This is a genomic window from Pseudomonas sp. NPDC098740 (genome assembly GCF_044760065.1).
Lineage (GTDB): Bacteria > Pseudomonadota > Gammaproteobacteria > Pseudomonadales > Pseudomonadaceae > Aquipseudomonas > Aquipseudomonas rossensis.
Genome location: NZ_JBIWAM010000015.1, coordinates 1 through 57,671, shown reverse-complemented (window position 1 = coordinate 57,671; position 57,671 = coordinate 1). Strand labels below are relative to the sequence as shown.

The window sequence follows — 57,671 nt, the reverse complement described above, 5'->3', positions numbered from 1 at the left end:
AGGGCTTTGCGCACCAGTTGCTTGCAGGCCTCGGTCGAAGAAATCCGCTCGGCCATGTACAGGTGCAAGACCGTGCCGCCGGTGTATTTGCATTGCAGCTCGTCTTGAAGTTCCAGGGCCTCGAAGGGGTCTTCGGTGTAGCCCACGGGCAGTTGCGAGGAGTTGGTGTAATACGGCGCTTGCACGCTGCCAGCCTGGAGAATGTCGGGGTAGCGCTTGAGGTCTTCCTTGGCGAAGCGGTAGGTCGTGCCCTCGGCCGGCGTCGCTTCGAGGTTGTACATGTGGCCGGTTTCTTCCTGGAAACGAAGCAACGTGGCACGCACATGATCGAGCATCTTCAGGGCAAACTGCCGGCCGTACTCGGTGTGCATGCCCTCCTCGTCGCCGGTGAAGTTGCGCAGCATTTCATGCATGCCGTTGAGGCCGATGGTGGAAAAATGGTTACGCAGGGTTCCGAGGTAGCGCTTGGTGTACGGGTACAAACCGGCATCCATGTGGTGCTGAATCACCTTGCGCTTGACCTCCAGGCTCTCCATCGCCAGTTCCATCAGCGTGTCCAGACGCTGCAACAAACCGCTGGTATCACCCTTGAACACATAGCCCAGCCGCGCGCAGTTGATGGTGACGACTCCGAGTGAGCCAGTCTGCTCCGCCGAGCCGAACAAGCCTCCGCCACGCTTGAGCAACTCGCGGACATCCAGCTGCAAACGGCAGCACATCGAGCGCACCTGATTGGGTTGCAGGTCCGAATTGAGGAAGTTCTGGAAATACGGCAGGCCGTAACGCGCGGTCATCTCGAACAGACGGTCGGCGTTTTCACTGTCCCATGGAAAGTCGTGGGTAATGTTGTAGGTCGGGATCGGAAAGGTGAACACCCGCCCTTTCGCATCGCCAGCCTGCATCACCTCGATGTAGGCACGGTTGAGCAGCTCCATTTCGACTTGCAGGTCGCCATAGGCAAATGGCATTTCCTCACCGCCGATGACGGGTATCTGCTCCCGCAAATCCTGCGGGCAAACCCAGTCGAAAGTCAGGTTGGTGAACGGCGTCTGGGTGCCCCAGCGCGAAGGAACGTTGAGGTTGTAGATGAACTCCTGGATCGCCTGGCGCACCTCCTGAAAACTCAGCTGATCCTTGCGCACATAGGGCGCCAGGTAGGTGTCGAACGAGCTGAACGCCTGGGCGCCGGCCCATTCGTTTTGCAGGGTGCCGAGGAAATTCACCATCTGCCCCAGGGCACTGCTCAAGTGCTTTGGCGGACCGGCTTCGACTCGCCCGGGCACACCGTTGAGCCCTTCGTGCAACAGGGTGCGCAGCGACCAGCCCGCGCAGTAACCGGCGAGCATGTCGAGGTCGTGCACATGCAAGTCCGCCTCGCGGTGAGCCTGGCCGATGGCCTCGCTGTACACCTCGTCCAGCCAGTAGTTGGCGGTGACCTTGCCCGACACGTTCAGCACCAGACCGCCCAGGGAGTAACCCTGATTGGCGTTGGCCTGGACCCGCCAGTCTTCACGGTCCAGGTATTCGTTCATCGAGGTCGCCACTTCAACCATGGTCCGCCGGTCGCGGCGCAAGCGCCCGTGCTGTTCGCGGTAGACGATGTAGGCCCGCATGGCGAGGAAAAAACCGGCGTCCATTAACACCCGTTCAACACGGTCCTGGATTTGCTCGACATGTAGCCTCGGCAACCCTTCCAGCCTGGCCAATACCGCCTGAAGCAAGCCTTCAACCTCAACCTCGCCGTACTCCCCCGTCGCCTTTCCGGCGGCGATCAATGCCTGACGGATTTTGTCGGCCTCGAAGGCGACCTGACTGCCATCGCGTTTGTGCAAGCGGTTACATCCTACTGCGATCAGCGTGCTCTGCATTTGGCCTCCAGACACTACATATAGATGTTTGATTAAAAACAAACACAACATGCGGTGAAGACTACGGACAAAGTGCTGATCTACAATTGATCGACATCAAGATTTGTCGGCGAAAAAAAACCGCCCAGATGCAGGACGGATAGAAAATATTTTGGTCAGCGAAGATCCAATGTGGGAGCGAGCTTGCTCGCGATGACTGCAGCACATTCAACAGTGATGTCTACTGGGCTACCGCTATCGCGAGCAAGCTTGCTCCCACATTTGATTTGCTGTGTTTTATAAACCGAGCGGGTCACCTCAACCACCACTCATGTTCATGAACCGCACAATCTGCACCTCCCCGTCAGGGCTGAAATCATGGCGCAATGGCTTGCCGCGCAGCGCCCGCTGCACCGCGTTGATCACCGGTTGGTCATCCAGCGGATAACGTCGCAACAATCCGCGCAAATCCAGGGCATCGCCCTGTCCCAGGCACAGCAACAGCTTCCCTTCAACGGTCATCCGCACCCGGTTGCAGCTGCCGCAAAAATTGTGGCTGTTGGGTGAAATGAAGCCGATCCGGGTCTCTGGATGGCGTTCCAGACGCACATAGCGCGCCGGTCCGCCGCTGTTTTCGGTGCTGTCGAGCAACCGATGCTGGCTGGCGATCAACGTGCGCACTTCGTCGCTGGAACAGAACGATTCGCCCCGGGAACGACCGACGTCGCCCAAGGGCATTTCTTCGATGAAACTGATGTCGATGCGTTGGTCGATGGCGTACTGCACCAACGCCGGGACTTCATCGAAGTTGCGTCCTTTCATCACCACGCAGTTGAGCTTGATCCGCTCGAACCCTGCGTCCCGCGCCGCTTCAATGCCGTTGAGCACCTGGTCGAGATCGCCGTTACGGGTGATCGCCCGAAACTTCTGCCCGTCCAGGCTATCGAGGCTGATGTTCATCCGCTTGACCCCGGCGTCGACCAACGGCCGGGCCAGACGGCCCAGTTGCGAGCCGTTGCTGGTCATCACCAGTTCACGCAAACCGGGCAAAGCGGCGATGTTGCGGCACAGTCCGACAATGCCGGGACGGATCAGCGGCTCGCCGCCGGTCAGTCGGATTTTGCGTACGCCCAGGCCAACGAACAGCGTCGCCAAACGCTGCAATTCCTCCAGCGTGAGCACCTGTTGCCGCGGCAGGAACGTCATGTTTTTCGCCATGCAATACACACAGCGAAAATCACAGCGGTCCGTCACCGACATCCGCAGATAATCGATCTGCCGCCCAAAACCATCCTGCATCACAGCGTTCATCACTTCTCCCGGTTAGCCCAATGCTCACTGCACCAGCGGTGAGTCGGCGCCCTGCAAGTGGATGCCACGAATATCGGCTGCACCGATCAGCGTTTGCAGGTATTGCACCAGCGCTTTCTGCCAGACGCCTTGCTGCAACTGCGTGCGGATCGCCGTCGACACCACTTCATAGGGCAACGGCATGCCTTCGATTCGCTGATCGACACTGACCACATGCCAGCCGTAGCGACTTTCCAGCGGTTTGCTGGCCAGGCCCGGTGCCAGAGTGAACAGCTGACGTTCCAGCTCGGGCACGGTCTGGCCCTTGCTGATCTGCCCCAAAGAACCACCCTGAGCCTTCGACGGGCAGGCCGAATATTTCACAGCCAGCTCGGCGAAACTGCCGGGGAATTCTTCCAGGCGCTGCAACAGGATTTCCGCCTGAACATGCGCCAGCTCACGGGCCTCGACATCGTCCGGCGCACACTCGAGCAGGATGTGCCGAACCGCCAGCAACGGCGCGCTGTGGAAGCGTCCGCGATTGTTTTCGTAGTAACGCAGACTGGTTTCCTCGTCGCACTGCGGTACCTTCACCTCACGTTCGAGCAGCAAGCGCGTGGCCGCTTCTTCTTCGTTCTCACCGGCGCCAACTTCCAGCGACACCCCGAGTTCGGTGATGCGCTGCTGCAACAACTCGCGGATCACCAGCGCCCGGGCAGCCAGGTAGACCGCCTCCTCGCGGCTTTCGGCCGGGTGATATTGCAGCTCCTGGGCCATCGCCTCGGGGGTGATCGACACCTCGTTGACGCTGATGATCGGCCACTCCTGTTCACTGCTGGCGATCAACTGCGCCGGGGCGTCATCGGCCCCTGCGGGCTCAACCGGCAGTGCTTCAAACTGCGCCTGTGCGACCGGTGCGATGTCGAGAACGACCTCGGCTTTTTTTGAAGAACCGCAGCCACCGCTGCCCCCGTTACCGCCACCACATCCACATCCACCTGACATGATTGTCTCCTCAGTACTTCTGACGAACGATTTGATAACGACGCCCCAGGTACCAGATCGGTGCGCTGATCATGTGTACGAGACGAGTGAAGGGGAACAGCACAAACAGGGTCAAACCGAGAAACACATGCAACTTGTAGATCAGCCCGACCGGCGCGATGGCCGCCGCCGCTTCCACCGGACGCAACAGCACGGTGTTCTGCGCCCAATCGGCAAGCATCACCATCACCGAGCCGTCCATATGCCCGGTGGACGCGACGATGGTCAGCAGACCGAGCAGCAATTGCGCCAGCAGCACCAGCAGTATCAGGATGTCCGAAGGACTGGAGGTGGCACGTACCCGAGGATCGCTGAGCCGCCGGTTAACCAGCATCAGCAGGCCGATCAGGCACAACAGGCCGAAGAACCCGCCCGAGACCATTGCCAGCAACTGCTTGTTCTCAGTGCTGATCACGTGGTGATAAATCGACGCCGGGGTCAGCAGGCCGACAAAGTGTCCGGCCAGCACGAACAACACACCGATGTGGAAGAAGTTGCTCGCCACGCGCATGCCGCGTTGGTTGAGCATCTGGCTCGAACCTGCTTTCCAGCTGTATTGCGACAGGTCGAAGCGGGCCCAACTTCCGATCAGGCAAATCGCCAGGGCGACGTAGGGATAGACCCCGAACAACAACAGGTTCCATTTAGACATTGCCTACCTCCTTGGCTGGCACGGCGGCCAACCCTTCATGCTGAAAATCCACCCAGTGCAATGGCACTGCGCTTTCCTCACGGGCCTTGCCCGGTGCGCTTGGCAGTCCACTGCAACGGTCCTGCTGTTCGGCCTGGAGAAAGTCCACGGCCTCCTCTTCCCAAATCTTGTCGAGGGCTTCGAGGGAATCGTCACGAGGTTCCGCCGCGACTTGCGCCCGCAGGTCGGCAACCGCCTGATGGGGCTCGGCCCCGGCAATTTGCAGCAGCGCCCGGAAGCAACTGGCATAGGCGCTTTCGCGCTCTTCCAGACGTGCGGCGAGCAAGGCCAGCAAGTGCGAAACTTCCGCCAGGCCCTCGCGGGCCTCGATGTCGTCGCGGGTGGACAGGAACTCCAGGTACAGCGGGATGTAATCGGGCAGCTCTTTGACGCCGATGGCAAAACCGGCTTCTTCGTATTGCGCCATCATGTCGACCATGGCCTGGCCACGGTCGCGGGATTCACCGTGCACATGCTCGAACAACAGCAGCGACAGCGAGCGCCCCCGACCGAACAGCGCACCGTAGTGCTCCTGCCCGTCCATCAGGTCATTGGCGCAGATCAGCTCGAGCAATTCGAACAACGCACCGCGCTGCGTCGGGCTGATTTCCCGTGACTGGATGATCGCTTGCTCCAGTTCGTCGCGACCGCCAATCAGTGTTTCGGTCGGATAATCGAGCAGCAGCGAAATCACTTTGAGAATTTGCATGCTCATTCCTCCCACAACTGGACGGTTTTCAGGATGTCGCGACGGTTGGCTTTCTTGGCGCCGAACATGTTGGTGTCGGAACTGCCGCTGCAGCCACTGCCGAAACTGAAGCCGCAGCCGGAACGCTCGGCGAAGGCGTCGCTCATGGCGTCTTCACGGTGGGCGCTAGGTACGACAAAACGGTCTTCATAGTTGGCAATCGCCAGGTAGCGATACATCTCCTCGACCTGGGCCACGCTCAAGCCGACATCCGCCAGCACTTGCAGGTCCTGAACGCCGTCGACTTGCTCGGAACGTTTGTAGGCGCGCATCGCCAGCAAGCGTTTAAGCGCACGCTTGACCGGTTTTTCATCGCCCGCGGTCAGCAGGTTCGCCAGGTACTTCAGTGGAATACGCAGGCTGTCGACATCCGGGATGACCCCGTTCATACCGACAGTGCCGGCAGTGGCAGCGTTCTGGATCGGCGACAGCGGCGGTACGTACCAAACCATCGGCAAGGTGCGGTATTCCGGGTGCAGCGGCAGTGCGAGTTTCCAGTCCACGGCCATTTTGTAGACCGGGGAACGTTGGGCTGAATCGATCACCGACTGCGGTACACCGTCTTCCAGGGCCTGACGGATCACGGCCGGGTCATTTGGATCGAGGAAGATTTCCAGCTGCTTCTCGTACAGATCCTGCTCATTGGCGGTGCTGGCCACTTCGCTGATGCGGTCGGCGTCATACAGCAGCACACCGAGGTAGCGGATGCGCCCGACGCAGGTTTCCGCGCAAACAGTCGGCATCCCGGCTTCGATACGCGGGTAGCAGAAGATGCATTTCTCGGACTTGCCGCTTTTCCAGTTGAAATAGATCTTCTTGTACGGGCAGCCGCTGATGCACATCCGCCAGCCACGGCATTTTTCCTGGTCAATCAGGACGATGCCGTCTTCTTCACGCTTGTAGATCGCCCCGCTCGGGCAAGCCGCTGCGCACGTCGGGTTGAGGCAGTGCTCGCACAGGCGCGGCAAATACATCATGAAGGTGTTTTCGTACTCGCCGTAAATGTCCGCCTGGATCTTGTCGAAGTTCTTGTCCTTGCGGCGCTTGGCGAATTCGGTGCCGAGGATTTCTTCCCAGTTCGGGCCCCACTCGATTTTCTCCATGCGCTTGCCGGAGATCAGCGAACGCGGACGCGCGGTGGGTTGATGCTCGCCCAGCGGCGCGGTGTGCAGGTGCTGGTAATCAAAGTCGAACGGTTCGTAGTAGTCGTCGAGGCTCGGCAGATCCGGGTTAGCGAAAATGTTCGCCAACACGCGGAATTTACCGCCGATGCGCGGGTTGATCGTGCCGTTGGCATTGCGGATCCAGCCGCCCTTCCACTTGTCCTGGTTTTCCCATTCTTTCGGGTAGCCGATCCCGGGTTTCGATTCGACGTTGTTGAACCAGGCGTATTCCATGCCTTCGCGGCTGGTCCAGACGTTTTTGCAGGTGATCGAACAGGTGTGGCAACCGATGCATTTGTCCAGGTTCAGAACCATGCCGATTTGTGAGCGAATCTTCATCTCAGTTCTCCTCAATATCGGTCGGCAGTGGACGCGGCAGGTCATCGCCACTTGAACCATCGAGCCAGTCGACTTTGGACATTTTGCGCACCACGACGAATTCGTCGCGGTTGCAACCGACCGTGCCGTAATAGTTGAAACCGTAGGCTTGCTGGGCGTAGCCGCCGATCATGTGGGTCGGCTTGAGCACTACCCGGGTGACCGAGTTGTGGTGGCCGCCACGGGTCTTGGTGGTTTCCGAACCTGGCACGTTCACGATCCGTTCCTGGGCGTGGTACATCATCACCATGCCGTCCTTGACCCGTTGGCTGACCACCGCCCGGGCAGTCAGTGCACCGTTGATGTTGAAGCACTCGATCCAGTCGTTGTCCTCGATACCGGCGCTTTTCGCGTCGTTCTCCGAGAGCCAGACAATCGGCCCGCCACGGCTGAGGGTGAGCATCAGCAGGTTGTCGCTGTAGGTGCTGTGGATGCCCCATTTCTGGTGCGGGGTGATCCAGTTCAGGACGATTTCCTTGTGGCCGTTGCTGCGCTTGCCTTTCACCCCTTCGATGGTGCGGGTGTTGACCGGCGGCCGATAGCTCATCAACTGCTCGCCGAACGCCTGCATCCACGGGTGATCCTGGTAGAACTGCTGGCGACCGGTGATGGTGCGCCATGGGATCCCTTCATGGACGTTGGTGTAGCCGGCGTTGTAACTAACGTGATCGTCTTCGAGCCCCGACCAGGTCGGGCTGGAAATGATCTTGCGCGGCTGTGCCTGAATGTCGCGGAAACGAATCGCCTCGTGGGCCTTGGACAGCGCCAGGTGACTGTGGTCGATACCGGTGAATTCCGACAGTGCAGCCCAGGCCTTGACCGCCACCTGGCCGTTGGTTTCCGGTGCCAGGGACAGAATCACCTCAGCGGCATCGATCGCCGTGTCGATTTTCGGCCGCCCCTGGCTGATACCGGCATCGCCTTCCTTGTGATTGAGTTCACCGAGGAATTTCACTTCGTCTTCGGTGTTCCAGTTGATGCCTTTGCCGCCGTTGCCGTGTTTCTCCAGCAATGGCCCGAGGGACGAGAACTGTTTGTAGATGTTCGGGTAGTCACGCTCCACCACATGCAGGTTCGGTGCGTTCTTGCCCGGTTCCGGGGCCACACCGGCGCTTTTCCAGTCGGTGCCGCCAAACGGTTGGGCCAGTTCGCCGACGCTGTCGTGCATCAGCGGGATGGTCACCAGATCCTTTTCAACACCCAGATGCCCTTCGGACATGCTGGAAAACGCCTTGGCGATACCTTTGTAGATTTCCCAGTCGGAACGCGATTCCCACGCCGGATCGATGGCGGCCGACAACGGGTGAATGAACGGGTGCATGTCCGAGGTGTTCATGTCGTCTTTTTCGTACCAGGTTGCGGTCGGCAACACGATGTCGGAATAGACGCAGGTCGAAGACATGCGGAAGTCCAGCGTGGTGACCAGATCGAGTTTGCCGATAGCGCCCTCGTCCACCCATTCGGCTTCTTCGGGTTTGCAATCGCCGACCTGGCCGATGTCTTCGTTCATCACCCCGTTTTTGGTGCCCAGCAGGTACTTGAGCATGTACTCGTGGCCTTTGCCCGAGGAGCCCAGCAGGTTGGAACGCCAGATAAACATGTTGCGCGGGAAGTTGACCGGGCTGTCCGGCTGTTCGCAGGAGAAGCGCAGCGAACCGTCCTGCAGCGACTTGACCACGTAGTCTTTCGGGTCCATGCCGGCCGCAGCCGCGTCGCGGCAAATGTGCAAAGGGTTAGTGTTGAGTTGCGGTGCGCTGGGCAACCAGCCGGCGCGTTCGGCGCGGATGTTGTAGTCCAGCGCATGCTCAGGGAATTGTGATTTATCGGCCAATGGCGAGAGCACGTCGTGCATGCTCATTTTCTCGTGACGCCACTGCGAACTGTGGGCGTAGAAGAAGCTGGTGCCGTTCATTTGGCGAGGCGGACGGTTCCAGTCCAGGCCGAACGCCAGGGGCAGCCAGCCGCATTGCGGACGGAGTTTTTCCTGGCCAACGTAGTGCGCCCAACCGCCACCGGTCTGACCGACACACCCGCAGAGCATGAGCATGTTGATCAGCCCGCGGTAGTTCATGTCCATGTGGTACCAGTGGTTCATCGCCGCGCCGACGATGATCATCGAGCGGCCCTTGGTCTTGTCGGCGTTGTCGGCGAACTCACGGGCAATCTTTATCGCTTTCTCGCGGCTGACGCCGGTGATCTGCTCCTGCCACGCCGGGGTGCCAGGCACCGAGGCGTCGTCGTAATCCTTGGCCACGTTTTCGCCGCCGAGACCGCGGTCGATGGCCAGGTTGGCAGCCGACAGGTCGAACACGGTGGCGACTTTGGCCACGCTGCCGTCTGCCAGCACCACGTTATGCACCGGCACGCGGCGGTATTGCACGGCATCGCCGGCCACGTGCTGGAAGTGCTCGTGGGACTCGCCGGCAAAATACGGGAACGCCACTTCGGCGACGTCATCGCCGATCAGGCTCAGCTTCAGATCGATCTCACGGCCTTCACCGCCTTCACGGGGCAGGATGTTCCACTTGCCCTTCTCGCCCCAGCGATAACCGATGGAACCCTGAGGGGACACCAGTTCACCGCTGACATCCAGGGCGATGGTTTTCCATTCCGGGTTGTTTTCCTGGCCGAGGTTGTCAGTCAGGTCACTGGCGCGCAGGAAGCGGTCCGGCTGGTAACCGGCGCCCGGTGCCTTGTCGACCATTTGTTTGAGCAGCACCAGCACCGGCAAATCGGTGAAGCGTTTGGCGTAGTCGGTGAAATAAGCGCTCGGTTTGTCCAGGTGGAATTCTTTGAAGATCACATGGTTGAACGCCTGCGCCAGCGCCGCATCGGTGCCTTGCTTAGGGTTCAGCCACAGGTCGGTGAGCTTGGCGACTTCCGAGTAATCCGGAGTGATCGCGACCGTCTTGGTGCCCTTGTAACGGACTTCGGTAAAGAAGTGCGCGTCGGGGGTACGGGTCTGCGGGACGTTGGAGCCCCAGGCAATGATGTAGTTGGAGTTGTACCAGTCGGCCGATTCCGGCACGTCGGTCTGCTCACCCCAGACCATCGGCGAGGCCGGTGGCAAGTCGCAGTACCAGTCGTAGAAACTCAGGCAGGCGCCGCCGATCAGCGACAGGTAACGCGAACCTGCGGCATAGCTGACCATCGACATGGCCGGAATCGGCGAGAAACCGACGATCCGGTCAGGGCCGTATTGCTTAATCGTATAGACGTTGGCGGCAGCGATGATCTCGTTGACTTCCTCCCAGTTGGAGCGAATGAAGCCACCCATGCCGCGCTTGCTTTTATAGGAGTCGGCCTTGACCTTGTCCTCGACGATGCTGGCCCAGGCCTCGACCGGCGCCATGGTTTGCCGCGCGTCGCGCCAGAGCTTGAGCAACGGCTTGCGGATTTTCGGGTACTTGAGCCGGTTGGCGCTGTAGATGTACCAGCTGTAACTGGCACCACGCGGGCAGCCACGGGGCTCATGGTTCGGCAGATCGTTACGGGTACGCGGGTAGTCGGTCTGCTGGGTTTCCCAGGTGATCAGGCCGTTCTTGACGTAGATCTTCCACGAACAGGAGCCGGTGCAGTTCACCCCGTGGGTGGAACGCACGATCTTGTCGTACTGCCAGCGCGAACGGTAGACGTTCTCCCAGTCGCGAGACTCTTTGCGGGTCTCGCCATGACCGTCGGAAAACTCGTTTTGCTTGCGATTGAAAAACCGCAATTGATCCAGTAAATGACTCACGGTGTAGTCCTCTCAGGCTTTGTCGCGGAGTCTGTGCCCCGCCCACGCAATGGTTGGATTCGGCTCTTCTCAGCAGGGTGTCGCGGCGCCTTTGCGCGCGTACCACCACCAGGTCACCACGATGCAGCTCACGTAAAAGCCGACGAACATGTAGAAGGCCATCTCTGGGCCGCCGGTCTGGGCCATCGAAGTGCCGAAGGATTTGGGAATGAAGAACGCACCGAAGGCGCCCATGGCCGAACTGAAGCCCAGGACCGCGGCTGACTCTTTGCCGGCATTCTTCAGCGCTTGTTCGCGCACGGCGGGTGGTTTGCCGGCCGAGGCTTTTTCATGCTGGGTGCGGAAGATCACCGGAATCATGCGGAAGGTGGAGCCGTTGCCGATGCCAGTGGTAATGAACAGCAGCATGAACATGCCGAGATAGCCGTAGAAGTTGCCGGGCTCACCGTTCTGCGGCAGGAAGTGCATGACGCCGAAGACCATCACGATCATCGCCACGAAGTTCCACAAGGTCACTTTCGCGCCGCCGAGCTTGTCCGCCAGCCAGCCGCCCAATGGGCGTACCAGCGCGCCAACCAACGGGCCGAGGAAGGCGAATTTCAAGGCAATGACATCAGGGAAAGAGGTTTTGATCAGCAGCGGAAACGCGGCGGAGAAACCGATGAACGAACCGAAGGTCGCCAGGTACAACCAGCACATCAGCCAGTTGTGTTTGCGTTTGAAGATCACCGCCTGCTCGCTGAAGGAAGCGCGGGCACTGGACAGGTCATTCATGCCGAACCAGGCCAGCACCGTCACCAGGACAATAAACGGCACCCAGATGAAGCCGGCGTTCTGCAACCATAACTGACCGCCGTCCGGTAGTGCTTGCGGCGGGCCGCCCATGAAGCCGAACACACCGAAGGTAATCACCAGCGGCACACAGAACTGCATCACCGAGACGCCCAGGTTACCCAGCCCGGCGTTGAGGCCAAGGGCTGTGCCCTGTTGCGACTTGGGATAGAAGAAGCTGATGTTGGACATGCTCGAGGCGAAGTTGCCGCCACCAAAACCGCAGAGCAAGGCAATCAACACGAACACGCTGTAGGAGGTGCTCGGGTCCTGCACGGCGAAGCCCATCCAGATCGATGGCAACAATAGGGACGCGGTGCTCAGGGCAGTCCAGCGACGGCCACCGAAGATCGGCACCATAAAGGAATAGAAGACGCGCAAGGTCGCCCCGGACAGCCCCGGCAACGCCGCCAGCCAGAACAGTTGGTCGGTGGTGAAGCTGAAGCCGATGGCGTTCAAACGCACAATCACCGTGCTCCAGACCATCCATACCGCAAAGGCCAGCAGCAGCGCAGGAATGGAAATCCACAAGTTGCGCGTGGCGGTCTGTTTGCCGCTACTTCCCCAGAATGCTGGGTCCTCGGGGCGCCAGTCATGAATGACCGGGCCTTTGTCAGGCTTTTGCAGAACGGACATGTTCTTCTCCTAGGGCAATGCTGGAAATCGGGGACGGGGTCAGCAGCGGCGCTTTACCCAGCACCGCGCTTTTGCGTATTTCGCTGAAGTACATCCAGGTGAGGGAGACCCAGACCACGCCGTACATCAACATGAAGCAGGAAGAGCGCACGCCGGTGAGGTCCACCAGGGCGCCGAACAGGATTGGCAACACGAAACCGCCCAGGCCACCGGCGAGGCCGACGATGCCGGACACCGCGCCCATGTTTTTCGGGTAGTCGTTGGCGATGTACTTGAAGACCGAGGCCTTGCCGAACGCGAAGGCGATGCCCATGACGAACAGCAGCACGGTGAACAGCGCGGGATTGAGGCCGATGTGGAAATCCACCGGGCCGTTGATCGTTTGCACTTGCAGTTGGGTTTGGGGATACGAGAGCAGGAACAGGCAGATCCAGCTGACCCACAACACCCACCAGGTCACGCTTTGCGCACCCCAGCGATCCGACATCCAGCCGCCGACGGCACGCAGCACGCCACCGGGCAGGGAAAAACAGGCCGCCAGCAGCGCCGCGCTTTGCAGGCTGAAACCGTATTCCTGCACGTAGTACTTGGTCATCCACAGCGCGAGGGCGACATAGCCACCGAAGACGATCGAGTAGTACTGGCAGTAGCGCCACACCGCCGGGTCCTTCAGCGAGCTCAATTGCTCACGCAATGTGGCGCCGGTGGCACTGCGGTGGTCCTTGTTTTCGGCGCTGAGGAACCAGAACAACAGCGCGGTAATAAAGAGGATCGCGCTGAAGACTTTCGGCACCAGCTGCCAACTGCCGGCAGCGATCAGTGCCGGGGCGAGAAACTTGGTCACCGCAGCCCCGGCATTACCGGCACCGAAGATGCCCATCGCAAAGCCCTGATTCTCCTTGTCGAACCATTTGGCGACGTAGGCAATGCCGACCGAGAACGAGCCGCCGGCCAGGCCGACGAACAAGCCCAGCACCAGGAACTGCCAGTAGGCGGTGGCGTGACTGATCAGGTACAGCGGTGCCACGCAGGCCAGCATCAGCAGGAAGAACACGCTGCGCCCGCCAAAGCGGTCGGTCAGCAGACCCAGTGGCAAACGCACCAGCGAGCCAGTCAGTACCGGGGTCGCGGCCAGTAGGCCGAACTGGGTTTCGTTGAGCTGGAGAAGGTCCTTGATCGGCACCCCGAGCACGGCAAACATCATCCAGACCATGAAACAGACCGTGAAGGCCAGCGTACTCATGCCCAAGACCAAGCCTTGTCGTACACGCGGTTGGTTCACAATGCTCTCCAGTCAGTTAGCCATGGCGGCAGACTAGAGAGGCCAACCCCGTAAAAACTTGATCCATGTCAACGAAGCCCTAGGGGGCATTGGCCTATGCTTGTGCGGTCTACCTCTAAGGAGGTAGTACAGGAAAACCCTAAAACCGCTTGTTTATCAGCGTCTTAAGGTTTTCCGCCAAGGTTTTTGCTGACAAGGATCAGTCGACAACTCTTTAGAGGTAGCGCGCCCGGGATCGGCGGCAAAACCCATCCTGGAGCTGCACATGCTCGGTTTTCCTGATTTCTTCCCGGACCTGCGCTGATGGTGCGCTGGTTGCGCAGCTCCCTGCCCGCTCGCGCCGGGCTGGCGGTGATCCTGATCGCCGTGCTCGCCCTCGCCAGTTCGTTGAGCGCCGGGTTGATCGCCTGGTTCAGCCAGGGCGACGCGGCCGCCATCAACACCGCAGGCTCGGTGCGCATGGAGACTTACCACCTGAGCTGGAAACTGGCGGCGGGCGCAACCCCCTCAGACATCGCCGCCGTCACCGACAGCCTGCAAACCCGCCTCAACAGCCAGTCACTCAAGGCGGTGCTGGAAGATGGCCCGACCACCGCGCTGCAAATCAGCTACGGGCAAATCCAGCAACACTGGAACGAGGATTTGCGCCCGGCACTGGAGCGCGGCGATGCCGCCTATTTTCAGACCCAGGCCCTGCCCTTCATTGAACAACTGAACCAGTTCGTCAACCTGTTGCAGCGCCAAAGCGAACAGAAGCAAGGCTGGCAACAGGTGATCCAGGGCCTGGCCCTGTTCACCACCCTGTTCGTCCTGCTGATTGGGCTCTACGAATTGCAGTACGGGGTCGTCATGCCCTTGAAAGAGTTGGTGGATGCAACCCAGCGCTTTCGTCGCGGCGATTTCAAGGTGCGGGTCAATCATCAGTCCCAGGACGAACTGGGCCAGTTGGCCATGAGTTTCAACGCCATGGCCGAGACGATCGAAGACTCGCATCGCACCCTTGAGAGTCAGGTCCAGCAAAAAACCCTGAACCTGCAACAAGCCAATGCCGCCCTCGAGTTGCTGTACCAAAGCAGCCGAAGCCTGGCCACTCGCCTGGCTAATGCCGAAGGCCTGGATGAGTTGATCCGGCGCTTCCAGCAGCGCCTGCCAGGCTTGCGTCTGTCGCTGTGCCTGCAAGGACAAATGCAGGCACCGGCCCAGCAGTTGCTCGCCCTGCATGGCGCGAACATCCGAGAGGTCTGCGCCAGCAGCGATTGCGCCACGTGTCAGAAGCACCATAAAGCCAGCCCGCAAACCTTCAGCATCAGCAATCAGGGCAGTGAACTGGGAGAACTCAAGGCGCATTTTGTCGACGGGCACCCGACGCAAGCCTGGGAAACCCAGCTGATCCAGGCCCTGGCCAACCTGATTGGCACCTCGCTCTCGCTCAAGCGTCAACGGGAGCAGGATCATCGTCTGCTGCTGCTCGACGAACGCACGATCATTGCCCGCGAATTGCACGACTCACTGGCCCAGGCCCTGTCCTACATGAAGCTGCAAGTCAGCCGCCTGCAGACCCTGATGCGCCGAGGCGAACCGGTCGAGACCCTGGAAAACGTGGCTGCCGAACTGCGCGAAGGGCTGAACAATGCCTACCGCCAGTTACGCGAGTTGCTGACCACTTTTCGCTTGCAGATTCACGATGCGGGACTGGTGCAGGAACTCAAGGACACCGCCGAGGAGTTCTCCCGTCGCGGGGAATTCCAGGTGCACCTGCACGTCGACGCGCTGGCCTTTCAGTTATCGGCCAGCGAGCAAATCCACATTTTGCAGATCACCCGCGAGGCGCTCTCCAATTGCCTGCGCCATGCCCACGCGCAAAACGCCTGGCTGCAACTGCGTCAGGACGGTGAAACCGTCAGGCTCATCGTCGAAGACGACGGGCGTGGCTTCAGCGGCAACGTCGACCAACGCGAACACCACGGCCTGAAAATCATGGATGAGCGAGCCCGCAGCTTGCGCGGTCAACTCAAAATAGTGTCCAGGGAGCCGCAAGGCACCCTCGTCCAACTGGAATTCCAACCGGAGTTTCTCGGGCAGCAAACAGAAGGTAGCGTCACATGAACCCGTCCCTGCAACACACCATCCTGTTGGTCGACGACCACCCGATGATGCGTCACGGCATCCGCCAGATGCTCGAACTCGAAGATGATTTCCTGATCGTCGGTGAAGCCAGCAACGGCGAAGAAGCACTCGTTCTAATCGAACCACTGCAACCGGACCTGGTGTTGCTCGATAACAACATGCCGCAGATGAATGGCATTGAAACCCTGCGCCAATTACGGGCGATGCACTACACCGGCAAGGTGCTGCTGTTCACGGTCTCGGATGCCGAAGACGATATTCGCGACGCATTGCGTCTGGATGCCGACGGCTATCTGCTCAAGGACATGGAACCCGAACTGTTGATTCAGTACATCCGCAATGCCTTGAACGGCGAATTGGTGATCAGCCCGGGGCTGACCCAGGTCATGGCCCAGGCGCTGCGCTCACCGCAGCGCCAGACCGTGGTGGAACTGACCGAGCGTGAACGCCAGGTGCTGAAAACCATCGCCAGCGGCTTCAGCAACAAAGTCATCGGGCACAAGCTGGGCATCACCGAAGGGACGGTCAAGGTTCACGTGAAAAACCTGCTGCACAAACTCGGCTTGCGCTCGCGGGTCGAGGCGGCGGTGTGGGCCATGGAGCATCTGCGCAATGCGGGCTGAGGGGCATGCCTCTTTGGAGGTAGGCCGGCAGAGGCATAGGTCATCCGGCCGGCGCTCTCTACTATGAGCGTCAGCGGAGGTACGCCATGCTGACCCACCCTTCCATCGTTTTAACGTTGCGTCGTCATCATCTCTTCAGCCAACTGCCGGAGAAAATCTTCGAGGAAGTCTGCGGCCTGGCGATGCTCAAGCGCCTGGCTTGTCACAGCACACTCATGCATCAGGGCGATCCGGCCAAGCGCTTTTTCCTGCTGGTCAGCGGCCAGATCAAGTTGTACCGGCTGACCGGCGAAGGTCAGGAAAACCTGATGGAGATCATTCAGCCCGGCCAGACGTTTGCCGAAGCCTTGCTGTTCAGCCAGGCCCGTCTCTACCCGGTCAGCGCCACGGCGCTGAAGGACAGCGTGCTGGTGAGTATCGAGGGCAGCCATTACCGCAACGTCCTCGAAGACCAGCCGAAAGTTTGCCTGGCGATCCTGGCGAGCATGAGCGTGCACCTGCACCTGCGTCTGCGCGACATCGACACCTTGACCATGGCCAGCGCGAGCCGTCGGGTGATCAATTTCCTGTTCCAGGAACGCAACCCGGTCAACGGCTTGATTGTCTTGCAGGTGTCCAAACGCCTGGTGGCCTCGAAGCTGGGCATCCAGCCGGAAACCTTTTCGCGGATCTTGCATCGCCTGGTGGACAGCGGGCTGATCGCCATGGAACGGCGCAACATCAGCATCCTCGCCGAAGAGGATCTCGCGGCCTTCCAATAAACGGAATTGACCGCAGTCAATGCGCAATGCCACCGGCCTTGCACACTGAAGAAGTCCATCCATGGAGAGCGCTCATGTCCCGTTCAACCTTGCCCCTGATTTACTCCTGCTCAGGCTGCTCCAACGTCGCCCAACTGGCCAACACCCTGGCCGTGCGGCTCGATCGCAGTGGCCTGGCGGAAATGTCCTGCATCGTCGGGGTCGGCGGGCATGTGGCGGCGCTGGTCAACAAGGCACGCTCGGGACGGCGGATTTTTGCGCTGGATGGGTGTCCGTTGCAATGTGTTGAAAGTTGCCTGAAGCAGCATGGTCTGCATGCTGATGTGCATTTGATTCTTAGCCATTACGGGTTGCGTAAGCGCTATGGCGAGGACTGCAGGCAAGCAGAGAGTGATGAGTTGTTTGAACAGATCAAGCAGTTGATTACGAGTGATGCTCGCCAGCATGAAAGCCTGCAGGAAACGATGGCCTAACGGCCAACGAAAAACCACTGTGGGAGCGAGCTTGCTCGTGATGGCGGACTGACCGCTGACCTATTATTTTGGTCGGAGTACAGATCCATTCCTGCGGCAACGGCGACCTAGGGTTCCGCCCTTACGGCGGGTCACTTTGGAAAAGAACCCCAAAGTAACCAAAGGGTTCTTGCCCCTTTCGTTCGGAGCCTCGCCCAGGCTCGCCATGCCCTCGCTCCGGTCCTGCTCCGTGGGCCCGCCGCCATCGGCCATCCATGGCCGGGGGCGGCTAACCCGGCATCCATGCCGGGTTGCCCACTACACAGAACCTCCACTCGGCCTCTCGAGGGGGCGTACACCGCAAAGCAAAGCGAGGCGGCCTACCCGGCCGGCCTGCCTCTTCAAGCGTACGCATTCCCCCTGTGGGAGCGAGCCTGCTCGCGAAAGACGTAAACGATAACGCGTGCTGTCTGAATGAACGCGGTGTCCGGACGTTTTTCGCGAGCAGGCTCGCTCCCACAGGTACAACGCCCCTTTGGCCCTGGCTTTTGATCTTGCTTTTGATCTTGATCTGCCCCGTCGGAAGGCCGAGCGCAGGGTCTGCGCAGTGGGCACCGCGGCAGGGATGCCGCGTTAGCCGCCCCCGGCCATGGATGGCCGATGGCGGCGGGCCCACGGAGCAGGACCGGAGCGAGGGCATGGCGAGCCTAGGCGAGGCACCGGACGTCAGGGGCCAAAGCGTTTTGGTTACTTTGGCGCTTTTCCAAAGTGACCCGCCGTAAGGGCGGAACCCTAAGCAGCCGTTACCGCAGAAATGGATATGTACTGAGCCAAAAAAATAGCCCAGCAAGCCAGCTCCCACAATTGAGCGACGTCGATTACCCCGCCGCCAACCCCTTCCCCGCCCGCTCCAGATTGCGCCACAACCACACAGGCAACACATCAGGATCAAGACTGTCGATCAGGTTTTTCAACGCCAGCCCCAACTCCGTATCACCCTCGATCACCAAACGCCTGCGAAAGAACAGCGTATCCGGATCCTCCTGACGGCTGGCCAGCAATAAAAACTCACGCCAGTTGCCGCTGATGGTCACATGCGCGTTGGCGCGCTCAGCAATTCGCAACCCTTCACGGGTCAGCGTCAGAAACCAGGACAACCCCAGGTCCGGAATCCGCAAGCACAACCAACGCCCACGCAACACTTCAAACTCGCCATCGCGCAACGGCTCGGCGAGGCAGCGATTGAGCGCCTGCTGCAACGCCAGGCGCTGCACCGCAAAGGGCACCCGGCGCACCATCGGCAATAACCGGTCGGCGCCTTTCAACAACCACTTTTTACGATTCAACACAGGCCGACCTCCTCGACGCGCAACATGCCGGCCTGGCCATGCCAGTAGCCATTGCAACCGTCGACGAACAGCGGCGGTGTCTCGCCCAGACGAACCCGTTGATAGGCGGCAATGACCTCGGCCATGCCCTGAGCGCGAGGGCTCAGACGCAACACATCGGCACCACAGGCCAACAGCCCGGTGTAATCCGCCAGCAGATTGGTCACATCGGCCGACATCGTTTGAATTCCGTTGATGGTGAACAGCGCCTGCCCTTCCTGACTGGTCAACGGCAGGCCATCGGGGTAATTGATGCAGCAAAACTGGCAGTCGTCCTTGGGCTTGTTTTCCGCCCGAGCGGTGAAGCAGCGTGCGGAATAAGCCAACGGCAAATGCCCATAGGCAAAGATCTCGACTTCCGGCACCTCACGGCCCAGTTCGCGCACTTGATCAAGCACATCGCCAATCAGCGCCGCCGAGCATTCCACCGGCGGCACCCAACGGGTCATCCCGCAGTCCAGCAGTTGCGCCAGCGTATGACCGTTGTACAAATTCAGCGCCGGTCCGCCCACGAACGGCAACTTGCGCTCGGCCAAAAACTGCACCGCGCCCATGTCGTTGGCCTCCACCAACAATTGGCCGTTGTCGCAGAGCCGCCGCAGGCTGGAGAGCTCGGACGCCGCTTCGATCAGCGTCAGGCTGGAGATCACCAACTGTGCCTGGCTGCAGGTCTGCAACTCGCGCCCCAAACCCAGCCATTGATCCAGTGAAAAGGCCCGGCGTTTCGAACACACGGTTTCCCCCAGATAAATTACATCCAGGGGCAAGGCCGACATCTCGGCGTAAAAGTTGCTGAGTTGCTCTTTGTCCCAATAAAACAGGACCGGTCCAAGGCTGAGTTTCATGTCGCCTCCCTCATTGCCATGATCGATGATAAGCACCCAGGGTGGTCTGGCTGCCTTCGGACAAACCGGCCAGCACCCGACGCCATTCTTCCTTGACCCGAAAACTGCCCGGCGAGCCACGGTGGGCATCCAGTGCCGCGCGCCAGACGCGGGTGACTTGTTCGACATAGGCCGGACTGCGTTGCCGGCCCTCGATTTTGATTGCTTCGACGCCGATGGCCGTCAACTCCGGCAGCAAGTCCAGGGTGTCTAGGCTGGTGGGTTCTTCCAGCGCATGAAAGCGTTTGCCGCCGACCAGGAAACGGCCTTTGCACAGGGTCGGGTAACCGGCGGGTTCATCAGGTGTGTAACGGTCGATCAGCACCTCACTGAGCCGTGCGCTCAAGCCGTCGGCGTCGTCGCTCCAACGCACCGCTTTGGCCGGTGAGCAAACGCCGCACAGGTTCGGCGACTCGCCGGTAATGTAGGAAGACAGGTGGCAACGCCCTTCGGCCATGATGCACAAGCTGCCGAAGCCAAAGACTTCGATGGGCACGGGGCTGCTTGCGGCGACCTGGCGTACCTGCGCCAACGACAACACCCGCGGCAGCACCGCGCGACGAATCCCGTAGCGCTGCGCATAAAATTCCAAGGCTGCGGCATGGGTTGCCGAGCCTTGGACCGACAGGTGCAATGCCAGTTGTGGATGCCGCTGGCTGGCGTAGTTGAGCACCCCGGGGTCGGCGGCGATCAGCGCATCCACGCCGAAATCGGCGGCGCGATCAACCGCCCGCTGCCAGCGCTCCCAGCCCTTGGGTTGCGGGTAGGTGTTGACCGCGACATAGAGTTTGCGTTGATGCTGGCGAATGTGGGCGACGGCGGCGTCGAACTGTTTGTCGTCCATGTTCAGCCCCGCGAAATGCCGGGCATTGGTGTCATCGCGAAAACCGACATAAACGGCATCGGCGCCTTCGCGCACCGCCGCTTTTAGCGCAGGCAGGTTCCCTGCCGGGCAGACCAGTTGCATGGGTAATCCTCATGGAAAATCGCGCCGCCAGTCTAGCGAGACCGGCAGGAGCGGCCTTGACGGCAATCAATTGCCATCAATGCATCAGGTCGGCGAAGGACAGGAACATCACGTTGTCGTGCTTGAGCACTTGCTGCTCGCGCTCGATCACCGCCAGCCCGTCGGCCCAACACGCGGCGGTCAACATCGCCGAGCTTTGCTGAGGGTGCAGCTCCACGCTCAGCTGGCCGTCAGCGCCCGAGGTCAGCCGTGCACGCAGGTACTGCCGGCGCTTGTTGCGCTGCAACCAGTCGAATCCGGCGGGCACGGCCAATGGCACCGGCAACACGTCTTTCACGCCTTGGGCCCTGAGCAGGAACGGACGCACCACCACCAACGCGGTAATCAGCGCCGCCGAAGGATTGCCCGGCATGCCGATCCACGGTTTGCCGGCCACTTCGCCGAAGGCCAGCGGTTTACCCGGCTGAATCGCCAGCCGCCAGAAATCCAGGCTACCGAGTTCCTCGATGGCCTGTTTGAGGTGATCTTCCTCGCCCACCGAGACGCCACCGGAACTCAACAACAGGTCGCATTCCGAGGACGCCAGGCTCAAGGCATGCCGGCTGGCCGCCAACTCATCGGCCATGACGCCATAGTCGTGCACCTCGACGCCCCAACCGCTCAACAACGCCGCGAGGCAGTAGCGGTTGCTGTTGTAAATCTGCCCGGGCGCCAATGGATCGCCCGGCTCACGCAGTTCATTGCCGCTGCTGAGCAAGCACACCTGCAACGGTCGATAGACCTCCACCCGCGCGATCCCAGCGCCGGCCAGCAACCCTACTTCTTGCGCACGCAGGCGTTTACCGGTCTGGAGCAACAGATCTCCCCGGCGAACCTCCTCACCTTCCTTGCGCACGTGATCGCCAGCGCTTACGGGCGGAAACCAGACACGCTCGCCATCGATCCGGCAGCGCTCCTGCGGCACCACTGTGTCGGCACCCGGCGGCAATGGCGCGCCGGTAAAAATCTGTACGGCTTGCTGCGCGAGCAAGGGCGAGCACGCCTGATCCCCCGCCGCAATTCGTCCGCCAATCGACAAATAGCCGCCGTCCGGTGGCAGGTCAGCGGCCCTGAGGGCATAACCGTCCATGGCGCTGTTGTCCCAGGCCGGCAGGTTGACGGAGGAATGAATGTCCGCCGCCAGCACCCGCCCCAAGGCTTGATCCAGCCCGATCTTTTGCGCCAGGGGCGGCGACGGTGCCTGATCCAGCAGACGGCTGATGGCCTCGTCCACCGGCATCAGGTGGCCGAGGTCACACACCCGACCGGTCATGAGCGTGTCTCGCAGGCGTCGATGACCCGTTGCGCTTGCGGTTTCAAATGCGGGGCGAAATTGCACGGGCCGGTGCGGCTGTCCAATTGTTCGAGCAGGATCTGGTTCCAGGCGGTTCGACACGCGCCCGGCGAACCCGGCACGCAGCACACCAGCACGCCGTTGCTCATCCCGGCCAATGCCCGTGACTGCAGACTGGACATACCGATTTCCGCCAGGGACACCTGACGGAACAGTTCACCGAAGCCTTCCACGTGTTTGTCCAGCAACGGCAAGACCGCTTGCGGTGTGTTGTCGCGCGCGGTGAAACCAGTGCCGCCGGTCATCAATACCACTTGCACCTTGGGGTCGGCGATCCAGTGGGAAACCTTTGCACGGATCTGATAAATGTCGTCCTTGACCAGATCACGGTCGATCAATACATGCCCGGCCGTTTGCAGTAAATCCGTCAGGGTCTGCCCCGAGGTGTCTGTGTCAAAGGTGCGCGTATCGCTGATGGTCAGCACGGCGATGTTCAGGGGTTCAAACGTGCGTTGCGCCAGATGGGCCATATCCAAGCCTTCCCGTAAATGAGGGTATGTGACAAAGCCTGAACCGGAATGGCGAGCGAGCCTATTCCTCCAAGGAGGTACCTCCACGGGGACATAAGCAGAATGTACAGGCCACACAAAACCTGTGGGAGCGAGCAAGCTCGCTCCCACATTGTTCTCCATTGCTACACGATCTGTTCAAGGTGCCAGGCGATTTCGTTGCCATACACCGTCACACAAACGGTAATCGAGACGATCATGCAAGCGGTCGGCACGGCCTTGCCAGAACTCCAGACGCTCAGGGTGCAGGCAGTAGCCGCCCCAATGTTCGGGCCGCGGCACGGTCTTGCCGGCAAAACGTTGGGTGGTTTGTATCAACAGCGATTCAAGCTCGGCCCGATTGGCCAGCGGCCGGCTTTGCGGTGAAGCCCAGGCGCCCAGGCGACTGTCCTGTGAGCGGGAATCGTAGTACGCATCCGACAGCGTCGGGTCGAGCCTGGAGACCTGGCCTTCGATACGCACCTGACGTTCCAGCCCCGGCCAGAAAAAGGTCATGGCAGCATGCGGGTTGGCGGCCAGTTGCTGGCCCTTGTCACTCTGATAATTGCCGAAAAAGGTGAAGCCTTCATCGCTCAAGCCCTTGAGCAGCAGGACCCGGCAGTGCGGACGCCCTTCACTGTCGACCGTCGCCAACACCATGCTGTTGGCTTCGACAGGCGCGCGCTCGGTATCGCGGGCCAGTTGCAGCCATTGCCGGAACATCGCCAGCGGGTCGTCCAGCGCCGACTCGTCTTGCAGGCCAAAAAGGGAGTAGTTGCGGCGCATCTGTGCCAGGGAAAGGGGCATGACGGTGATCTCCAAAAAGGTTCTGCCCAGTGTGCGATGCACTGCGCAAGACCACCTTGACCACTATCAACACTGAGCATGCCCAGCCTTATTTGAGGCGCAGACGCCGAGCCAGTTTGTGCAGATTGCTGGGATCGACTTCCAGAATCCGCGCGGCGCTGGCCCAGTTCTCCCCGGACAGGCTCAAGGCCTGGAGAATTTTCTTGCGCTGGTAATCGTCGACCGCTTCACCCAGGGGCTGGAACGGCTCATCAGCCGTAACGTCCAGGGGACTTTCGGCGACCGCGCCCTGCCCGCCCATGGCACTGTCGAGGTCCAGAATCTCGGGCTCCAGCGTCATGATCAGCGTGCGACTCGTGCCGCGACTGAGCTGCTTCAACGCGGCTCGGCTGATCACATGCTCCAGCTCGCGCACGTTGCCCGGCCAGCTGTAAGTCAGCAGCGCTCGCTCGGCCGCCGGCGACAGACGCAAACCGCGCAGACCGAGCCGCGTCCGATTGAGTTCAAGGAAATGCCCGGCCAGCATCAACACATCGTTACCCCGCTCGCGCAGCGGCGGAATCGGCACCGGGTACACCGAGAGCCGGTGATACAGATCGGCCCGAAACAAGCCGTCGCGGATGCTGTCCGGCAGGTGCCGGTTGGTCGCTGCAATGATTCGCACATCGACATGCAGCGGCTTGTCGGCACCGAGGCGCTGGATCTCGCCATTCTGCAGGGTGCGTAGCAGTTTCGCTTGCACGGCCAATGGCAATTCACCGACTTCATCGAGAAACAGCGTGCCACCGTTGGCCGCATCGAAACGTCCGGCACGGTCACTGGTGGCGCCGGAAAACGCGCCTTTGACATGGCCGAACAATTCACTCTCTGCCAAAGACTCCGGCAAAGCGGCGCAATTGACCTGCACCAGAGGCTTATGGCTGCGGCGCGACAGACGATGCAAGCGCCGGGCGAACAGTTCTTTGCCGACGCCGGTCTCGCCCAGCAGCAACACCGGCAGCTCGGAGTCGGCCAGTACGTCCAGTTCATTGAGCAACTGATGCAGCACCTCACTCTGCCCGAGGATTTCGCCTTCATCAGCTGGCCTGCGCACGTCTTGAATATCGCTGCGGGACAAGCGCAGGCTGCGGTTTTCCTGCTCAAGCCGGGTGACTCGCACGGCGGCTTCGATCTGCAAGGTGCAGCGCTTGAGTTCTTCCCGCGCACGGCTGTCGAAGGTCCCGGCGTGAAGCGCATCGAGGGTGATCGCACCCCAGATCCGACCCTCCACGTACAGGCTCACGCCCATGCAGTCGTGCACGGGCATCGGTTCGCCAGCGTGATTGTCGAGCAAGCCGTCATAGGGATCCGGCAGGCGACTGTCGGGCTCGAACCAGGTGGGTTCGCGCGACGCCATGATCGCCGCCAGCCGCGGATGCTGGGCGATGACAAAGCGGCGGCCCAACGCTTCATGCACCAGCCCCACCGTCGCGACCGGCCTGAGGCTGTCGTCATCCAGACGCAGCAATCCCACGGCGCCACTGTTGAAGTACTCGCGCAGGGTCTGGACCAGTCGTTGCAACCGCACAGCATTGGGCAACTCGACAATGAGGTCGGCCGCCAGGCTTTCACGCAGCATGGTAGTTATTACCCTCTATGGTTGGATTCACCCTAAAGCGTCCGGGTGCCTATCACCACAACTAAAAATTAAGCCATATTTTTCAATACGTTAAATATGGCATGCCGGGTGCAATGAGCCTGGGGAACCGTTGAAATCCAAACAAGGAACCCCTGATGAGCCTGACCCTACTGGAACAAAGCCTCGGCCAACTGGCCTGCGACATTCCCGGCGCCACGCGGATCTTTCACACCTTCAAACTGGACTTCTGTTGTGGCGGGCATAAAAGCCTGCGCGAAGCAGCCGCTGGCAAAGACCTCGACCCGGTCCTGATCGCCGATGCGCTGCACCGGCTGCAAGACACCGGCGAAACCCAACACGACTGGCGCAACGAACCGTCGGAGCTGTTGATCGCCCACCTTCTGGCGCGCTACCACGCCCGCCATCGCGAGCAACTGCCGGAACTGATCCGCCTGGCCCGTCGCGTCGAGCAGGTCCATGGCGCGCGCAGCAGCTGTCCCAACGGCCTGGCTGATCTGCTGACCGACATGCAACAAGAACTCGAAGGCCACATGCTCAAGGAAGAACAAGTGCTGTTCCCGATGCTGCAACAGGGCATCGGCCCTCAGGCCGCCCCGCCGATCCAGGTGCTGCGTTTTGAACATGATCAACATGGCGAAGCCCTCGAAAAGCTGCTCGCGCTGACCAACAACATCACCCCGCCGGCCGATGCCTGTAACACCTGGCGTGCCCTTTATCGTGGGCTGCTGGAGTTTCGGGATGACCTGATGCAACACATCCATCTGGAGAACAACGTGTTGTTTGTTAATGCCTTGACCCCGCGCCACTGATCGATTGCCGGTCACACAAAACCAGTGACGCAGCTTTCGCGAGCAGGCTCGCTCCCACAGGGGACAATATTCCAATGTGGGAGCGAGCCTGCTCGCGAATGGCGCCACCACGGGTTTACGGGTTTTCCAGCGCGATCAACCGTGCCAATAGAACATCGCCTTGGCCAGGATCACGATCAACACCATGTGCCCGAGGATGCTGCGGCGAATCCAGCTGGCGCGGGTCGTGGTCAGTCGTGCGCTTTTCAGCCAGTACGCCAGCAGGAAGTAATGGCCGATGATGCTCAGGGCCAGGACGATCTTCAGGCTCAGCAACGTGCCAAAACTGCTCGCCAGCGGCTGACTCAATACGCCACGGTGTTGCCACGCCAGGCTGATGCCGGCGCCATACAACAGCAACACCACGCCATGTAGCACCTTGCGCGAACGCACCGCGATCGCTTGATCTGCGATCGTTTGCGCGGTACCCGCCAACTGCTGGCGGGCGCGGTGCCAGATCACCACTTCGAAAAACAGCGTGCCGATAAAGGCAATCGCCGCCAGCAAGTGGGTGACCAGCAAAAAGGGATATAGCACCGGCAGCCTCCATCAGTTCACTTGCTTAGCCCGGATGACCGTCCACCCGGGCCCGCAGCAGCATCGGCCCATAGCGCCAGGCGTACAGCGCAAACGCCAGCGCCCAACACACACCGGCCAGCCACAACGCAGGCAGGGGAAAGAACAGGATCAACACGACCCGGCTCAGACACGCCAGGTTGAGCAAAATGAACGCCATGGTCATGCCCGATGGCGGCTCCAGCGCGCGGCCGGTATGCCCCAGGCTGACCCGCGCGATCATCGCCAACACCAGGCCGCCCATCGCGCCGATCGTCAGGCAATGCACCGCCAGACTCGGGTTAATCGGCGCACCGAAATGCCACAGCGCCATTGCGAGACAGGCCACCGCCAACCAGGCATACGCCAGGTACAACGACCACAGCAACGGCACGCGCCAGAGGGCGCGATCATGCCAGCGAACCAGACGCACCAGATGCCCAGCGGCCAACACGGCGAACAACAGGCCCGCCCAGAGATTGGGGTCAAGCGCAGGTCCCGCGGCATATAACAACGCCACCAGCGGCGAGCCAATCAGCAGCATCCCATCCAGCCACGGCCAAGGGGTAACGCCCTCGACCTTGCCAAGGCCGCGCTGGATGAAGAACGGAATGACCCGCCCGCCGATCAAGCCCATCATCGCCGCCACCAGCCAGAGGCCGGTCAGCACACCTTGACGCTGCCAGCCTTCATGACCTTCGACCAGGCCGTACAGGGACAACCCGTCGGCCGCCGCTAACAACAGCAGCACCACCGCAATCGGGTAGTTACGTGTCTGCCGCACCTTCCACAAGGTGAAACCCATGAGCGCGGCCACCGCCAGCGGGAACGCCAATTCCAGCACCGCGAGCACCGGCCACGGTGCATTGACCAGCCAGGCCACGCGCGCCAACAACCACAGCAACGCCAGCGCGGCCAGTGGTCGCCCGCTGATGCCGGGGCGACCGGTCCAGGTCTGCACCGCCGTCAGCAGAAAGCCTGCAATGATCGCCAAGCCGAACCCGAACAACAATTCGTGTCGATGCCAGCCCAGCCAACCACCCGACGGCTGCCAACCGGAAAGCGCACCACTGAAGGCGGCCAGCCAGAGCGGAATGGCCAGCCCCGCCAGAAGACAGCCGGCGAGGAAAAATGGCCGAAAGGCCAAACGTAGCAACGGCGCGATGGCCATCGCTTTACGGCGGTCGAGCACTTGCATAAAGCCACTCCTTTACCTTGCTGCTGACCTGACGCCAACCCGCAGGCGTCGAAGTAAGTCCGGGGGCAATCATCGGGGATTGGCGATCAATTGCCTTTGTCGCAGATCAAGTGTGCAAGGGGCGTGCCCCGATGCCGATCCGCACCGGTAGCAAGCCTCGCGTGCCGCCGATGAAATCCATTCAGGGTACAAATGACCCTTTAATGGTTATTTAAACCCTAAACCTCGTGGTCTTTTTTACCCTCTTTTCTGACAACCCCAATAAACAAAGGCCTTCAGGCATGGCCCGCGTCTTGCTCAAGCTTTCAGCAATCAAAGAAACCTTGATCCTTCTCGATCCCCAGGAGTCGTCATGAAAAAAGTCATCCAGCCACTGGCCTGGTTTGTGGTGTTGACCTCGGTTCTGGCGTTGGCCAGCGGCGTCTCGCTGGGCCTCGTTTGACTTGATCGCCATCCCCTCCTCAATCTTCAGGATGAATTCTTATGGTGCTTCATCGCGTCCATCACCAGATTCTGCGCAGTCATCACTTGTTCGAGCCGTTGAACGAAGAACAGCTGGATGAATTGATGAGTACCAGCCACCTGCTCAGCATCGACAAGGGCGAACCGCTGTTCCGCCAGGGCGAGCCGGCAGACTCGTTCTATTTCGTGATTGCCGGCGCGGTGAAAATCTACCGCCTGACACCGGATGGTCAGGAAAAAGTGTTTGAGGTGATCGGCGATCGGCAAACCTTCGCCGAGGCGATGATGCTGATGGACACCCCGAACTATGTGGCCTCGGCCGAAGCGATCTGCCCCACCCAGCTCTATCGATTATCCAACAACACCTACATGCGCCTGCTGCAGAGCAATAGCCGACTGACCTTTGCGCTGCTCGGCAAGCTCTGCGTTCGCCTGCATCAACGGGTCAACGAAATCGAAACCCTGTCCCTGAAAAACGCCACCCACCGGGTCGTGCGTTATCTGCTGACGCAATTGGTGCGCCAGCAAACGGTTGACAGCCAATTCGAGCTGCCGATGGCCAAGCAACTGATTGCCGGGCATCTGTCGATCCAGCCGGAAACCTTTTCGCGGATCATCCGTCGCCTGATCGATGAAAACATCATCACCCAGGACGGCCGCCAGATCGCCATTCTCGATCGTCTGCGCCTGGAACAGTTCGAGTGAGTGACATGCCCGTCTGTTTGTATTGCCAGCACGCCAACCCCGCACAAGAACCCGAGTGCCGCCAATGCGGCATGCCCCTGCCGGCATTCGCCGCACAGGCGGGGGAACGCCGGCTGCGCCGATTCACGTGGTTCTGCATCGGCCTGACGATCTTCTGCGTGACGATGTTTTTCTGGCTGCCACGCAACGCCTGATCCCCACACATTTCCCCTGTAGCAGCTGCCGAGCCTGCGAGGCTGCGTTCGACTGCGCAGCAGTCGTAAAACCAGTCACCGCGGTGTGTCAGTTAAACCGCGGATTTAGGATTTACGACTGCTTCGCAGCCGAACGCAGCCTCGCAGGCTCGGCAGCTGCTACAGGGGCGCAGGCGACAAGGGACCGTGTCGATCAAGGCTGAGTCAGCTGCCGATACAACTGCGGCAAGCGCAGGGGTAACTGCTCGGGCTGGCGGATCAAGGTGTAGCCATTGGCGCCGAACATGTAAGGCAGGTAATCCCCGGCCTCGCGATCAATCGTGATACAGAACGGCGTCAACCCCTGACGCCGCGCCTCCAGCACCGCTTCGCGGGTGTCTTCAACGCCGTAGCGGCCCTCATACAGATCCAGATCATTCGGTTTGCCATCCGTGAGCAGCAGCAACAGTTTGCTGCGGCGTTTGCTCTTGCCCAGCAGTTGGGTGGCGTGGCGGATGGCGGCGCCCATGCGGGTGTAATAACCCGGTTTGAGCCCTTGAATGCGACCGCGGGTGTTGTCGTCATAGCGCTGGGTGAAGGACTTGAGTTCCTGCATGCGCACTTGCTGACGACGCAGCGAGGAAAATCCGTACAGGGCGAAATCATCACCCAACACCGACAGGGTTTCGCCGAACAGCAGCAGACTGTCGCGGATGACATCAATCACCCGATGCTCATCGTTCAAGTGGGCGTCGGTGGACATCGAAACGTCGGCCAGCAACAGGCACGCGAGGTCGCGGCGCGACTGCCGTTGTTCCATGAACAGACCCCGTTCCGCACATTGGCCATGCTCGCGTTCAACGTGAAAATCCAGCCAGGCCTGCATGTCCAGTTCAGACCCTTGAGGTTGCTGGCGTAACCATTGGCGATCATTGCGCAGGTGCTCGAACTGGCGGCGCAGACGGTGCGCCGAGGCCTTCAGCCGTGGCGGCAATGGCTGCGCCTCACAGTCGCGGGGCACCATCATTTGCAGATTGACGAAGCTGTCCTGCATCTGCTGCTTGCGGTAATCCCACTCGGGCAACTTGATGCCCTCACCCAGGGGAATATCGTCGACATCGGCCGGTGGCAAATCCAGGTGCAGCTTGAGGCCACCGCCCTTGCGCAGGCGGGTGCGCGACAGACTCAATTCATCCAGGTCCTCGGCGACTCTGGCCGCGTCAGGGTTTTCGCTGTCGTCCGACCAGCGATCCAGGTCCACGTGTTCGGTCCAGCTGAACAGGTTCTCCAGGCGCACGATTAACAACCCGCCGTCGCGGCTGCCTTCATCGATCCGCTTGGCGCGTTTGCTTGCGCCTTTCTGTTCGCCGGGCGGAGTCGTCAGCGATTCTTCCGACTCGTCACCGAGATCGGCCGCCTGCGGGCTGGCGAGGTTTTGCGGTGGGTACAACCACAGCGGCAGCGGCCACGCGGCCCGTTCGCTGCGAGGGAAATGTTCGACACTGCCCGGCTCGCGCAGCGCCTGGCATAACGCTCGTTCCAGGGCCGCTTCGCCGGGGTTCAATGTTGCCGGATCCGGGCGCAATTGCAGATGGGCATCGACCAAACGTTTGTACCGGGCACGCAACGCGGGATAGCGCCGCAACAGCTGTTGCGTCCAGCGCTGATTGTCTCGCCCCCAATGACGCATCTGCCCGGCCTGGGCCGCCAGCAACGCGAGCCAACGATAGAGCTCCTCGTTCAATGCAACTTCAGGGAACACCGCGAGGCTCGACGGCAGACGAAGGTTCGCCTCGTCGCACCACGCCAAGGGCACTTGCTTGCAGGTGCCGGCGATCTGCTGCAGCACGTTGCGTCGCAACAGCAGATCGCGGTCGCTGGCGGCTTCCACGCCGACGCCATTGGCGCCACCCATGGCGCGAAACAACAACGCCAGCGGTCGCTGCTGGTGGATCAGTTCGACCCGGGCCTCGGGAAAATCCGGGCTGGCGCGGCGGGTGATAAAGCGATGCCAGACACTGCCAACCCACTCTTCCAGTTCGACGGTAAAGGCCATGGTTTTTTTCCTCTGAAAACCAATGTGAAACGGCCCGCTGTACCAGCCGGGCCGTCCTCCTTCAGGGTGTTATTGACTCACGAACGAACAGCGGAGGCGGCAGTCGCAGTGATCCCCACTGGCACCCGCCGCTTGAAGCTCGACAGGTAGCAGAGCAGCCCTGCGAAGAAACCGAGACCGGCGCCCAGACGAGCCCAGAACAGCACTTGCAGATGATCGACAGTGGCCATGAACGGTAACGCGACGCCATCCACCGGCCAGCGTTGCAGGTAGATCTGCACGACACCGGCAGCGGTGAGCAGCAGCGTGATCATGGCCATCGACAGGGTCATCAACCAGAAGCCCCAGATCTCGAGTTGCTGCGAACGCTCGTCCGCTGCCTCGCCGAGCCCTCGCAGTTTCGGCATGGCATAGCTGATCAAGGTCATCACGATCATCGCGTAAGCACCGTAGAAGGCCAGGTGACCGTGAGCCGCCGTTAACTGCGAACCGTGGGTGTAGAAGTTGACCGGTGCCAGGGTATGCAGGAACCCCCAGACGCCAGCGCCGAAGAACGCGGTGACCGTGGTGCCCTTGGCCCACAGCGTGGCGGCGCGGTTCGGGTGGTCCCGGCGACGGTTCTTGACCATGCTGAAGGCGAATATCACCATCGCCAGGAAGGGTAGCGGCTCGAGTGCCGAGAAGATTGACCCCACCCACAACCAGACCTCAGGCGCACCGATCCAGAAGAAGTGGTGACCGGTACCGATAATCCCCGTTATCAGCGCCATGGCGATGATCACGTAGAGCCATTTTTCCACGACCTCCCGGTCCACACCGGTGATCTTGATCAGGACGAAGGCCAGCATCGAGCCCATGATCAGTTCCCACACGCCTTCTACCCAAAGATGCACCACCCACCACCAGTAGAACTTGTCGCGGGCGAGGTTGCCTGGGTTATAGAAGGAGAACAGGAAGAACACCGCGAGCCCGATCAGCCCGGTCATCATGACCATGCTGACGGTGGTCTTGCGCCCTTTGAGCAAGGTCATGCCGATGTTGTAGAGAAAGCCCAGGCAGACCACCACGATGCCCATCTTGGAGATGGTCGGCTGCTCCAGGAACTCCCGACCCATGGTCGGTAGCAGCTCGTTATGCGTCAGCTTGGCCAGGCCGGCATAAGGCACCAGCAGGTAACCGAGGATCGTCAGCACACCCGCGGCGGCGAATACCCAGAACAGGATGATCGCCAGCTTCGGACTGTGCAGTTCACGGTCGGCCTCTTCCGGAATCAGGTAGTAGGCAGCCCCCATAAAGCCGAACAATATCCAGACGATCAGCAGGTTGGTGTGCACCATCCGCGCCACGTTGAAGGGGATGATCGGAAAGAGAAAGTCCCCTACCACGTATTGCAGGCCCATGATCAAACCGAACAGTATCTGACCGAGAAACAGGATCAGAGCAAACACGAAGTACGGTTTGGCCACGGATTGCGAGGCGAATTTCAGATGCGGATTAGCAATGCTCATCGCTTAGCCCTCCTTGTTTGGCGGCCAGCCATTGGTGTTGATTTTCGAGCTCCATTTGAGGAACTCGGCGATGTCATCCACCTCCTGGTCACTCAACTTGAACTGCGGCATCGCGCGCCGGCCCGGTACGCCCAGTGGCTGCATTTTCATCCAGGCATGCAGGAAGGGTTTGAAGCCCGCCTCCCCGCCGCGCCGCTGGAACACGTTGCCCAGCTCAGGCGCGAAGTAGGCGCCCTCGCCCAACAGCGTGTGGCAGCCGATGCAATTGTTTTGCTCCCAGACCAACTTGCCGCGCTCGACTGATTCGGTTAACAGCGCTTCATTGCTGCGCTCTGGAAAGGTCTGTTCCGTGTGATAGGTCAAAGCCAGGAATATCAGGAAGAAGAAAATGCTTCCCCCGAAGTAGATGTTCCTGGCCATGCCTTTGGTGAAGGTGTCTGACATGGTCGCTTCCTCTTTGCTAGGCCCGTCCATGATAGGAAGCGAAGGGTTGAAACCTGCTTGATGGCGATCAAGAAAGGCAGATGGTTTTGGTCGGGTATTACACGTGAACCGAACTCGGTCCATGTAGCAGCTGGCGAAGCCTGCGTTCGGCTGCGCAGCAGTCGCAAACCCTGCCACCTCGGTGAACCTGATACACCGCGGTGCCTGATTTTACGACTGCTGCGCAGCCGAACGCAGGCTTCGCCAGCTGCTACATGGATCGCTTAACGGAACAAAATCAGTGTCAGCCCCACAACGGCCGCCAACACCAAAGCCCAGCTCAACATCAAGCTGCGCCACAGTTGCGGTGCGTGGCGCATCTCCATGAAGCCATCGGTGATCAGCCACGCCTTGCCGACCGCCACCAGCAAGATGGCAATCGACAGCAACCACGTCGCACCGGCCTGGGCCAGCACCACGGTGCACACGCTTAACGTCGCGAGCGCCGCCCAACAGACGAGCAAACCCCTGGAAACAGACATGAGAACCTCGTCAACTCAGCACGTAGACCAGCGGAAACAGCATGACCCAGATCAGATCGACCATGTGCCAATAGAGCACGCCGGATTCAAACCCGCTGCGCGTGTTGGCGTCGTACAGGCCACGGCGACAGCGCTCGGCCAGCCATCCGAGAATGACCATGCCGAGTAATACGTGGAGAAAATGAAACCCGGTGAGAATCCAGTACAACGTGAAAAAGGTGTTGTGCTCCATGCCCAGCCCCGAGGCCAGCAAGTGCCGGTATTCCGTGAGTTTCAACACCACGTAGACACTGGCGGCGAGCAACGCCATCAGCAGGAAGACGGCGCCGTGCCGGGATCGTGAGCGCCTGACGTGCTCCTGCGCCAGCGCGGCGAACAGCCCCGCGGTGAGCAGGCTCAGGGTCATCGCCAAGCCGGTTGAGGTGTTCAACAATAGACGGCTTTCACTGAACATCTGCGGCTTGAGCGCCTGGGTCACGGCGAACGCCAGGATCAGGATGGCGAACACCGACAGCTCGGCGAGAATGAAAAACCACATCGCCAGATCGCCCGGCAAGTAACGGCGCGTGACGCCCGTGGACTCAGCCGAAGTGGACATCAACCACGTCCATCAGCGCGGCCACGGTCAGCGGATCATCGCTCAGCGGCTCGGCCAGGCAGGCCATGCAGGCCTCACGCGGGCTCATGCCGGAGCGGATCATCCGCGCGGTAAAAATCAGCAGTCGCGTTGAGGCGACCTCCTCCAGATCATGTTGATCGAGCCGGCGCAGCGCCTGGCCCAGCCGCACCACTTGCGCCGCCAGTGCGTTGTCCACCTGAGCCTCCCGGGCAACGATGCGTTCCTCATCGGCCACCGGCGGATAGCCGAAACGCATCGCCACGAAGCGTTGCCGGGTGCTGGGTTTCATGCCTTTGAGCAGGTTCTGGTAACCGGGGTTGTAAGACACCACGAGCATGAATGACGGCGGTGCTTTCAGCACTTCGCCGGTACGTTCCAGGAACAACTCCCGACGATCATCGGCCAGGGGATGCAGTACGACCACGGTGTCCTGGCGCGCCTCGACCACTTCGTCGAGGTAACAGATGCCGCCTTCACGCACCGCGCGGGTCAGCGGTCCATCCTGCCACCAGGTGCCCTGGGCACCGATCAGGTGACGGCCGATCAGGTCGGCCGCGCTCAGATCATCGTGGCAAGCCACGGTGTACAGCGGCAGTTTCAGCCGATGGGCCATGTGCTGGATGAAACGTGTCTTGCCGCACCCCGTCGGGCCTTTGATCAGCACCGGCATGCCGTGTCGCCAGGCTTGTTCGAACAGCGCCTCCTCATTATTCAGCGGTTGGTAGAAGGGTTCGATCGGGTGGTCGCAAGACTGGGTACGGTCCATGGGCTGCCTGTTCCAAAAGCGGATTCAAGGAACACGCTACGGGCCCCTGCGACAACCTGGCAAGTGAGATGGCCGGCAAACTTGATCGTCGTCAAGCGAACAATGGCCTGCTCGGGCATAGCCTTGCACGGCACTAAGAACCTGCGTTCTGCGCTGCCGTTTCAGCACATCGCAAAGGTCTTGCCTGAGGAGAAATGGAATGCTGATCAGCAATAGAAAAACGTTTGCCCGGACCCTCGCCACATTGTGTTCATCACTGGCCCTGGCGGTGAGCCATGCCGCCAGCGCTGAAGAGCCCGCCGCCGCGGCCAACCCGCCCATGGTCAAAACCGCCGGCGCTCCCGACATGAGCCAGACCGAGTTCGACTCATCCAAGGAAATCTACTTCCAGCGCTGCGCAGGCTGCCACGGTGTTCTGCGCAAAGGGGCCACCGGCAAACCACTGACGCCAGACATCACCCAGTCTCGCGGGCAGCCATTCCTGGAGGCCTTGATTACCTACGGTTCGCCGGCGGGCATGCCGAACTGGGGGACGTCCAATGCGCTGACCAAGGATCAGATCACGGTCATGGCCAAGTTCATTCAGCACACGCCGCCGACGCCACCGGAATGGGGCATGGCCGAGACGCTGAAAACCTGGAAAGTGCTGGTCAAACCCGAGGACCGTCCGAAGAAACAGTTGAGCAAACTCAACTTGCCGAACCTGTTTTCGGTGACGTTGCGCGATGACGGCAAAATTGCCCTGATCGATGGGGACAGCAAGAAAATCGTCAAACTCATCGAGACCGGTTACGCGGTGCACATCTCGCGGATCTCTGCCTCGGGTCGCTACCTGCTGGTGATTGGTCGAGACGCGCGGATCGACATGATCGACCTGTGGCCGGTCGAGCCGACCAAGGTCGCCGAAGTCAAAGTGGGCATCGAGGCGCGCTCGGTCGAGACCTCCAAGTTCAAGGGCTACGAAGATAAATACACCATCGCCGGTTCTTATTGGCCGCCGCAATTCACCATCATGGATGGCGAAACCCTGGAGCCGAAACAGATCGTTTCGACCCGCGGCATGACCGTCGATAAGCAGGAATATCACCCGGAACCCCGGGTCGCGGCGATCATCGCCTCCCACGAATGGCCGGAGTTCATCGTCAACGTCAAGGAAACCGGCAAGGTCATGCTGGTCAACTACCAGGACATCAAAAACCTCACCGTCACCTACATCGACGCCGCGCCTTTCCTGCATGACGGTGGCTGGGACAGCACACACCGCTACTTCATGACCGCAGCCAACAACTCCAACAAGGTTGCCGTGATCGACTCCAAGGAGCGCAAGTTGACCGCGCTGGTGGACGTCGGTAAAACCCCTCACCCGGGTCGCGGCGCCAACTTCAACCACCCGACCTACGGCCCGGTCTGGGCCACCAGCCATTTGGGTGATGATGGCATCTCGCTGATCGGCACCGACCCGACCAAACACCCGCAATACGCCTGGAAGCAGGTCGCCTCACTCAAGGGCCAGGGCGGCGGATCGCTGTTTATCAAAACCCATCCCAACTCTCGCCACCTGTACGTCGACACCACCCTCAACCCGGATACCAAACTCAGTCAGTCAGTGGCGGTGTTCAACCTCGACAAACTCGACGCCGGCTACACCGTGTTGCCCATCGCTGAATACGCCGGCATCAAGCAAGGCGCCATGCGCGTCGTGCAACCGGAATACAACAAGGCCGGCGATGAAGTCTGGTTCTCCGTCTGGAGCGGCCAGGCAGACGAGTCGGCGCTGGTGGTGATCGACGACAAAACACTGAAGCTCAAGTCAGTCATCAAGGACAAACGACTGATCACACCCACCGGGAAGTTCAACGTCTACAACACCCAACATGACATCTATTGAGCTCCATCAATGCAAGGAAACACCATGAAAAATACTCTGTTCTCACTGTTCGCCCTGACCGCTGCGCTGAGTGTGCAGCCGGCCATGGCCCAAGACGCGCTGGAGCTGTTCAAGAGCAAACCCTGCGCAGCCTGCCACTCCATTGACACCAAGCTGGTCGGCCCCGCACTCAAGGATGTAGCCGCCAAGAACGCTGGCGTGGCCGGAGCCGCAGACACCCTGGCCGGCCACATCAAGAACGGCACACAAGGCAATTGGGGCCCGATGCCCATGCCGGCCAACCCGGTAACGGATGAAGAAGCAAAAATTCTCGCGACCTGGGTACTGACACTCAAATAACCGCCTGGAGGGCGTCAAGATGATTTATCGACACGCTGTGATTCTGGCGGCCCTCCTCCTCATTTGCGCAACTGCGGTTGCGGCGCCGGACGCCCAGCGTCAGGTGCAACTCGAACACCTGCTGACCCAGGACTGCGGCGCCTGCCATGGGCTGCACCTTACCGGCGGGCTGGGCCCCGAACTGACGCGCGCAGCGCTGGCCGGCAAATCACGGGACAGCCTGATTGCCACCGTCACCCAAGGCCGGCCCGGCACCGCGATGCCCGGTTGGGCCCCATTGCTCAGCCCCGACGACATCCGTTGGTTGGTCGATCTTCTTCTCCAGGGATATCCCGCACCATGATCCGTTCAATCCTGCTGTCAGCGGCGACCGGGCTGTTGTTGTCCGCTTGCGTTCAGCCACCGTTGCGTGGCACCGGCGATTTGGGCGTGGTCGTGGAGCGCGCCACCGGTAGCGTGCAAATCATCGAAAGCGACACCCACACCGCGCTGGCCCGACTCAAGGGTTTCGGCGACCTGTCCCATGCCTCGGTGGTGTTCTCACGGGATCAGCGCTATGCCTATGTGTTCGGGCGCGACGGCGGGTTGAGCAAAATCGATTTGCTGACCCGGCGTATCGATCATCGCGTCATCCAGGGCGGCAACAGCATTGGCGGCGCCATCAGTCAGGACGGCAAGTTGATCGCGGTGTCCAACTACGTGCCCGGTGGGGTCAAGGTGTTCGATGCCGACACCCTGCAACTGGTGGCCGATATTCCGGCCACGCCCCTGGCCGATGGCACCAAGCGCTCCCGTGTAGTCGGCCTGGTCGACGCGCCGGGGCAACGTTTTGTCTTCAGCCTGTTCGATACCGGCGAGATCTGGACCGCCGATTTCAATCAGGGCAGCACACCGCAGATCAACCGCTTCACCGGCATCGGCCAGCAACCCTACGATGCCCTGATTACCCCTGATGGCCGCTATTACATGGCCGGCCTGTTCGGTGAGGACGGCATGGCCCAACTCGACCTCTGGCATCCAGAGCGCGGTGTGCAGCGGGTACTCGGCGATTACGGACGCGGCCAGGCGAAACTCCCCGTCTACAAAATGCCGCACCTGGAAGGCTGGGCTGTCGCCGACAACCAGGCCTTCGTGCCCGCGGTGGGTCGTCACCAGGTATTGGTGATGGATTCACGTACCTGGCAACAGACCGCGGTGATCCCGGTCGCTGGTCAGCCGGTGTTCGTCACGTCGCGCCCGGACGGTCGGCAGCTATGGGTCAATTTCGCCTACCCGGACAACGATCGGGTTCAGGTCATCGACACCGAAACCCATGCCGTGGTCGCCGATCTGCACCCGGGACCGGGGGTGCTGCACATGGAATTCACCGCACGCGGTGACCAATTGTGGCTGTCGTTACGCGACGGCAATCAGGTTCAAATCTGGGAGCCGTACCGCCTGAAGCTGCTGAGCACCCTGCCAGCCTCCGCGCCGAGCGGCATCTTCTTCAGCAGTCGCGCGCAAAAAATGGGGTATTGAAATGGACCTTGAACTGCTCAGCCGCCAACTGATCGACCGCTTCCAGCACGGCATGCCGCTGTGCCCGTCACCGTACAAGGAGATGGCGCGGATTCTCGGGTGCCGCGAATCGCAAGTAATGGCCTGCCTGGAAGAAATGGATCAGGCCGGCACCCTCTCCCGCATTGGCCCGGTGTTCGAACACAGCCGCGCCGGGGCCAGCACCCTCGCCGCCCTCGCCGTGCCCGCCGATTGCCTGCAACAGGTGGCCGATCGCGTCAGTCAGTACCCGGAGGTCAATCACAACTACGCACGGGAGCATTTCTATAACCTGTGGTTTGTGCTGACCGCCCCTGATCGCCAACACATCGACCGTGTGCTCAAGGAACTGGAGAACGACACCGGCCTCATGCCGCTGGACCTGCCCATGTTGACCGCCTACCGCATCGACCTGGGCTTTGCCCTGGGAGAAAACTCATGACATCTGGATTGAGCGCCAAACAAGCGCTGGCGCTACGCCGGCACCTCGAAGGCGGGTTGCCGCTGGTAGCGCGCCCCTATCAGGAACTCGCCGAACGGATAAACACTGACGAAACCCGGGTGCTTGAACAAATGCGTCAGTGGAGCGAGCAAGGGCTGTTTCGTCGCGTTGGCCTGGTGCTGCACCATCGCGCGCTGGGCTTTACCGCCAACGCCATGCTGGTGCTGGATATTCCCGATGCGCTGATCGACGAAGTCGGCCAGCGCCTGGGGCGAGCGCCCGGCATTAACCTTTGCTATCAGCGGCCCCGGCGCTTGCCGCAGTGGCGGTACAACCTGTTTTGCATGGTGCACGGGCGTCAACGTGAGCAGGTGGAGGCGCAGATTCAGGCGTTGCTGGAAGAGCATCTGCTGAGCGACCTGCCCCATCAATTGCTGTTCAGCACCCAGGTCTTCAAGCAGTGCGGCGGACGCTTTGCGCCCTCGCGCACAGGAGCACCGACCCATGGATGACCTCGACCGCCGGCTGATCAACCGCTTGCAACTGGGCCTGCCGCTGGTGCGCCACCCCTGGCGGGTATTGGCTGCCGAACTGGAGAGCAGCAGCACTGAACTGCTCGAACGACTGCATGCCCTGCTCGATGACGGCGTGCTCACACGCTTCGGCCCGATGTTCGACATTGAACGGCTGGGCGGCGCCTTCACCCTCGCCGCGCTGGCGGTGCCGGAAGAACGTTTTGAAGACGTCGCCGAGCAACTGCATGGCCTGCCGGAAGTGGCGCACAACTACCGACGCGAACACGCCTGGAACATGTGGTTCGTGCTCGCCTGCGCAACTGAACTTGACCTGACCGAGACCCTGCACCACATCGAAACCCTGACCGGATTGCCGCTGCTCAACCTGCCCAAAGAGGAGACCTACCATGTCGGTCTGTATTTCCCGGCCTGAAGACACCCTCGTCCAGCGCCTGATCGTGTTGACCCAGGCCGGTCTGCCGCTGCTGGACGACCCGTGGGCGTGGCTCGCCGAACAGCTGGGGCTGAACATCGAAGCCACCCTGGATCTGCTCAAGCGCTTGCAAGCCGAGGGCGCGATTCGGCGGATCGCCGCCGTGCCCAATCACTACCGACTGGGCTATCGCCACAACGGCATGACGGTCTGGGATGTTCGCGACACCGACATGCCGCGCCTCGGTGCGCTGATCGGCGCGCAATCCTTCGTCAGCCACTGCTATCGCCGTCCACGCCGTGTCGACTGGCGCTACAACCTGTTCGCCATGGTTCATGGCCGCAGCAGCGATGAAATCAACAGCTACCGCGAGCACCTGCGCTACTTGCTGGGCGACGCCTGTGGGGCCAACGAGATGCTGGTGAGCAGCCGCATCCTGAAAAAAACCGGCTTGCGTTTAATTCCGGTCAGTTCAACGCCTACCTTGTAGCAGCTGTCGAGCTTGCGAGGCTGCGTTCGGCTGCGAAGCAGTCGTAAAACCTGTGTGCGAGGTTTATCTGAAACACCGTATCGCCTGATTTCACGACTGCTTCGCAGCCGAACGCAGCCTCGCAAGCTCGACAGCTGCTACGGGCATCAGGCTTGCGTTTGCCTATTGCTTCGCGCTGAACACACCCTGACTCAAGGAGAGTGGCATGTTGAGGATCAGCCAATACCTGCGTGCACTGGCCGGCCAGGCCCCTGCGCCAAGAACCAGTCCACCGGGCAGTAATCGGGCGCCGGTGGTGATCTGGAACCTGCTCAGGCGCTGCAACCTGACCTGCAAACACTGCTACGCCACCTCGGCCGACAGTGTCTTTCGCGACGAACTGGATACGGCCGCCGCGCTGACCGTGATCGACGACCTGCACGATGCCGGCGTCAAGGTGTTGATTCTTTCCGGTGGCGAACCGCTGTTGCGCGAGGATTTGTTTGTGCTCAGTGCCTACGCCCGGACCAAGGGTTTCTTTGTGGCCTTGTCCACCAACGGCACGCTGATCGATGAGCAGAACATCGCGCAGATCAGCGCGGCGAACTTCGACTACGTCGGGATCAGCATCGATGGTCTGGAAGCCACCCATGACGCCTTCCGCCAACTCAAGGGCAGCTTCGCCCGTTCCATGGAGGCGATCCGGCTCTGTCGCGAACAAGGCATTCGCGTCGGGCTGCGCACCACCCTGACCCAGGAGAACCATCCGCAATTGCCTCAGTTACTGGCGCTGATGCGCGAGCACGACGTGCAAAAGTTTTATCTGTCGCACCTCAACTACAGCGGTCGCGGTAAACGCAGTCGCAAACTCGACGCGCACCAGCAGATGAGCCGCGAGGCCATGACGTTGATCTTTGAGCGGGCCTGGGAAGACATCCAACAGGGACGCGACAGCGATTTTGTCAGTGGCAACAACGATGCCGACGCCATTCTCCTGTTGCAATGGGCAGGCCTGCGTCTTCCCGAGCATTACCTACGCCTGGAACTCATGCTCCGCGCCTGGGGCGGCAACGCCTCGGGCAGCGGCATTGCCAACATCGACAACACCGGCGAAGTGCACCCGGACACCTACTGGTGGCAGCACTCGGTGGGCAATGTCCGGCGCACATCGTTCCGCACGTTGTGGCTGGATCAGCCGGATGCCCTGCTGTTGCGCCTGCGCGAGCATCCCCGGGTCGTCGGCGGTCGTTGTGCTGAATGCCGCTGGTTGCCCATCTGCAACGGCAACACCCGCACGCGTGCTTGGGCCGAGGGTGATTTGTGGGGTCAGGACCCCGGCTGCCACCTCAGCGATGACGAAATCGGTGTGCCGCCATTACCCACCATCCCTTGCATCACCCACTGAATAGCCCGTCCGGCCAACCACCTGACAAAGGCTGGGGCCGGCCAACCTGATGAAGCACCAAGGACGTCCCATGCCTCCATCGATTGCTATACCGGCCACACTTGAGTCCCCGTTCCGACCGGGCGAAGTTGCCCTGGTCGGCGCCGGCCCCGGCGATCCACGCCTACTGACCCTGCGCGCCTGGAGCCTGTTGATGCAGGCCGACGCCGTGGTGTACGACCGGCTGATCAGCCCCGAACTGCTGACCTTGATTCCCCTGACCTGCGCCCGCCATTACGTCGGCAAGGCCAGCGGCTGCCACAGCCTGCCCCAGGAACAGATCAACGAACTGCTGGCTGACCTCGCCGATCAAGGGCAGCGCGTGGTCCGGCTCAAGGGCGGCGACCCGTTCATTTTTGGTCGTGGTGCCGAGGAGCTGGAGTACCTGCTGCAACGCGGCATCGACTGCCAGGTAGTACCGGGCATTACCGCCGCGTCCGGCTGCAGCGCCTACGCGGGCATACCGTTGACCCACCGCGACCTGGTCAATTCCTGCCGGTTCATCACCGGCCATTTGCAACGCGATGGCGAGTTGTCACTGCCCTGGAGCAGCCTTGCCGACAGTAGCCAGACGTTGGTGTTTTACATGGGCTTGTCGAACCTGGGGATCATCGCTCAGCGCTTGATCGAAGCCGGGCTCTCGGCCGATACACCGGCGGCGCTGATCAGCAACGGCACGCGTCCCGACCAGCACGTCGCCCGTGGCAAGCTGCACCAATTGCCAACCCTGGCGCTGGATTGTCCACCGGGCATTCCGACACTGACGGTGATCGGCACCGTGGTCGATCTGTTTGGCGCAGAACAACTGGAATACCCGGCGCGGCTTTACCCGGCGCAAGCACTGCAACGCCACGCCAAGGTGGCGATATGAGGCGCATGATCCTTGCCCACCTGTTATGGATCAGTGCGGCCCAGGCCGGCGCAGCGGTTCCGGCACTTGAACAAGCGGCGGAAAACTATCAGCAGCATTGCCAGAGTTGTCATGGCATTAACCGTCTCGGCGGTGCAGGGCCGGCGTTGTTGCCGGAGAGTCTCAGCCGGATCAAACCCGATGAAATTCGCAGCGTGATCCAGAACGGCCGCCCCGCGAGCCAGATGGCCGGCTATGCCAACGTGTTCAGCCCCGCGCAGATCGACGCGCTGGTGGACTACCTTCAGCAACCACCCGCCACCCCGCCCACCTGGAGCAATGACGACATTCTCGGCAGTCACTCGATGCTCGCGGACCTCAGCAAATTGCCCACCACGGCCCAGCATGGCGCCGACCCGCTGAACCTGTTCGTGGTGGTGGAAGCCGGCGACCATCACATCGACATCCTCGACGGTGACCGCTTTGAGGTGCTGGCGCGGTTTGCTTCGCACTTCGCCGTGCATGGCGGGCCGAAGTTCTCGCCGGACGGACGCTTCGTCTACTTCGCCTCCCGTGACGGCTGGATCAGCCTGTATGACTTGCACAACCTGAAACTGATCGCCGAGGTCCGCGCCGGTCTCAACACCCGCAACCTGGCGGTCAGCAAGGATGGACGCTGGGTGCTGGTGGGTAACTATTTGCCCGGCAATCTTGTAGTGCTCGATGCACGCGATCTGTCGCTGGTCAAAACCATTCCCACGATCGGTCAGGACGGTACCGCGTCACGGGTCAGCGCGGTCTACTCCGCCCCGCCGCGGGACAGTTTCATCGTGGCGCTCAAGGACGTGAAGGAAGTCTGGGAACTGTCCTGGGCTGGCACACCGAATTTCAAACCACGGCGGATTCCTGCCGGGGATGTTCTCGACGACTTCTCCTTTTCACCGGACTACAAACAACTGCTGGCCACGTCGCGCAAGGCCCAGGGCGGTCAGGTGATCGACCTCGACAGCGGCCAGGTGGTCACCGACATCCCGCTGCCGGGTATGCCCCACTTGGGCTCGGGGACCTATTGGAAACGCGACGGTGAGTGGGTGTTCGCCACGCCGAATATCAGCAAGGGGCTGATCTCGGTCATCGACTTCAAGACCTGGAAACTGATCAAGGAAATCCCGACCCTGGGGCCGGGTTTCTTCATGCGCAGTCACGTCAATTCACGGTATGCCTGGAGCGACGTGTTCTTCGGGCCCGACAACGATGCGATCCACCTGATCGACAAACAGACCCTGGGAATCGCCCACACGCTGCGCCCAATGCCCGGAAAAACCGCCGCTCACGTTGAGTTCACCCGTGACGGCCGCTACTTGCTGCTGAGCATCTGGGCCACCGACGGTGCGCTGATCGTCTACGACAGCAACACCCTCAAGGAGATCAAACGCATTCCGATGAACAAGCCTTCGGGCAAGTACAACGTGGGGAACAAGATTGAGTTTGCCGAGGGGACTTCGCACTAAGTCTCCTGCCCTCACGCACATCCCTGTAGCAGCTGCCGAAGGCTGCGTTCGGCTGCGCAGCAGTCGCAAAATCAGACGCTGCGGTGTGTGTCAGGTTTACCGAGGAGGCAGGATTTACGACTGCTGCGCAGCCGAACGCAGCCTTCGGCAGCTGCTACAGACTGTGTAGTGGCTTCAGCTCAAGGTGTAACCGTTGATCGTTCCCACGCACCGTGAACTGGGAACGATCAGTGTGGGAACGGCTCCTGTTGTTTTGCTTTTGCTTTTGCTTTTGCTTTTGCTTTTGATCTTGATCTGCCCCGTCGGAAGGCCGAGCGCAGGTTCTGCGCAGTGGGCACCGCGGCAAGGATGCCGCGGTAGCCGCCCCCGGCCATGGATGGCCGATGGCGGCGGGCCCACGGAGCAGGACCGGAGCGAGGGCATGCCGAGCCTAGGCGAGGCACCGTACGTCAGGGGCAAGAGCGCTTGGTTACTTGGCGCTTCTCCAAGTGACCCGCCGTAAGGGCGGAACCCTAAGTCGCCGTTACGACAGCAACGGATATGTACTCCGAACGTCAACCCAAGGTGTAACCGTTATCAACCTTCCAGTCCTGACCGTAAACACCCCGAGCCCCCTGCGACAGCTGAAAAACAATCACATTGGCCACCGCCGCCGCATCGAGAAAATGACCCGGCAACAGACGTTTACCAAGCGTGTCGGCAACATCGCCAAGCTCCCCATCGCTCAACCCTAGGTTGTCCCACATCGACGTCGCAGTCGGTCCCGGCGAGACCAGATTAATGCGCACATCAAAACTCGCGAACTCCACCGCCAGCGTGCGTGCCTGAGCCGCGAGTGCAGCCTTGCTGGCGATGCAGGCGGCCAGCCCGGGAAAGCTCGAGCCGGTCAGGAAACTCCCGACAAACACTACCGAAGCCGGGCTCGCCAATTCACCCCGCAACGCCGCCAGGGTGTTCAACGCCCCGGCACCGTTGACCGCCCACTGGCGCTGGAAGGCCTGCATATCCAGGCTGTCGGCCATTTCGGCGATACCCGCGTTGGGCACCAGATAGTCCACGGGACCCAGCGCCGCCGCGCGTTCGGCCAGCTCGCGCAGGTCTTGCTGACTCGTGACATCCCCGGCAAACCACTGCAACCGTTCCCCGTAGATCTGCTGCAACGCCGGCAATTCACCGAGGGTCCGAGACATCGCCAGCACCTTGACCCCGCGCGGTAACAGCGCGGCGCACAGTGCCAGGCCAATCCCGGAGCTGGCACCCGTGACCACCGCCAAACGGTCCTGAAACTCGGTATTCATCATTTACTCCTGGGCATCACGGATGCCAAGCACTGGGGACATAGCGAGCCCTATCTTTGAGCAGGTGAAGAAATACCGACTTGACGGCGATCAGATTTTCGCGACGACGTTAGTGTTGCTGCAGCAGCGCAGGAGTGATCTCGCTGAAGCGCAGCAAGCGACCACCCTGTTCAGCGGCAAGCTTTTCAGCAGCCCCGCGACTGGAGAAGGACGCCAGCACCACGCCCATGGCGCCTTTGAGTTGGGTGCCGACCACGTAAAACGCATCTTTGGCATCGATCAGGTGGGCGTCATCCGGCGCGTTCCACGGACTGCGGCCCATGTCGTGGACATACAGTTTTGCATCGCCATGATGATTTTCCGGCTGCAACCACCAACCGATCATTTCCGCCGTGGAGCAGAATTTCTTGACCCCGGCCCGCTCGACCACTTCACCCTTGGGCCCGGGGAATCCGTTGATGATCATCCCGCAGACATGGCATTCATCACTGGGGTGAAAGGCTGTGGCCGCGTCGCTGTAAGTGGCTTGCGCCGGATTGTCACAGGCCGTCAGTAACAGGCACATCATCAGGCCCGCCACCGCACGCATCGTCGTCAGATAAAACGTACTCATCGTCAACTCCTCCAAAACTATCAAAGTGGAAATTCATGTCGCCCGGCGACGAAACAACAGCCAGGCCGAGCCCAATGGCACCGCCACCCACAGCGACAGGCACAGCCAGAGCATCGAGCCCGGCATCGGCAAATCACTGCCCAGCGTCAGCACACCCTTGGTGCCAGCACCGGGCTCAAAACCGGAGAGGTTGATCAGGCGATAGATGTCAGCGGGGTTGAGCAGCAGCAACCAGGGCAACACTTTGGGGTTGAACTGCCCTTCGCTGAGCACCAACAGCGCCAGCAGTGCCAGGTCGAACACCAGCACAAAGAAGAACCAGACGCCCAGCGCCAACCCGGCCGCCGTGGATTTCTCGGCCGACACACTGCTCAGCACATAGGCCAGCCCCAGAAACCCCCAGCCCAGCAACGTCGACGACGCCATGAACCGGCCAAAAGCCCAGAGCAGCAGGCTCAGTTCGACATCGTCCACCAGCACCGCGATGGCCAGCATGGCGCAGCCGAAACCGATCAGTGTCGCCAGCGCCAGGATCAACCCGTGGCCGACAAATTTGCCGAGCAGAATCTGCCCGCGACCCAACGGGTATGTCAGCAACAGCAGCAACGTGCCGCTCTCGTCCTCGCCAACGATGGCGTCATAGGCCAACAGCAACGCAATCAACGGCATCAGGAACGTTGCCAGACTGGCGAGGCTGGCAATGGTGGCCGGCACCGAAGTGAAACCCAATTGCCCGGAGGCCGCGGCGCCCAGCCAGGCGATGCCAATGGCCAGCACCGCGAACAACACACTGATCGCCAACAACCAGCGATTGCGCAAACCATCGCTGAATTCCTTGCGGGCCATATTCCAGACAGCGTTCATACGGCCTCCCCGATCGACGCCGCACCGGCCCGGCTCATGTAGTAGCGGTAAATATCTTCCAGAGACGGCTGATGGATTTCCACGTCGGCCGGTTCGTCTTCATTGAGCAATTGGCGCAACAGCCCGAGCTTGCTGCCATTGAGCGCGGCCACTTCAAGCCCTTCGACGCCCCAGCGCTCGGTGACGTGCCCGGCGTTGTTCCAGCGTTGCTGCAAGGGCCCGGCGTGCTTGAGGCCGTTGGCGCGAATCAGCGTCGGCAACCCGGCTTCCTCACGCAAACTGTGCAGACTGCCGAGGGCCAACAAGCGGCCCTGGGTCAGAATCGCTGCGCGGTTGATGTGCGCCTCGACACCCGGCAATACGTGGGAACAAAGAATGATGCTGGTGCCTTGGCTGCGCAGGCGATCGAGCAAGCGATAAAGGTCCTGGGTAGCGATGGGATCGAGGCCGACCGTCGGTTCGTCGAGCAGCAACAAACGCGGCTCGCCAAGCAGCGCTTGCGCCAGCCCCAGGCGTTGACGCATGCCTTTGGAGTAGGTCTTGACCCGCCGATGCGCCGCACCGGCCAGACCAACTTCCTCAAGCAGCACGTTCACCTGAGCGGACGCGGCGCCTTTGAGTCGCGCGAAATGGCGCAAGGTCTCAAGACCGCTCAGCTGCGGGTAAAACGTCACGTTTTCCGGCAGATAACCGAGCAGGCGCCGCACATGGGGATCGCTGGGCAAACGGCCGAACACCCTGACCTGCCCTTCGCTGGGCCGAAGCAGGCCAAGCACCAGTTTCATGCTGGTGGTCTTGCCCGCTCCGTTGTGCCCGAACAAACCCAGCACTTCACCTTCCGCCAGGCTGAGGTTGAGCTGATGCAGCACGGTGGCGTGCCCATAACGCTGGCTAACGCCTTCTATGTCGATGACGTTCATGCTGCGGGCTCCTGGGTCAGGGTTTGAGTGGATGACTTCATCAGCGGATGACTGTCCAGCACACCCGGCGATTTCATCACCGGAAAGGCCCGTTGCACCCAGCGCAGCAACTCGATGCCGGGGCTGTTCATCAACAGCCGTACCTGCGGGTACAGCCACAGCAGACGGTCGACGTTGTCATTGGGTTCGTAGGCGATATCGCCGAGGCCATCGTTGTTGCGGTCCCAGCCCAGGTAATCGCTCCAGTAATTGCCTCGGCCATCCGCCGACCATTCCTGCAAGCGGGTGGCGACGTATTTGACCTGCCGTTGATTGCCGACAAATGCGTTGTCGGCGATGCGGTTATCTTCCGAGCCTGCGGTGAGATGGATGCCCACGGCGCTGTGCTCGAAGTGATTGTGTTCAATGCTGTTGAACAGCGAGTTGTAGATGAACAACGCCTTGCCCTCGGCACCGCTGATCATGCTGTCGCCGGTCGAGCCGTCGCGCACGTCAGTGACGAAGTTGTCACGCAAGGTTGAATAGGTGATGTAGTTCATCAGGATCCCGTAGTTCTGATCCTGTTCGGAGCGATTGCCGATCACCGTGAGCTTGCGGCTTTGCATCAAGGCGTAGCCGGTGCGGGTACGGCGAGTGGTATTGCCGATCAACTGGTTATCGTTGGCGAACATGTAATGCACGCCGTAGCGCAGGTCTTCCAGGGTATTGCCTTGCAGCAGGTTGCCGTTGGAGGTGTCGATGTAGATGCCATCGCGGGTGTCGCGCACCTGGTTGCCAATGACCTGGGCGCCATGCACCGCATACAGATGAATGCCGTTGCCGCGATCCTGGGAGCGCATCGTCGGATCACCCTGAATTCGGTTGTCGATCAGGCTCACATCCTGAGTGCCGTCGACCCAGATACCGAACCCCTGGCCTTGCAGGCGATTGCCTTTAATCACCGCGCCATGGGCTTTGGGCTGGATGAACAACGCCGCGTTCATGGCGGTGAGGTCGTGCCCCCAGTCCAGGAACGTGCAGCCCTCGATCCCGACATCCGGCGCGCTGATGATCAAGCCGTTGCCCTGCCCCACGCCCTGAAATACCGCGCCCGGCTCGCAGACAATCTGCATCGGTTGATCGACGCTGAACGAACCACGGTATTCCCCTGCCGGCAGGTGCCAGCGTTGCTCGGCGTCCACCGTCAACGGCAACGTGGTGATGGGTTGCACCGCCAGCGCGCTGCCGGACATCAGCAGGAGCGCAAACGCAATGACCTTCACCGGGTTTCCCTTGCTATCAGTCATTGCTTCGCTCCTGTCGATGGGCAACGGTCAGGCCTTCTCGACCAGCATACGGCCGACCATTTCCATGTGCAGCGCATGGCAGAACCAGCTGCAGTAATACCAATGCAGGCCAGCCTTGTCGGCAGTGAACGTGATCGACGAAGTCTGCTGCGGGCTGATCTCCATGCTCACGCCATGGTTGGTCATCACAAAGCCGTGGGTCACGTCTTCAATCTGGTCGATGTTGGTGATGGTCACCGTGACCTCGTTGCCCTGTTTGACGGTGAACTCCGGCAGGCCGTAGGCCGGGGCCATCGAGGTCATGTAGACGCGGACTTTATTACCGTCGCGGATGACCTTGTTGTCGGTTTCCAACTTGATCCCGTCTTTTGCGGCGATCACCACGGTTTCGGCGAAAAACGGGTCATTGCGGTCCCAGATTTTTTTGGTCTTGATCTGGTCGCGACGGGCCATGACGCAATCGTGGGGCTCGGCGAAGGCCGGGCCGTCGTGCACCAGTTTCATTTCCTCGCCGGAAATATCGATCAGCTGATCGTTTTCCGGGTGCAGCGGGCCGGTCGGCAGGAAGCGGTCCTTGGAAAACTTGCTGAGCACCATCAGCCATTGGCCGTCGGCCTCACTGGTTTCAGTCAACGAGGCATGGTTGTGGCCCGGTTGATACTGCACATCGAGTTTCTGCTTGATGTAGTTGACCTTCTCGCCGGTGTACGCGCGAATCGCCTCCTCGACGTTCCACTTCACCACCTGGCTGTCGATAAACAGCGTGGTGTAGGCATTGCCGCGACCGTCGTAGGTGGTGTGAAGCGGACCAAGACCCAGCTCGGGCTCGCCGACCACCACGTCGCGCGGGTCCTTGAATTTGTCGTCGAACAGATCGTCGAGCTTGGCGATGGCAATGATGGTGCAGGTCGGCGAAAGCTTGCCGTTGGCGATGAAGTACTTGCCATCAGGCGAGGTATTGAGGCCGTGGGGGTTCTTCGGCACCGGGATGTAACGGGTGAACGCGCTGTCCTTGCCTTCGTTTTTACGACCGTCGACCACCGGCACTTTCGAGCCGTCGAGGGTGATGAACTTGCCAGCCTTGATCGCCGCTTCGATGCGCGGAATGTTGAACACCACCACCCAGTCGCGTTCGTTGCGCATCATGCCGCCCAGGTCGTAGGCCTTCTCCGAGTTGTAGCAGGTCGACGCCGCGTATTTGCCGGTGTAGTCGGCGTCGGTGTTGTCCAGGTTGCCGTCGACGATGACCTGGAACGCCATCTCCATTTTCTCGGCATCGATGGCGTTGAACATCGTGTAGCTGTTCTTGTCCTGCAGGTCGAAGGTGCTGCCGTCATTGGGGTGTGGAATGACAAATTCGGCATTGGCGAACACGTACTTGGTGTGCGGCACTTTTTGCAGGCGCAGCCCGTGAACGGCCTGCACATTGGGCACGGTGAGCATCTTGTCGCACTTCATGATGTCCAGACGAATACGCGCGACGCGGCTGTTGGCCTTGTCATTGATGAACAGGTATTTGCCGTCGTACTTGCCGTCGGTCATCGACAAATGCGGGTGGTGGCAGTCGCCATTCTGGAAATGCGCGCTGTCGCCCATGATCCGTTTGCTTTCGTTGGTCAGGCCCCAGCCGGTGGCGGAGTCGACGTTGAACACCGGAACACGCAACAACTCGCGCATCGACGGAATGCCCATGATCCGCACTTCACCCTGATGACCGCCACTCCAGAAACCGTAGTACTGGTCCAGCTCGCCCGGCCCGACGTGGGTTTTCAGTTGCGCGTCCTTGGCCGCTGCCGCCCATGTCTCACGGGTGAACACCGCGCCACCGATGGCCGTGGCACCGGCCAGTACCGCACCGGTCACCGCACTGGTGCCCAGGAAGCCGCGACGACTGAGGCCGGACGATTCCGGCACTTCAGCGGATTTTTTGGATTCTGTGTCGTTCATCAGGTGTTTTCCTTGAAGGGATAAAAACGGTCACTGCGGACAGGCGCTCGCGGGGTTCATTCCAGAGCGGTCACTTCCACGACAGATATCAGTTGCACAGGAGCGGCTGCCGGTTTGCCGCGCTTCTTGCGTTTGTTGATCAGCGGCGGGCATTTGTTGTCGTTCTGGTAAGTCATCTGGCAATCGAGGCAGTAGTGGCACTCGTTGGCATTGATCCGGCCATCGGGATGAATCGCCTGGATCTCGCATTCCTTGGCGCACAGTTGGCAGGGCGTGCCGCAGTCCTTGCGGCGTTTGAGCCAGTCGAACAGGCGAAATTTGCTCGGAATCGCCAGCGCCGCACCCAGGGGGCAGATGTAGCGGCAATAGACTTTGCGCGTGAAAATGTTGATGACCAGCAGCGCCACCGCGTAGAGCACGAACCACCACTGGCGGTCGAACCTGAGGGTGATGGCGGTCTTGAACGGTTCCACCTCGGCGAACAGCTCGGCGGTGGACATCGACTCCAGGGAGATGCCGAACAGCAGCAGCAAGATGATGTATTTGATCGCCCACAAGCGCTCATGCACCGCGAACGGCAATTCGTATTGAGGGACTTTCAGCTTGCGTGCGGCCTCGTTGATCAACTCTTGCAAGGCCCCGAACGGGCACAGCCAGCCGCAGAACACACCGCGGCCCCACAGCAGAATGCTCGCAGCGGCGAAGACCCAGAGCATGAAGATCAGCGGATCGGTGAGAAACAGCTCCCAGCGAAAATGATCGAACAGCGCATGGGCGAAGGTCAGGACATTGACCACTGACAACTGCCCCAGCGCGTACCAGCCGATAAACACCACGGTAAAGACCAGATAACCGCGGCGCAGCCAGTGCAGAAAATGCGGCCGGCGGGTGAACTTGTCTTGCAAAAACAGGATCGCTGTCAGCAGCAGCAACGCAGCCCCGAGCACGCCGATCTGGAAGTGTTTCTGATACCAGATGGTCAACCACATCGGCCGACCGGCTTCCTCAATGGCGGCCAGTTCTTCGGCGCTGGGCAGTGGTCGCTCAAGGTAGGGCTCGGGCAATTGATAGGCCAGTTCGAAGCTGCTGAACGTGCCGCTGACCGGGCCGGTCTGGCGACGCACCAATAACTCCAGTGACCAGGGCGATCCCGGATCAAACTTTGCCGGTTCGCGCACAATGAAAATCGACATCTCAGTGAACTCGGGCATGCCTTTGGCAAATACGTCGGAGAGCCGCTGATGGTCCATGTCGCGAAAGCTGATGATGTTGCCGAACTGACGCAATTGCACCCGATCGAAAATCCCGCCGCGCACGTACCCCGAGCCTTTATAGGAAAACAGCCCACGACCCAGCACCGCGATGGCCTGCTCGCCAGGCTTGAGGTCTTGCATGAGGAAGCGATATTGATTGTCGCCCAGCAGCGCGCGGCCGATGGTCGGCGGATTCAGGTCGGCGGTATAGAGCTCGATAAAGGTCTCATCCGCTTGATCGGCGGCAGCGTTGTCGACGCCTTCGGCGTCGGTGCCCTTGAAGGCGGAGTCGACCTGGCCACGGGTCAGGTTCAAGCGGCGGATGGCGCCGTTACCGGTCAGTTGTTCCCAGGTGGCGGACTCGAAAAAGTCCTGCCGGACGGTGGCGGGCTTGCGCGCCACACCGGGCGTGTCCGCGATCAGCTTGAGCGATACGGCCACCTCATGGGCGGCGCGCATGATGACCTCGTTGACCACCATGGCGGTGACGGTTGCGCCGGCGATGGCATCGACGGTGACTGCATTCGGGTCACTGGAATGGCCGACGACGACCCGCTGACTGACCTTGACGCCTTTGTACTTCGCGCTGAAACCGTGAAGTTTTGCCTCAGGAATGCCAATCAGCAGAATCGGCTCGTGGTGCTCCAGCACATAGGCATCCTGAATCATGCCGGTCGTGTCGAGAATCACTTGGGTGTTGATCGGTTTACCTGAGTAGGCCGGAATATCCACCACGTCCAGGCTCTGGAACACATAACCGATGACCTTCCCGGCGGCGGACAGCGTGCGCACCTTGAACCGGCCTTCGGGGGCGGAAACGGAATCGGTTTGAGGAAAGGTTTTCTCGATGCGCTGCTGCTCGATGTCGCCGTATTGCTTGGCTTGCACCGCCTCGAAGGTGGCGAGCATCAGCATCAGCATGACCACCAGCCCGACGCCCCAGGCGCGCAGGTTGCCGTGTATCGAAGGCTGATGGATTGTCATGGGTTCGCTGATTTCGAAAGGGCTTTCGGTCATGTTAGGGAGCGTTGCGCCCCCTGCCCTTGATTGAGATCAACTTAAAAATTAGCCCCGGAAGACATGCTCCATGGGTAATGCCGATCAGTTAAGAAATTGCAGGCAAAACACGCTCTTTGTAGCAGCTGGCGAAGCCTGCGTTCGGCTGCGTAGCAGTCGTAAAAGCTGAGTGCGAGGTCTTCCTGAAACATCTTGTCGTCTGATTCCACGACTGCTACGCAGCCGAACGCAGGCTTCGCCAGCTACTACAAGGTTTGCGTTGCGGCTGCAATTTCTTAACTGATCAGCATTAGGCTCCAGGGTCTCAGACCGTGCGTGAAAACTGGCCTTTTTGCTCACCCCCCAGATAGGCGTCAAACGCCATCGCGGCACTGCGCATCATCAAATGCCCTTGTGGCAACAGCACCAATTCGGCGCGGTGAATCTGCAGCAATCCATCGCGCACATGCTCGCCAAGTTGCGCCAGCGCCTCGGCAAAGTACTCGGTGAAGCGAATGCCATGCCGCGCCTCATACTTGTCGAACGCGATACGGCCATGGCACATCAGGTCGCTGATCACCTCGCGGCGCAGCAGGTCGTCGGCGTTCAAGCGATAACCCCGATGCACCGGTAACATCCCTTGATCGATACGGCTGTAGTACTGCGAAAGCTCCTTGACGCTTTGGCTGTAGCTGTCGCCGACCTTGCCGATCGACGACACCCCAAGGCCGATCAAATCGCAGTCGGCATGGGTGGAATAGCCCTGAAAATTACGTTGCAGGGTGCCATTGGCCCGGGCCAGCGCCAATTCGTCATCCGGCAAGGCGAAATGATCCATGCCGATATAGACGTAACCGGCCTCGGTCAGACGGCGGATGGTCAGCTCGAGCAGTTCCAGCTTGCGCTCCGGTGGCGGCATATCGGCGGGGCGAATCAGCCGTTGCGCGCGGACCATCTCCGGCAGATGCGCGTAGCTGTAGGCGGCAATCCGGTCCGGGCGCAGCGCGATGATCTTGCTGAGGGTGACGTCGAAACTCTGCACGGTTTGCAGGGGCAGACCGTAGATAAGGTCGACGCTGATCGACTTGAATTGCGCCTCGCGCGCCGCAGCGACCAGCGCATAAATCTGCTCTTCACTTTGCTGGCGATTGACCGCTGCCTGCACGTCGGGGTCGAAATCCTGCACGCCGAAGCTCAGGCGATTGAAGCCCAACTGGCGCAACGATTGAATCTGCTCGGTGCTGATGGTTCGCGGGTCGACCTCGATGGAGAACTCATGGTCATCGCTGTCATCCATGTTGAACGCCTGGTGCAGGGAGTCCATCAGGTCCGCCAGCTGTTCGCTGGTCAAATAGGTCGGAGTGCCGCCCCCCAGGTGCAACTGAGTCAGTTTGCGGGTGTTGTCGAACAAGGCCGCCTGCATCGCGATTTCACGCTTGAGGTACTTCAGGTACTCGACGGCGCGATGGGTTTTCTGGGTAATGATTTTGTTGCAGGCGCAGTAGTAACAAAGGCTTTTGCAGAACGGGATGTGGATATACACCGACAACGGTTTCGGCGCGGCCACCTGATTGCTGTCGCGAGCGGCACGCTGATAGTCGTCAACGGCAAACGCCTGGTGAAACTGCGGCGCCGTGGGGTAAGAGGTATAGCGCGGCCCCGGGCGGTCGTACTTTTCGACCAGGGCGCGATTGAAATCAAATGTCGTGTTCATGATCGATCAACTCGCAATGGGCCCGCCCAAATCCTTTTCAAACAGGTTGCAGATGGCATCCACTTCCGGCCGACCGGCGGGAAGGATGCTGATGAAACGGTCTGACAATTCAATCAACCCGTCCCGACTCAATTGCTCCAGCAACGGCCAGACAGAGGAGAAGTACTTGGAAAAAACCAGACCATAGCGCCGCTCGATGGCGCGGATATCCAGTTCCTGATCACAGGCCAGACGCTCCATGACCATTTGCCTGATCTCATCCCCCGCCTCGAAGCGCCAGCCTCGACACGTCGGCAATTGCCGTCTGTCCAGTTGCTGCTGATAGCGCTCAATCTCGTCGGTGTTTTGCGTGTACAAATCGTCGATCTGGCTGATGGCGCCCAAACCGAATCCAACATGATCGCAATAGCCGTGACGGGAGAAACCCTCACAGGTACGGCGCAACCGGCCTCGCTCCTGGGCGACCGCCAAATCATCATCAGGCCGGACAAACTGCCCCAGACCGATGTAGTGATAACCCGCACAAAGCAGTTGATCGAAGCAGATCTGGCGCATCGCGCCTTTATCGTCCTGGCTGCACAGCGCTCTGACTTTGTCACCGAGCACCGGCCAATAGCGCCGTGGTGGCCGGGCATAGTCGAACACCATCAGCCGGTCCGGCTCCAGTTCGATAATGGTCGCCAGCTTCAGCGCAAAACTGTCTGGCGTCTGCCAGGCATGGCCAAAACCCAGATCGACGTTGATGGATCGAAAGCCAAAGGTGCGTGCCGCATCCATCAGCGACTGGATCGGCGCCGGGTTCTGGTAGCAGGCCACCGACCTGTCACAGTCGGCGTCGATATCCGGAACGCCAATGCTGACGTGATTGAAACCCTGGTCGCGCAGCAACCCCATGGTCGCCCAGTCGGTGTGGTGAAGGTCGACCTCGACGCTGTAGTCGCCGCCTTCGTGTTCGAGAAAATTGAACCGGCCACGCAGATGACTCATCAACCGTTGCAGATTGGCAGGCGTGGGTGTTCCGCCCCCCAGATGAAACTGCTCGACCCGTTGCTCGGCACCCAGGTGACAACCGACGAGATCGATTTCACGCTCCAGGTGCTGAAGGTACTGCTCGATACCATTGTGCTCGCCGGCGATATCGCGCGGGGAACAGGAAGACGGCTTGAGGCAGGAAGGCAGTTGCACGTTCAGGGACAGGGGACGGCACTTCTGGCGGCTGACGCGCAGTGCACGAAGCAGGTCCAGAGAGCCAATACCGTCATGAAATTTTTGCGTGTCGGCATGGCAGTTAGGGTCAAGCACGCCTTGATCGCACCGAGCGATCAACTCGCCGGGGTTGTGAAATAAATCGAGCATGACGGTCTCCGAGACTGGCTGCGGACTTTCAGTCTCCGGGTTTAACCATCAATGCTCCTTGATTTGCATCAAGCGCAAGCGATGTGTCTGCACAACGGACCACCGCTCAGCCCCGATTACCACGTCAGGTAAAACATGCCCTTGGCCAGCAGCACGATAACGACCATGTGGCAGAACAGGCTGCCATGGATGAAGTGCAGGTATCGCGGGCTCATTCGGCCGCTTTTGAACAACAACATGGCGCCCAGGAAATGCAGCAGCACGCTCACGGCCACCGCGATTTTCAACGCCAGCAATGTGCCGAACGATGAGGCCAGTGGTGAGGCCAGGGCTGGCAAGTAGCGCAACCAGACCATGCCCAGCCCCGCACCGAACAACACCAGCAGCACCCACGGCATCAGCGAGCGGGCCCGGCGGCCGATCCCCTGCTCCACCAGCAGCATCACCCTGGCGGGTAACTGTTTGCGGATGCTTTCCAGGAACAGGACTTCGAAGAACACCGTGCCGATGAAGATCAGGGCGGCAAACAGGTGCAAGGTCAGAATCAGCGGATAGATCATGGAGTTTTCGCCTTGGGTCAAGGCAACCCGCGCTACGGCGAACAGGGGGTGAGCGCACTGGCTGTCGGTCTCTTGAGACTACAGAGACCGCCTGGTTATGCGGTTGATACCGATCAAGAAAGCCGCAACCCCCCCAAGCTAGGTGTTTCCAGGCACATATATGCGCAGTGAGGGGGCCGACCTGTCTTTTGTTGATCGTGTGCATATCCGTTTCTGTGGTAATGGCCGCTATTGGTTTCGCTTTTACAGCGAGTCACTTGGAAAAGCCCCAAGTAACCAAGGGCTCTTGCCCCTGACGTTCGGTGCCTCGCTTAGGCTCGGCATGCCCTCGCTCCGGTCCTGCTCCGTGGGCCCGCCGCCATCGGCCATCCATGGCCGGGGGCGGCTAACCCGGCATCCATGCCGGG

General features: G+C 60.6%; 52 protein-coding genes (1 of these 52 running past the window's edge). 18 read left to right on the top strand and 34 right to left on the bottom strand.

What is annotated here, in order from left to right; all coding sequences use genetic code 11:
- The 9 genes from ACIQU2_RS19045 to ACIQU2_RS19005 all read right to left on the bottom strand — a co-directional run.
- Positions 1 to 1,868: the 5' portion of a ribonucleoside triphosphate reductase gene (locus ACIQU2_RS19045; RefSeq protein WP_403143300.1), read on the bottom strand. 148 nt of this gene lie to the left of the window's left edge; the window shows 1,868 of its 2,016 coding nt (coding positions 1-1,868); it begins with the start codon at positions 1,866 to 1,868; the stop codon falls past the left edge of the window.
- A gap of 297 nt (positions 1,869 to 2,165) precedes the next feature.
- Positions 2,166 to 3,158, bottom strand: coding sequence for a GTP 3',8-cyclase MoaA (gene moaA, locus ACIQU2_RS19040; protein WP_403143297.1), 993 nt, complete (start codon positions 3,156 to 3,158; stop codon positions 2,166 to 2,168).
- Between the two features lie 24 nt (positions 3,159 to 3,182).
- A complete protein-coding gene (locus tag ACIQU2_RS19035; RefSeq protein ID WP_403143295.1) occupies positions 3,183 to 4,142 on the bottom strand; it encodes a peptidylprolyl isomerase in 960 nt (319 codons plus the stop codon).
- Positions 4,143 to 4,152: 10 nt separating this feature from the next.
- Positions 4,153 to 4,833, bottom strand: a complete 681-nt coding sequence (narI, locus tag ACIQU2_RS19030; protein ID WP_150796591.1) for a respiratory nitrate reductase subunit gamma — start codon at positions 4,831 to 4,833, stop codon at positions 4,153 to 4,155.
- Positions 4,826 to 5,581, bottom strand: a complete 756-nt coding sequence (gene narJ, locus ACIQU2_RS19025) for a nitrate reductase molybdenum cofactor assembly chaperone (protein ID WP_403143292.1) — start codon at positions 5,579 to 5,581, stop codon at positions 4,826 to 4,828. Before narJ ends, narI begins: the two co-directional genes overlap by 8 nt.
- Positions 5,582 to 5,583: 2 nt before the next feature.
- Positions 5,584 to 7,122, bottom strand: a complete 1,539-nt coding sequence (narH, locus tag ACIQU2_RS19020) for a nitrate reductase subunit beta (protein ID WP_123366640.1) — start codon at positions 7,120 to 7,122, stop codon at positions 5,584 to 5,586.
- Between the two features lies 1 nt (position 7,123).
- Entirely contained in the window at positions 7,124 to 10,897 is a 3,774-nt protein-coding gene (locus ACIQU2_RS19015; protein WP_403143288.1) for a nitrate reductase subunit alpha, read from the bottom strand.
- A 69-nt stretch (positions 10,898 to 10,966) separates the two neighbouring features.
- Positions 10,967 to 12,364, bottom strand: coding sequence for a NarK family nitrate/nitrite MFS transporter (locus ACIQU2_RS19010; protein WP_403143286.1), 1,398 nt, complete (start codon positions 12,362 to 12,364; stop codon positions 10,967 to 10,969).
- Positions 12,342 to 13,646, bottom strand: a complete 1,305-nt coding sequence (locus tag ACIQU2_RS19005) for a nitrate/nitrite transporter (RefSeq protein WP_403143284.1) — start codon at positions 13,644 to 13,646, stop codon at positions 12,342 to 12,344. The genes ACIQU2_RS19010 and ACIQU2_RS19005 overlap by 23 nt, the downstream gene beginning before the upstream one ends.
- 303 nt (positions 13,647 to 13,949) lie before the next feature.
- On the opposite strand from ACIQU2_RS19005, the gene ACIQU2_RS19000 reads away from it, so the two are divergent.
- The 4 genes from ACIQU2_RS19000 to ACIQU2_RS18985 all read left to right on the top strand — a co-directional run bounded on the left by ACIQU2_RS19000 (position 13,950) and on the right by ACIQU2_RS18985 (position 17,630).
- Positions 13,950 to 15,752 carry a HAMP domain-containing protein gene (locus ACIQU2_RS19000; protein ID WP_347805882.1) on the top strand — a complete coding sequence of 601 codons (1,803 nt, stop codon included), beginning with the start codon at positions 13,950 to 13,952 and terminating at the stop codon, positions 15,750 to 15,752.
- Entirely contained in the window at positions 15,749 to 16,396 is a 648-nt protein-coding gene (narL, locus tag ACIQU2_RS18995) for a two-component system response regulator NarL (protein ID WP_347805881.1), read from the top strand. The genes ACIQU2_RS19000 and narL overlap by 4 nt, the downstream gene beginning before the upstream one ends.
- An 86-nt stretch (positions 16,397 to 16,482) precedes the next feature.
- On the top strand, positions 16,483 to 17,157 hold the full coding sequence (locus tag ACIQU2_RS18990) for a Crp/Fnr family transcriptional regulator (protein ID WP_347805880.1): 675 nt from the start codon (positions 16,483 to 16,485) through the stop codon (positions 17,155 to 17,157).
- Positions 17,158 to 17,231: 74 nt separating this feature from the next.
- Entirely contained in the window at positions 17,232 to 17,630 is a 399-nt protein-coding gene (locus tag ACIQU2_RS18985) for a putative zinc-binding protein (RefSeq protein WP_347805879.1), read from the top strand.
- A gap of 857 nt (positions 17,631 to 18,487) precedes the next feature.
- On the opposite strand, the gene ACIQU2_RS18980 is transcribed toward ACIQU2_RS18985, so the two are convergent.
- The 7 genes from ACIQU2_RS18980 to norR form a co-directional block, all read right to left on the bottom strand.
- Positions 18,488 to 18,958, bottom strand: coding sequence for an SCP2 sterol-binding domain-containing protein (locus ACIQU2_RS18980; protein ID WP_347805878.1), 471 nt, complete (start codon positions 18,956 to 18,958; stop codon positions 18,488 to 18,490).
- Entirely contained in the window at positions 18,952 to 19,842 is an 891-nt protein-coding gene (locus ACIQU2_RS18975; RefSeq protein WP_347805877.1) for a U32 family peptidase, read from the bottom strand. The genes ACIQU2_RS18980 and ACIQU2_RS18975 overlap by 7 nt, the downstream gene beginning before the upstream one ends.
- A 10-nt stretch (positions 19,843 to 19,852) precedes the next feature.
- Positions 19,853 to 20,848: a peptidase U32 family protein gene (locus tag ACIQU2_RS18970; RefSeq protein ID WP_347805876.1), complete on the bottom strand. Its 996-nt coding sequence runs from the start codon at positions 20,846 to 20,848 to the stop codon at positions 19,853 to 19,855.
- A 76-nt stretch (positions 20,849 to 20,924) separates the two neighbouring features.
- Positions 20,925 to 22,160 carry a gephyrin-like molybdotransferase Glp gene (gene glp, locus ACIQU2_RS18965; protein WP_403143280.1) on the bottom strand — a complete coding sequence of 412 codons (1,236 nt, stop codon included), beginning with the start codon at positions 22,158 to 22,160 and terminating at the stop codon, positions 20,925 to 20,927.
- Entirely contained in the window at positions 22,157 to 22,711 is a 555-nt protein-coding gene (moaB, locus tag ACIQU2_RS18960; protein WP_347805474.1) for a molybdenum cofactor biosynthesis protein B, read from the bottom strand. The genes glp and moaB overlap by 4 nt, the downstream gene beginning before the upstream one ends.
- A gap of 177 nt (positions 22,712 to 22,888) precedes the next feature.
- Positions 22,889 to 23,536, bottom strand: coding sequence for a pyridoxamine 5'-phosphate oxidase (gene pdxH / locus ACIQU2_RS18955; protein ID WP_403143278.1), 648 nt, complete (start codon positions 23,534 to 23,536; stop codon positions 22,889 to 22,891).
- A gap of 88 nt (positions 23,537 to 23,624) precedes the next feature.
- The gene (norR, locus tag ACIQU2_RS18950; protein WP_403143276.1) at positions 23,625 to 25,154 is read right to left on the bottom strand and encodes a nitric oxide reductase transcriptional regulator NorR; all 1,530 of its coding nucleotides are present in this window, start codon (positions 25,152 to 25,154) and stop codon (positions 23,625 to 23,627) included.
- 155 nt (positions 25,155 to 25,309) lie between these two features.
- Between norR and ytfE the strand changes: the two genes are divergently transcribed.
- On the top strand, positions 25,310 to 25,984 hold the full coding sequence (gene ytfE, locus ACIQU2_RS18945) for an iron-sulfur cluster repair protein YtfE (RefSeq protein ID WP_347805471.1): 675 nt from the start codon (positions 25,310 to 25,312) through the stop codon (positions 25,982 to 25,984).
- Between the two features lie 135 nt (positions 25,985 to 26,119).
- Here ytfE and ACIQU2_RS18940 read toward each other — a convergent pair whose 3' ends face one another.
- Positions 26,120 to 26,560: a CopD family copper resistance protein gene (locus ACIQU2_RS18940; protein ID WP_403143272.1), complete on the bottom strand. Its 441-nt coding sequence runs from the start codon at positions 26,558 to 26,560 to the stop codon at positions 26,120 to 26,122.
- A gap of 25 nt (positions 26,561 to 26,585) precedes the next feature.
- A complete protein-coding gene (locus tag ACIQU2_RS18935; protein WP_403143270.1) occupies positions 26,586 to 27,776 on the bottom strand; it encodes an NnrS family protein in 1,191 nt (396 codons plus the stop codon).
- A gap of 483 nt (positions 27,777 to 28,259) precedes the next feature.
- On the opposite strand from ACIQU2_RS18935, the gene ACIQU2_RS18930 reads away from it, so the two are divergent.
- Both ACIQU2_RS18930 and ACIQU2_RS18925 read left to right on the top strand, forming a co-directional pair.
- Positions 28,260 to 28,943 (top strand): Crp/Fnr family transcriptional regulator, encoded by a 684-nt coding sequence (locus ACIQU2_RS18930; RefSeq protein ID WP_008156275.1) that lies wholly within the window; start codon positions 28,260 to 28,262, stop codon positions 28,941 to 28,943.
- Positions 28,944 to 28,948: 5 nt separating this feature from the next.
- Positions 28,949 to 29,137, top strand: a complete 189-nt coding sequence (locus ACIQU2_RS18925) for a protein DnrP (RefSeq protein WP_347805476.1) — start codon at positions 28,949 to 28,951, stop codon at positions 29,135 to 29,137.
- Between the two features lie 193 nt (positions 29,138 to 29,330).
- Here ACIQU2_RS18925 and ACIQU2_RS18920 read toward each other — a convergent pair whose 3' ends face one another.
- The 6 genes from ACIQU2_RS18920 to ACIQU2_RS18895 all read right to left on the bottom strand — a co-directional run bounded on the left by ACIQU2_RS18920 (position 29,331) and on the right by ACIQU2_RS18895 (position 35,030).
- Positions 29,331 to 31,172, bottom strand: a complete 1,842-nt coding sequence (locus tag ACIQU2_RS18920; RefSeq protein WP_347805469.1) for a VWA domain-containing protein — start codon at positions 31,170 to 31,172, stop codon at positions 29,331 to 29,333.
- Between the two features lie 77 nt (positions 31,173 to 31,249).
- Complete coding sequence (locus ACIQU2_RS18915) at positions 31,250 to 32,680, bottom strand: cbb3-type cytochrome c oxidase subunit I (RefSeq protein WP_403143266.1); 1,431 nt, start codon at positions 32,678 to 32,680, stop codon at positions 31,250 to 31,252.
- Between the two features lie 3 nt (positions 32,681 to 32,683).
- On the bottom strand, positions 32,684 to 33,124 hold the full coding sequence (locus ACIQU2_RS18910; protein WP_008156283.1) for a cytochrome c: 441 nt from the start codon (positions 33,122 to 33,124) through the stop codon (positions 32,684 to 32,686).
- Between the two features lie 263 nt (positions 33,125 to 33,387).
- On the bottom strand, positions 33,388 to 33,645 hold the full coding sequence (locus tag ACIQU2_RS18905) for a cytochrome C oxidase subunit IV family protein (protein WP_403143264.1): 258 nt from the start codon (positions 33,643 to 33,645) through the stop codon (positions 33,388 to 33,390).
- A gap of 10 nt (positions 33,646 to 33,655) precedes the next feature.
- The gene (locus ACIQU2_RS18900; protein ID WP_403143262.1) at positions 33,656 to 34,243 is read right to left on the bottom strand and encodes a cytochrome c oxidase subunit 3 family protein; all 588 of its coding nucleotides are present in this window, start codon (positions 34,241 to 34,243) and stop codon (positions 33,656 to 33,658) included.
- Positions 34,227 to 35,030: a CbbQ/NirQ/NorQ/GpvN family protein gene (locus tag ACIQU2_RS18895; RefSeq protein WP_347805465.1), complete on the bottom strand. Its 804-nt coding sequence runs from the start codon at positions 35,028 to 35,030 to the stop codon at positions 34,227 to 34,229. Before ACIQU2_RS18895 ends, ACIQU2_RS18900 begins: the two co-directional genes overlap by 17 nt.
- A 199-nt stretch (positions 35,031 to 35,229) precedes the next feature.
- Between ACIQU2_RS18895 and ACIQU2_RS18890 the strand changes: the two genes are divergently transcribed.
- The 11 genes from ACIQU2_RS18890 to ACIQU2_RS18840 all read left to right on the top strand — a co-directional run bounded on the left by ACIQU2_RS18890 (position 35,230) and on the right by ACIQU2_RS18840 (position 44,457).
- Complete coding sequence (locus ACIQU2_RS18890; protein ID WP_403143259.1) at positions 35,230 to 36,918, top strand: cytochrome D1 domain-containing protein; 1,689 nt, start codon at positions 35,230 to 35,232, stop codon at positions 36,916 to 36,918.
- A gap of 24 nt (positions 36,919 to 36,942) precedes the next feature.
- Positions 36,943 to 37,257, top strand: coding sequence for a c-type cytochrome (locus tag ACIQU2_RS18885; protein ID WP_347805464.1), 315 nt, complete (start codon positions 36,943 to 36,945; stop codon positions 37,255 to 37,257).
- 19 nt (positions 37,258 to 37,276) lie between these two features.
- Complete coding sequence (locus tag ACIQU2_RS18880) at positions 37,277 to 37,600, top strand: cytochrome c (RefSeq protein ID WP_347805463.1); 324 nt, start codon at positions 37,277 to 37,279, stop codon at positions 37,598 to 37,600.
- Complete coding sequence (locus tag ACIQU2_RS18875) at positions 37,597 to 38,775, top strand: cytochrome D1 domain-containing protein (RefSeq protein ID WP_403143257.1); 1,179 nt, start codon at positions 37,597 to 37,599, stop codon at positions 38,773 to 38,775. The genes ACIQU2_RS18880 and ACIQU2_RS18875 overlap by 4 nt, the downstream gene beginning before the upstream one ends.
- Position 38,776: 1 nt before the next feature.
- On the top strand, positions 38,777 to 39,235 hold the full coding sequence (locus ACIQU2_RS18870) for an Lrp/AsnC family transcriptional regulator (RefSeq protein ID WP_403143254.1): 459 nt from the start codon (positions 38,777 to 38,779) through the stop codon (positions 39,233 to 39,235).
- Positions 39,232 to 39,747: an AsnC family protein gene (locus ACIQU2_RS18865; protein ID WP_347806375.1), complete on the top strand. Its 516-nt coding sequence runs from the start codon at positions 39,232 to 39,234 to the stop codon at positions 39,745 to 39,747. Before ACIQU2_RS18870 ends, ACIQU2_RS18865 begins: the two co-directional genes overlap by 4 nt.
- Positions 39,740 to 40,183: an Lrp/AsnC family transcriptional regulator gene (locus ACIQU2_RS18860; protein ID WP_347806374.1), complete on the top strand. Its 444-nt coding sequence runs from the start codon at positions 39,740 to 39,742 to the stop codon at positions 40,181 to 40,183. The genes ACIQU2_RS18865 and ACIQU2_RS18860 overlap by 8 nt, the downstream gene beginning before the upstream one ends.
- On the top strand, positions 40,158 to 40,673 hold the full coding sequence (locus ACIQU2_RS18855; RefSeq protein ID WP_347806373.1) for a nitrite reductase: 516 nt from the start codon (positions 40,158 to 40,160) through the stop codon (positions 40,671 to 40,673). The genes ACIQU2_RS18860 and ACIQU2_RS18855 overlap by 26 nt, the downstream gene beginning before the upstream one ends.
- Before the next feature lie 205 nt (positions 40,674 to 40,878).
- On the top strand, positions 40,879 to 42,057 hold the full coding sequence (nirJ, locus tag ACIQU2_RS18850) for a heme d1 biosynthesis radical SAM protein NirJ (RefSeq protein ID WP_347806372.1): 1,179 nt from the start codon (positions 40,879 to 40,881) through the stop codon (positions 42,055 to 42,057).
- Positions 42,058 to 42,127: 70 nt separating this feature from the next.
- A complete protein-coding gene (cobA, locus tag ACIQU2_RS18845; protein WP_283184251.1) occupies positions 42,128 to 42,967 on the top strand; it encodes a uroporphyrinogen-III C-methyltransferase in 840 nt (279 codons plus the stop codon).
- Positions 42,964 to 44,457: a cytochrome D1 domain-containing protein gene (locus tag ACIQU2_RS18840; protein WP_347806371.1), complete on the top strand. Its 1,494-nt coding sequence runs from the start codon at positions 42,964 to 42,966 to the stop codon at positions 44,455 to 44,457. The genes cobA and ACIQU2_RS18840 overlap by 4 nt, the downstream gene beginning before the upstream one ends.
- A 554-nt stretch (positions 44,458 to 45,011) precedes the next feature.
- Here ACIQU2_RS18840 and ACIQU2_RS18835 read toward each other — a convergent pair.
- The 10 genes from ACIQU2_RS18835 to ACIQU2_RS18790 form a co-directional block, all read right to left on the bottom strand.
- Entirely contained in the window at positions 45,012 to 45,755 is a 744-nt protein-coding gene (locus ACIQU2_RS18835) for an SDR family NAD(P)-dependent oxidoreductase (RefSeq protein WP_403143250.1), read from the bottom strand.
- 109 nt (positions 45,756 to 45,864) lie between these two features.
- Positions 45,865 to 46,368 carry a nitrous oxide reductase accessory protein NosL gene (locus ACIQU2_RS18830; protein ID WP_403143247.1) on the bottom strand — a complete coding sequence of 168 codons (504 nt, stop codon included), beginning with the start codon at positions 46,366 to 46,368 and terminating at the stop codon, positions 45,865 to 45,867.
- Between the two features lie 33 nt (positions 46,369 to 46,401).
- Positions 46,402 to 47,232: an ABC transporter permease gene (locus ACIQU2_RS18825; protein ID WP_403143244.1), complete on the bottom strand. Its 831-nt coding sequence runs from the start codon at positions 47,230 to 47,232 to the stop codon at positions 46,402 to 46,404.
- On the bottom strand, positions 47,229 to 48,152 hold the full coding sequence (locus ACIQU2_RS18820; RefSeq protein WP_403143242.1) for an ABC transporter ATP-binding protein: 924 nt from the start codon (positions 48,150 to 48,152) through the stop codon (positions 47,229 to 47,231). Before ACIQU2_RS18820 ends, ACIQU2_RS18825 begins: the two co-directional genes overlap by 4 nt.
- On the bottom strand, positions 48,149 to 49,438 hold the full coding sequence (locus ACIQU2_RS18815; protein ID WP_403143240.1) for a nitrous oxide reductase family maturation protein NosD: 1,290 nt from the start codon (positions 49,436 to 49,438) through the stop codon (positions 48,149 to 48,151). The genes ACIQU2_RS18820 and ACIQU2_RS18815 overlap by 4 nt, the downstream gene beginning before the upstream one ends.
- Positions 49,439 to 49,465: 27 nt before the next feature.
- Positions 49,466 to 51,388: a TAT-dependent nitrous-oxide reductase gene (gene nosZ, locus ACIQU2_RS18810; protein ID WP_403143430.1), complete on the bottom strand. Its 1,923-nt coding sequence runs from the start codon at positions 51,386 to 51,388 to the stop codon at positions 49,466 to 49,468.
- 53 nt (positions 51,389 to 51,441) lie between these two features.
- Positions 51,442 to 53,655 carry a transcriptional regulator NosR gene (gene nosR, locus ACIQU2_RS18805; RefSeq protein ID WP_403143239.1) on the bottom strand — a complete coding sequence of 738 codons (2,214 nt, stop codon included), beginning with the start codon at positions 53,653 to 53,655 and terminating at the stop codon, positions 51,442 to 51,444.
- 304 nt (positions 53,656 to 53,959) lie between these two features.
- Positions 53,960 to 55,348, bottom strand: coding sequence for an oxygen-independent coproporphyrinogen III oxidase (gene hemN / locus ACIQU2_RS18800; protein ID WP_403143237.1), 1,389 nt, complete (start codon positions 55,346 to 55,348; stop codon positions 53,960 to 53,962).
- A gap of 6 nt (positions 55,349 to 55,354) precedes the next feature.
- Positions 55,355 to 56,704, bottom strand: coding sequence for a coproporphyrinogen III oxidase (locus ACIQU2_RS18795; protein WP_403143235.1), 1,350 nt, complete (start codon positions 56,702 to 56,704; stop codon positions 55,355 to 55,357).
- Between the two features lie 116 nt (positions 56,705 to 56,820).
- Entirely contained in the window at positions 56,821 to 57,264 is a 444-nt protein-coding gene (locus ACIQU2_RS18790; RefSeq protein ID WP_347806199.1) for a hypothetical protein, read from the bottom strand.
- Positions 57,265 to 57,671 lie beyond the last annotated feature (407 nt).

Coding starts and splice junctions, on each gene's coding strand:
- ACIQU2_RS18880 (WP_347805463.1), top strand. CDS start 37,277: ATGATTTATCGACACGCTGTGATTCTGGCGGCCCTCCTCCTCATTTGC.
- ACIQU2_RS18970 (WP_347805876.1), bottom strand. CDS start 20,848: ATGCAACTGGTCTGCCCGGCAGGGAACCTGCCTGCGCTAAAAGCGGCG.
- ACIQU2_RS18835 (WP_403143250.1), bottom strand. CDS start 45,755: ATGAATACCGAGTTTCAGGACCGTTTGGCGGTGGTCACGGGTGCCAGC.
- hemN (WP_403143237.1), bottom strand. CDS start 55,348: ATGAACACGACATTTGATTTCAATCGCGCCCTGGTCGAAAAGTACGAC.
- ACIQU2_RS18990 (WP_347805880.1), top strand. CDS start 16,483: ATGCTGACCCACCCTTCCATCGTTTTAACGTTGCGTCGTCATCATCTC.
- ACIQU2_RS18930 (WP_008156275.1), top strand. CDS start 28,260: ATGGTGCTTCATCGCGTCCATCACCAGATTCTGCGCAGTCATCACTTG.
- ACIQU2_RS18840 (WP_347806371.1), top strand. CDS start 42,964: ATGAGGCGCATGATCCTTGCCCACCTGTTATGGATCAGTGCGGCCCAG.
- nirJ (WP_347806372.1), top strand. CDS start 40,879: ATGTTGAGGATCAGCCAATACCTGCGTGCACTGGCCGGCCAGGCCCCT.
- norR (WP_403143276.1), bottom strand. CDS start 25,154: ATGCTGCGTGAAAGCCTGGCGGCCGACCTCATTGTCGAGTTGCCCAAT.
- ACIQU2_RS18890 (WP_403143259.1), top strand. CDS start 35,230: ATGCTGATCAGCAATAGAAAAACGTTTGCCCGGACCCTCGCCACATTG.
- ACIQU2_RS18860 (WP_347806374.1), top strand. CDS start 39,740: ATGGATGACCTCGACCGCCGGCTGATCAACCGCTTGCAACTGGGCCTG.
- ACIQU2_RS18975 (WP_347805877.1), bottom strand. CDS start 19,842: ATGAAACTCAGCCTTGGACCGGTCCTGTTTTATTGGGACAAAGAGCAA.
- nosR (WP_403143239.1), bottom strand. CDS start 53,655: ATGACCGAAAGCCCTTTCGAAATCAGCGAACCCATGACAATCCATCAG.
- ACIQU2_RS19035 (WP_403143295.1), bottom strand. CDS start 4,142: ATGTCAGGTGGATGTGGATGTGGTGGCGGTAACGGGGGCAGCGGTGGC.
- narH (WP_123366640.1), bottom strand. CDS start 7,122: ATGAAGATTCGCTCACAAATCGGCATGGTTCTGAACCTGGACAAATGC.
- ACIQU2_RS18885 (WP_347805464.1), top strand. CDS start 36,943: ATGAAAAATACTCTGTTCTCACTGTTCGCCCTGACCGCTGCGCTGAGT.
- narL (WP_347805881.1), top strand. CDS start 15,749: ATGAACCCGTCCCTGCAACACACCATCCTGTTGGTCGACGACCACCCG.
- ACIQU2_RS18935 (WP_403143270.1), bottom strand. CDS start 27,776: ATGCAAGTGCTCGACCGCCGTAAAGCGATGGCCATCGCGCCGTTGCTA.
- ACIQU2_RS18900 (WP_403143262.1), bottom strand. CDS start 34,243: ATGTCCACTTCGGCTGAGTCCACGGGCGTCACGCGCCGTTACTTGCCG.
- ACIQU2_RS18820 (WP_403143242.1), bottom strand. CDS start 48,152: ATGAACGTCATCGACATAGAAGGCGTTAGCCAGCGTTATGGGCACGCC.
- ACIQU2_RS18985 (WP_347805879.1), top strand. CDS start 17,232: ATGTCCCGTTCAACCTTGCCCCTGATTTACTCCTGCTCAGGCTGCTCC.
- cobA (WP_283184251.1), top strand. CDS start 42,128: ATGCCTCCATCGATTGCTATACCGGCCACACTTGAGTCCCCGTTCCGA.
- ACIQU2_RS18875 (WP_403143257.1), top strand. CDS start 37,597: ATGATCCGTTCAATCCTGCTGTCAGCGGCGACCGGGCTGTTGTTGTCC.
- ACIQU2_RS18870 (WP_403143254.1), top strand. CDS start 38,777: ATGGACCTTGAACTGCTCAGCCGCCAACTGATCGACCGCTTCCAGCAC.
- pdxH (WP_403143278.1), bottom strand. CDS start 23,536: ATGCCCCTTTCCCTGGCACAGATGCGCCGCAACTACTCCCTTTTTGGC.
- ACIQU2_RS18915 (WP_403143266.1), bottom strand. CDS start 32,680: ATGAGCATTGCTAATCCGCATCTGAAATTCGCCTCGCAATCCGTGGCC.
- ACIQU2_RS18815 (WP_403143240.1), bottom strand. CDS start 49,438: ATGACTGATAGCAAGGGAAACCCGGTGAAGGTCATTGCGTTTGCGCTC.
- ACIQU2_RS18790 (WP_347806199.1), bottom strand. CDS start 57,264: ATGATCTATCCGCTGATTCTGACCTTGCACCTGTTTGCCGCCCTGATC.
- narJ (WP_403143292.1), bottom strand. CDS start 5,581: ATGCAAATTCTCAAAGTGATTTCGCTGCTGCTCGATTATCCGACCGAA.
- ACIQU2_RS18795 (WP_403143235.1), bottom strand. CDS start 56,704: ATGCTCGATTTATTTCACAACCCCGGCGAGTTGATCGCTCGGTGCGAT.
- ACIQU2_RS18925 (WP_347805476.1), top strand. CDS start 28,949: ATGCCCGTCTGTTTGTATTGCCAGCACGCCAACCCCGCACAAGAACCC.
- ACIQU2_RS18825 (WP_403143244.1), bottom strand. CDS start 47,232: ATGAACGCTGTCTGGAATATGGCCCGCAAGGAATTCAGCGATGGTTTG.
- ACIQU2_RS18910 (WP_008156283.1), bottom strand. CDS start 33,124: ATGTCAGACACCTTCACCAAAGGCATGGCCAGGAACATCTACTTCGGG.
- glp (WP_403143280.1), bottom strand. CDS start 22,160: ATGACCGGTCGGGTGTGTGACCTCGGCCACCTGATGCCGGTGGACGAG.
- ACIQU2_RS18920 (WP_347805469.1), bottom strand. CDS start 31,172: ATGGCCTTTACCGTCGAACTGGAAGAGTGGGTTGGCAGTGTCTGGCAT.
- ACIQU2_RS19000 (WP_347805882.1), top strand. CDS start 13,950: ATGGTGCGCTGGTTGCGCAGCTCCCTGCCCGCTCGCGCCGGGCTGGCG.
- narI (WP_150796591.1), bottom strand. CDS start 4,833: ATGTCTAAATGGAACCTGTTGTTGTTCGGGGTCTATCCCTACGTCGCC.
- ACIQU2_RS18865 (WP_347806375.1), top strand. CDS start 39,232: ATGACATCTGGATTGAGCGCCAAACAAGCGCTGGCGCTACGCCGGCAC.
- ACIQU2_RS19010 (WP_403143286.1), bottom strand. CDS start 12,364: ATGTCCGTTCTGCAAAAGCCTGACAAAGGCCCGGTCATTCATGACTGG.
- ytfE (WP_347805471.1), top strand. CDS start 25,310: ATGAGCCTGACCCTACTGGAACAAAGCCTCGGCCAACTGGCCTGCGAC.
- ACIQU2_RS18895 (WP_347805465.1), bottom strand. CDS start 35,030: ATGGACCGTACCCAGTCTTGCGACCACCCGATCGAACCCTTCTACCAA.
- ACIQU2_RS18830 (WP_403143247.1), bottom strand. CDS start 46,368: ATGAGTACGTTTTATCTGACGACGATGCGTGCGGTGGCGGGCCTGATG.
- moaB (WP_347805474.1), bottom strand. CDS start 22,711: ATGGCCCATCTGGCGCAACGCACGTTTGAACCCCTGAACATCGCCGTG.
- ACIQU2_RS18855 (WP_347806373.1), top strand. CDS start 40,158: ATGTCGGTCTGTATTTCCCGGCCTGAAGACACCCTCGTCCAGCGCCTG.
- moaA (WP_403143297.1), bottom strand. CDS start 3,158: ATGAACGCTGTGATGCAGGATGGTTTTGGGCGGCAGATCGATTATCTG.
- ACIQU2_RS18905 (WP_403143264.1), bottom strand. CDS start 33,645: ATGTCTGTTTCCAGGGGTTTGCTCGTCTGTTGGGCGGCGCTCGCGACG.